36 protein-coding genes and 3 pseudogenes are annotated in these 49,083 nt (G+C 61.4%); 14 read left to right on the top strand and 25 right to left on the bottom strand.

The window, feature by feature from the left end; all coding sequences use genetic code 11:
• Nucleotides 1–778: 778 nt before the first annotated feature.
• Entirely contained in the window at nt 779–2,746 is a 1,968-nt protein-coding gene (locus QPK29_RS30245; protein WP_371772410.1) for a sialate O-acetylesterase, read from the bottom strand.
• A 261-nt stretch (nt 2,747–3,007) separates the two neighbouring features.
• Nucleotides 3,008–4,069: a sensor histidine kinase gene (locus QPK29_RS30240; RefSeq protein WP_400189894.1), complete on the bottom strand. Its 1,062-nt coding sequence runs from the start codon at nt 4,067–4,069 to the stop codon at nt 3,008–3,010.
• Between the two features lie 891 nt (nt 4,070–4,960).
• Here QPK29_RS30240 and QPK29_RS30235 point away from each other — a divergent pair.
• The 5 genes from QPK29_RS30235 to QPK29_RS30215 all read left to right on the top strand — a co-directional run bounded on the left by QPK29_RS30235 (nt 4,961) and on the right by QPK29_RS30215 (nt 11,153).
• Nucleotides 4,961–7,921, top strand: a complete 2,961-nt coding sequence (locus tag QPK29_RS30235; protein ID WP_400189893.1) for a TonB-dependent receptor — start codon at nt 4,961–4,963, stop codon at nt 7,919–7,921.
• A gap of 81 nt (nt 7,922–8,002) precedes the next feature.
• Complete coding sequence (bglX, locus tag QPK29_RS30230; RefSeq protein WP_371772387.1) at nt 8,003–10,246, top strand: beta-glucosidase BglX; 2,244 nt, start codon at nt 8,003–8,005, stop codon at nt 10,244–10,246.
• Nucleotides 10,243–10,506, top strand: coding sequence for a hypothetical protein (locus QPK29_RS30225; RefSeq protein ID WP_371772386.1), 264 nt, complete (start codon nt 10,243–10,245; stop codon nt 10,504–10,506). The genes bglX (QPK29_RS30230) and QPK29_RS30225 overlap by 4 nt, the downstream gene beginning before the upstream one ends.
• The gene (locus QPK29_RS30220) at nt 10,461–10,799 is read left to right on the top strand and encodes a glycoside hydrolase family 3 C-terminal domain-containing protein (protein ID WP_371772385.1); all 339 of its coding nucleotides are present in this window, start codon (nt 10,461–10,463) and stop codon (nt 10,797–10,799) included. Before QPK29_RS30225 ends, QPK29_RS30220 begins: the two co-directional genes overlap by 46 nt.
• An 81-nt stretch (nt 10,800–10,880) precedes the next feature.
• A complete protein-coding gene (locus QPK29_RS30215) occupies nt 10,881–11,153 on the top strand; it encodes a fibronectin type III-like domain-contianing protein (protein ID WP_371772384.1) in 273 nt (90 codons plus the stop codon).
• A gap of 347 nt (nt 11,154–11,500) precedes the next feature.
• Here QPK29_RS30215 and QPK29_RS30210 read toward each other — a convergent pair whose 3' ends face one another.
• Entirely contained in the window at nt 11,501–12,535 is a 1,035-nt protein-coding gene (locus tag QPK29_RS30210; protein WP_400189892.1) for a LacI family DNA-binding transcriptional regulator, read from the bottom strand.
• 740 nt (nt 12,536–13,275) lie between these two features.
• Here QPK29_RS30210 and QPK29_RS30205 point away from each other — a divergent pair.
• The 7 genes from QPK29_RS30205 to QPK29_RS30175 all read left to right on the top strand — a co-directional run bounded on the left by QPK29_RS30205 (nt 13,276) and on the right by QPK29_RS30175 (nt 23,150).
• A complete protein-coding gene (locus tag QPK29_RS30205) occupies nt 13,276–13,833 on the top strand; it encodes a TonB-dependent receptor plug domain-containing protein (RefSeq protein ID WP_400189891.1) in 558 nt (185 codons plus the stop codon).
• A gap of 132 nt (nt 13,834–13,965) precedes the next feature.
• Nucleotides 13,966–15,639, top strand: a complete 1,674-nt coding sequence (locus QPK29_RS30200; protein WP_400189890.1) for a sodium:solute symporter family transporter — start codon at nt 13,966–13,968, stop codon at nt 15,637–15,639.
• Nucleotides 15,640–15,718: 79 nt separating this feature from the next.
• A complete protein-coding gene (gene bglX, locus QPK29_RS30195) occupies nt 15,719–18,061 on the top strand; it encodes a beta-glucosidase BglX (RefSeq protein ID WP_371772163.1) in 2,343 nt (780 codons plus the stop codon).
• Nucleotides 18,058–19,080 (top strand): glucokinase, encoded by a 1,023-nt coding sequence (locus tag QPK29_RS30190; RefSeq protein ID WP_371772164.1) that lies wholly within the window; start codon nt 18,058–18,060, stop codon nt 19,078–19,080. The genes bglX (QPK29_RS30195) and QPK29_RS30190 overlap by 4 nt, the downstream gene beginning before the upstream one ends.
• Nucleotides 19,080–20,186 carry an HlyD family secretion protein gene (locus QPK29_RS30185; RefSeq protein ID WP_371772165.1) on the top strand — a complete coding sequence of 369 codons (1,107 nt, stop codon included), beginning with the start codon at nt 19,080–19,082 and terminating at the stop codon, nt 20,184–20,186. Before QPK29_RS30190 ends, QPK29_RS30185 begins: the two co-directional genes overlap by 1 nt.
• Entirely contained in the window at nt 20,183–21,718 is a 1,536-nt protein-coding gene (locus QPK29_RS30180) for an MDR family MFS transporter (RefSeq protein WP_371772166.1), read from the top strand. The genes QPK29_RS30185 and QPK29_RS30180 overlap by 4 nt, the downstream gene beginning before the upstream one ends.
• A 10-nt stretch (nt 21,719–21,728) precedes the next feature.
• Nucleotides 21,729–23,150, top strand: a complete 1,422-nt coding sequence (locus QPK29_RS30175; RefSeq protein WP_400189889.1) for an efflux transporter outer membrane subunit — start codon at nt 21,729–21,731, stop codon at nt 23,148–23,150.
• Nucleotides 23,151–23,236: 86 nt separating this feature from the next.
• Here QPK29_RS30175 and QPK29_RS30170 read toward each other — a convergent pair whose 3' ends face one another.
• From QPK29_RS30170 to QPK29_RS30130, 9 genes and pseudogenes are all read right to left on the bottom strand, one after another.
• Nucleotides 23,237–24,160 (bottom strand): flavin reductase, encoded by a 924-nt coding sequence (locus QPK29_RS30170; RefSeq protein ID WP_371772167.1) that lies wholly within the window; start codon nt 24,158–24,160, stop codon nt 23,237–23,239.
• 169 nt (nt 24,161–24,329) lie between these two features.
• On the bottom strand, nt 24,330–24,953 hold the full coding sequence (locus QPK29_RS30165; protein WP_371772168.1) for a DUF5597 domain-containing protein: 624 nt from the start codon (nt 24,951–24,953) through the stop codon (nt 24,330–24,332).
• 63 nt (nt 24,954–25,016) lie between these two features.
• The gene (locus tag QPK29_RS30160; RefSeq protein ID WP_371772169.1) at nt 25,017–25,388 is read right to left on the bottom strand and encodes a hypothetical protein; all 372 of its coding nucleotides are present in this window, start codon (nt 25,386–25,388) and stop codon (nt 25,017–25,019) included.
• A 21-nt stretch (nt 25,389–25,409) separates the two neighbouring features.
• A complete protein-coding gene (locus QPK29_RS30155; RefSeq protein ID WP_400189895.1) occupies nt 25,410–25,550 on the bottom strand; it encodes a hypothetical protein in 141 nt (46 codons plus the stop codon).
• A gap of 104 nt (nt 25,551–25,654) precedes the next feature.
• Nucleotides 25,655–25,804 (bottom strand): annotated as a pseudogene (locus QPK29_RS30150) (hypothetical protein); the annotation flags it as partial.
• A 121-nt stretch (nt 25,805–25,925) separates the two neighbouring features.
• Nucleotides 25,926–27,035, bottom strand: coding sequence for a helix-turn-helix transcriptional regulator (locus tag QPK29_RS30145; protein WP_371772171.1), 1,110 nt, complete (start codon nt 27,033–27,035; stop codon nt 25,926–25,928).
• An 80-nt stretch (nt 27,036–27,115) separates the two neighbouring features.
• Nucleotides 27,116–29,467: a glycoside hydrolase family 3 N-terminal domain-containing protein gene (locus tag QPK29_RS30140; RefSeq protein ID WP_371772172.1), complete on the bottom strand. Its 2,352-nt coding sequence runs from the start codon at nt 29,465–29,467 to the stop codon at nt 27,116–27,118.
• Nucleotides 29,468–29,658: 191 nt separating this feature from the next.
• Nucleotides 29,659–30,354, bottom strand: a complete 696-nt coding sequence (locus QPK29_RS30135) for a TetR/AcrR family transcriptional regulator (RefSeq protein ID WP_371772173.1) — start codon at nt 30,352–30,354, stop codon at nt 29,659–29,661.
• 133 nt (nt 30,355–30,487) lie between these two features.
• Nucleotides 30,488–30,826 carry a hypothetical protein gene (locus QPK29_RS30130; RefSeq protein WP_371772174.1) on the bottom strand — a complete coding sequence of 113 codons (339 nt, stop codon included), beginning with the start codon at nt 30,824–30,826 and terminating at the stop codon, nt 30,488–30,490.
• 249 nt (nt 30,827–31,075) lie between these two features.
• Between QPK29_RS30130 and QPK29_RS30125 the strand changes: the two genes are divergently transcribed.
• Nucleotides 31,076–32,746, top strand: a complete 1,671-nt coding sequence (locus tag QPK29_RS30125; RefSeq protein WP_371772175.1) for a DUF5597 domain-containing protein — start codon at nt 31,076–31,078, stop codon at nt 32,744–32,746.
• 93 nt (nt 32,747–32,839) lie between these two features.
• On the opposite strand, the gene QPK29_RS30120 is transcribed toward QPK29_RS30125, so the two are convergent.
• The 3 genes from QPK29_RS30120 to QPK29_RS30110 form a co-directional block, all read right to left on the bottom strand.
• Nucleotides 32,840–35,164: a TonB-dependent receptor gene (locus tag QPK29_RS30120; RefSeq protein ID WP_371772176.1), complete on the bottom strand. Its 2,325-nt coding sequence runs from the start codon at nt 35,162–35,164 to the stop codon at nt 32,840–32,842.
• Nucleotides 35,165–35,395: 231 nt separating this feature from the next.
• A complete protein-coding gene (locus QPK29_RS30115; protein WP_371772177.1) occupies nt 35,396–37,687 on the bottom strand; it encodes a glycoside hydrolase family 3 N-terminal domain-containing protein in 2,292 nt (763 codons plus the stop codon).
• A gap of 7 nt (nt 37,688–37,694) precedes the next feature.
• Nucleotides 37,695–39,929 (bottom strand): beta-glucosidase, encoded by a 2,235-nt coding sequence (locus tag QPK29_RS30110; RefSeq protein ID WP_371772178.1) that lies wholly within the window; start codon nt 39,927–39,929, stop codon nt 37,695–37,697.
• Nucleotides 39,930–40,071: 142 nt separating this feature from the next.
• On the opposite strand from QPK29_RS30110, the gene QPK29_RS30105 reads away from it, so the two are divergent.
• A complete protein-coding gene (locus tag QPK29_RS30105; RefSeq protein WP_371772179.1) occupies nt 40,072–40,926 on the top strand; it encodes a sugar phosphate isomerase/epimerase family protein in 855 nt (284 codons plus the stop codon).
• Nucleotides 40,927–41,056: 130 nt separating this feature from the next.
• On the opposite strand, the gene QPK29_RS30100 is transcribed toward QPK29_RS30105, so the two are convergent.
• The 10 genes and pseudogenes from QPK29_RS30100 to ltrA form a co-directional block, all read right to left on the bottom strand.
• Entirely contained in the window at nt 41,057–42,196 is a 1,140-nt protein-coding gene (locus QPK29_RS30100) for an alkene reductase (RefSeq protein ID WP_371772180.1), read from the bottom strand.
• A gap of 74 nt (nt 42,197–42,270) precedes the next feature.
• A complete protein-coding gene (locus tag QPK29_RS30095) occupies nt 42,271–42,825 on the bottom strand; it encodes an OsmC family protein (RefSeq protein ID WP_371772181.1) in 555 nt (184 codons plus the stop codon).
• Between the two features lie 116 nt (nt 42,826–42,941).
• Nucleotides 42,942–43,622 carry a DsbA family oxidoreductase gene (locus QPK29_RS30090; protein ID WP_371772182.1) on the bottom strand — a complete coding sequence of 227 codons (681 nt, stop codon included), beginning with the start codon at nt 43,620–43,622 and terminating at the stop codon, nt 42,942–42,944.
• 130 nt (nt 43,623–43,752) lie between these two features.
• Entirely contained in the window at nt 43,753–44,316 is a 564-nt protein-coding gene (locus tag QPK29_RS30085; protein WP_371772183.1) for a TetR/AcrR family transcriptional regulator, read from the bottom strand.
• A 122-nt stretch (nt 44,317–44,438) separates the two neighbouring features.
• Complete coding sequence (locus QPK29_RS30080) at nt 44,439–44,780, bottom strand: carboxymuconolactone decarboxylase family protein (RefSeq protein WP_371772184.1); 342 nt, start codon at nt 44,778–44,780, stop codon at nt 44,439–44,441.
• Between the two features lie 24 nt (nt 44,781–44,804).
• Nucleotides 44,805–45,599 carry an SDR family NAD(P)-dependent oxidoreductase gene (locus QPK29_RS30075; RefSeq protein ID WP_371772185.1) on the bottom strand — a complete coding sequence of 265 codons (795 nt, stop codon included), beginning with the start codon at nt 45,597–45,599 and terminating at the stop codon, nt 44,805–44,807.
• A gap of 334 nt (nt 45,600–45,933) precedes the next feature.
• Nucleotides 45,934–46,215 (bottom strand): annotated as a pseudogene (locus tag QPK29_RS30070) (IS3 family transposase); the annotation flags it as partial.
• A 12-nt stretch (nt 46,216–46,227) separates the two neighbouring features.
• On the bottom strand, nt 46,228–47,301 hold the full coding sequence (locus QPK29_RS30065) for an IS110 family RNA-guided transposase (RefSeq protein ID WP_371772186.1): 1,074 nt from the start codon (nt 47,299–47,301) through the stop codon (nt 46,228–46,230).
• 283 nt (nt 47,302–47,584) lie between these two features.
• Nucleotides 47,585–47,767 (bottom strand): annotated as a pseudogene (locus tag QPK29_RS30060) (DDE-type integrase/transposase/recombinase); the annotation flags it as partial.
• 79 nt (nt 47,768–47,846) lie between these two features.
• On the bottom strand, nt 47,847–49,083 hold a 1,237-nt coding region (ltrA, locus tag QPK29_RS30055), incomplete at its 5' end, for a group II intron reverse transcriptase/maturase (RefSeq protein WP_400189887.1).

The raw sequence follows: 49,083 nt of genomic DNA, 5'->3' as shown, positions 1-49,083 counted from the left end.
AGCTGCAGAAGCGGAAACGGAAACGGACACAGCTTAAACTAGCCGGCTGAGTGTCTTGACTGATGGGTCCACTTTAGTGAGCCCGCGCTGATTCAAGCTGAACAACTAGAGAGCGTGGTGAGCCGCTTCTTTCGCAATCAGGCTTGGCTTTACTGTTTTCTTACCGATGACAGAAGCGAACGAGCGCGGCTTGCGAAAAGAGCAATGAACGAATCCGGTATCGAAGGTAGCCGCGATCACGCTAAGGCTTGGCTAACGCAACGTGAACACGAGTTGTGTCGAGAACTCGGTGTAGATCGTGTCCGGCTTTGCCGTTGAACTGGGTTCGGCATCTCGGGCGAATTACGCTCAGCAAACCCAGCTGCCAGCCTGTTGGGAGCTGTCGCTCTGCCACTACCTGTTCTTTACGTTCTCGACGCCGTTCACGTCCACATTGTCTGCACTGTAGTAGATCGAAGATTGCCGACGACAACAGATTAGCCACAAAAGGGAAACAGGCAAAAAAATGCCCGCTGGGAAGCGGGCTGAATCTATCCTTGGAGAAGAATAGAGGAGACATGACCACTATGCTGCAATGCACAAAGACTGTCCAATGACCGTTCATGATATCTGCAATGCGCCGAGCTCATGTCTTGTTCCGCAACGAGACCTAGACTCGACATTAGCAGTTAGATTGTCGAGTTGAATATTTGACTTTGCGTTATTCCACCGCCGGCGTCGAGGCGCCGGTCAGCGCCAGCTTGAACACGCTAAGCTTTCCCTTCTCTTGATGGCCAGCCTAGTTGATGGCCATCTCGAACGGCGCCGCTGGCAGATCCTCGGTGCTGTAGAGATTCACGTACGGCACATCGGCCCATGCATAGCGAACATGAGTCGCTCCGGGCTGGTTGGCGCCTTTCAGAGTTACTGTGTCGCCCTGCGCCACCGCGAGCGCGTATCGGCAAACCGCCCCCGCACACGATTCAAAGCCGATTGCTTGCGCGGCGCCATAGGTTCGCAAGCCGCCGGCTGAATTCTTGAATTTGATTACGAGATCCTCTCCCGAACGCATCACACTGGTCGCCTCCGGGCCACCTGGAGTAATTGCCTCACCATAGGCGATTGCACGGGCGGCGCGCGCGAGCCGCTCGCCGACCACGGCCTTCTGCGGTGGGTGGATGTCGGCACGGTCGCCCACATCAATGGTAACGACCAACTCGGCATGCGGGTCATTTTGAACTGTCTTAGCCTGAGCTTCCCGCAGTTCGGCCCAGGTCGAGCGTCCCGGCTTTGTCGCCGCCGAACCGTAGGACGACAGCTGAACGACGAGGAACGGCAATTCTGGTTGGGCGAAGGTCTTGCGCCAGTCGGCGATTAGTAGCGGCAGCAGGGTTTCATATTCCTTGGAGGCTCCGGTGTTGGCTTCCCCCTGGTACCACGCCGCCAGCTTGAACTTGTAGCCAGCGAGCGGCGCGATCATTGCATTGTAGAGCGTCGACAAACCGTTTGGCACATCCCACGGCACCGACGGAATCGACAATCCTTGCGAACGCACGCCCAACTTGTACTTCCATGTCGCAGGCAGGGCAATGAACTGTCCATCGCTGGTCTTGATTCGACGATGTTTCGGTAGCCCGACCAGTCCCCCACCTTTGCCACCGCTATAGACGCGGACGATGATCACGTTCTTGCCGGGTCTGAACACGCCAGCGGGAACGGAATAATTTCGCCACGTCCAGGCGGTACTGCCGCCGCCCACGAGCACACCATTTACCCATGTGCTATCGAAGGTATCGATAAGACCGAGTTGAAGCTCATTCGCGACTTGCGCCTGCTTGTCGTTCAGCATGACAGTGGTCCGAAACCACGCCTCGCCGTCGAAGTCCGCGAACTCGGCAATCCCTGCATCCTTCCACGAACCTTTTGGCGTCAGGCTGGGCCACGCGGTGTCGTCAAAACCTGACGTACTCCACGCACGTTGCGGCTTCGTCCGCGGGAAATGTTCATCCCACCATTGCTCGTGCCGCTGCGTTTCATCGGCTATCGCCTTGGCGGGATTGGACGACAGTTTCGCGAGCGACTCAATCCCCGGGGCGTAGGCCGGCAACGTCTTCAGCGACGAGGCGCCGATCCATGCCTGTATCCAGGTACCACCCCAGTTGGAACCGATGAATCCTACAGGCACCTTGTTCGCCTGTTGCAGTGCACGCGCCATGTAGTAGCAAACGGCCGACGCTTCACCGGCTGTCCTTGGCGAAATCACTTTCCATTCCACTTGTCGTTTGAGATCATCTTGCCGGGTGAATGCACTGGCGTTCTGGATGTTCGTGAAGCGCAGGTCCGGATTGGCGCTGAACTCGTCCCACGCGCCGGTGGACAGGCGTGCAGGAAAAGCCATGTTCGACTGCCCTCCGCACAGGTATACGTCACCGATCTTGATGTCCTTGAGCGTGGTTTCGCTATTCCCGGCCTTGACGGACAACGTGTAGGGCCCACCAGCGTCCATCGCTGGGAAGGTCAACCGCCATTTTCCATCCTCGTCCGTAGTCGCTTCGGCAGTCTTTCCGCCCAGCTCCACCAGCACGCGCTGCGCTGCAGTGGCCGTACCCCATATGGTCAAGGGTTCACCACGCTGCAATACCGCGTGATCGCCGAAAATTCTGGCAAACGAGAGAGCCCCTGTCTGCGCGTAAACTTGGCCAGCCAGCGACCCGGCAAACAGGAAAGCAACCCCATTGGCAAGGCCGCGGCGAGAAGGAAAGTTCATATTTTTGTCTTACTTTTCATCAATAATCAAATGCCAGGAACTCCTGGCTCCTCGCCGCCGCTTCACAGTGGGCTGGCAATCTTGGACGGTCTGGGTCCGAGAGAGCCCTTTAATTCAGATATTCCCTACCCAACTGCGCCAGGCGGCTCCCTTCAAGTATAGGAAGCGAGCTTGTCAATGGCCGCCTTCGTGTCGTTGAACCCGGAGAGGATTGTGGCAACTTATAAAAACCCGCTCAGGAACCGCTTACCGATCCACTACCTACTTATCCGCCGCGAGCGGAATCGACATCTCGACCATGAAACCAGCGCCTGGCGCCGTATGGACGGTCAACGTGCCGCGCACGCCATGTTCGAGTTCGAGTCGGCGTTCCAGTGTCCGTATGCCCAGTCCCCCCGACGTCTTGAACGCATCGGGGTCGGCACCGGGGCCGTCGTCACCCACGGTCAACGTCAGCGTGCCGGTCCGCTCATCGAGGCCCGTGCGGATCAGGATCCGGCCTGGGCGGCAATGCGGATTGATCGCATGCTTGATGCTGTTTTCGACGAGCGGCTGCAACGACAGCGCGGGCAGAGGGCAAGGCCCGGCCTTCTCGTCCAGTTCCCATTCGACCTGCAAGCGCGAGCCGAGACGCAGGCTCTCGAGTTCAAGGTAGTCGCGAACGAACTGTAGTTCATCGTCCAGCGTCACGAAATCGACACCGTTTTTTTCGGTGTCGAGCACATAGCGCAGCATGTCCGAGCACTGGAACAGCGCCGTTTCTGCCGCCTCCGGATTCTTGCGCGTGAGCGCGATGATCGAGTGCAGCGTGTTAAACAGAAAATGTGGATTGAGCTTGTTGCGCAAGGCGCTCATCTCCGACGTGACCAGCAAATGGTGTGCCAGCTGGGCCGCCGCAGCCTGCCGACGCTGGGCATGGCTCATGCGGACGATGTGAAACGTGGCGGCGATGACGCAATAAGTCATCATCGCATAGAGCAGTGGCCAGAAAATCCACGCCAGCGGTTGCCGCACGCCAATAAGAAACCTCAACAACAGGTAGCACATGAGGCCATAGAGTATTGCGCCGCTGGCGTGGATGAGGACGACGGTCCAGGCGGCCGGACGCCGGCGGTCCAGGTAGCCGCTCAGTGGCCACAGCAAGGCGAGGAATATCGCGTGTGGAGTGCTCTTGAGTATTGCGGCGGCAATATTCGTGTCGAATCTTCCCTGCAGCAGAGCGTCGACCTGCAAGGCGGCTCCCAGCAGCAGCAAGAAGGCAACCCAACTGCAGACGTAGATGCTCCACATGTGGAGGGTCGGGATGGGGTCATTGGATTCCATGACGCGAAGTATGGCGCGTAACCCCACGCCAGGTACCGTCTGAACGGACGATGAGATTGCGCTGGAAACCAAGCACCATAGCGATGCGATTGTCGTAAGCCAAGACAGGCGTCTCCGCGTCGCTATCACGTCATTCGGCCGACTCGCCCTGCGAGCAAGCAGCTTGAGGTGATGCGGCAACTACGTTGACAAACGCTAAGAACAACCTCCTTTGGAAGACTTGCCGCGCTACACACTAGTCCAAGAGACACTAAAACGCCCTCCTCTCGCAGCGCACACTCAGTAGCTTGAACACGAATGCGCTCGTTCGCGCGCGCAAACGCTTAGAAGAGTGGCCACCGCGAACGCGCAGGCAGACCATGGCTGCAGCGTCGAATGCTTAGCGGATCCAGGCTTCTTTGAAAGGAAAAGTCGTTATCAAAGCACGAATGCTAACGCCTGAAAAAGTATGTTGTATGCATATTTGCCTTGCAAAAACCTGGGTCGTCAACGCGCGTTATTGGAAAAACAGCATTTATACATATGCACGACGTCCATTCTGTTGCAAAAATGCTACAGCAAGGTTGTTGACTTTTACGTCTCAGGAATCGCACAATGCCGCTGGTTGGAACCGGTACCAATGGATAATAGCATGATCTGGCGAAGCTTTCGTAAGGGAAGAATTGCGCACGACTTTTCCTCAAGATCAAATCGTGCGCCATGGCTAGGCACTTTTTTTTCATATCAATTGGAACCGGTTCCACAGATATTTTTGGAGAATTTGCAGTGTGTTCGACGTGCATAACTATTTAATCAATAGGAGATACAGTGTCACAATCCAAACATCAAAACGCATTTCCTTGCACCCGTCCCCGTCTGATTGCCCTCGCCGTCGCGGGCGCATGTGCCACGATGTTTTCCCCAGTGCTGGCACAAGAAGCCAGCGCTCCGGCCACTACCGATATCAAGGGGTCGCAAGCGGCGTCGACTCAAACCGTGGTTGTGACCGGTATCCGTGCGTCGATGCAGTCGACCCTAAATCTGAAGCGCAAATCTGACGGTATCGTTGACGGCATCGTTGCCGACGACATCGGCAAATTCCCCGATACAAACCTGGCCGAAGCGGTCCAGCGTATTTCCGGCGTGTCGATCGACCGTTCCAACGGCGAAGGCTCGCGCGTGACTGTGCGCGGCATCGGCCCCGACTTCAACTTGGTACTGCTGAACGGTCGCCAGATGCCGTCGGCGAACCTAGGTGCCAGCGACTCCCGTTCGTTCGACTTCGCGAACCTTGCGTCGGAAGCTATCTCGCAGATCCAGGTGTACAAGAGCTCCCGTGCCGACAGTCCAGCGGGCGGCGTCGGCGCCACGCTGAACATCATGACGGGCCGTCCACTGGATCTAGGCAACCAGACTAGCATTGGAGCCAAGATCGATTACGACCGGTCGAATACCAACATCCCGGGACAGCTCAACGGGAAGAACATTACGCCGGAAGTCTCGGCCCTAATCAGCCGAAAATTCGGCCCGGACAATATGTTCGGCGTGTCGCTGACCACCAGCTACCAAGCGCGTAACTCGGGCTTCGCTCAGGCTAAGGTCGGTGACGGCTACCTGGGTCCGTACGCCGGCGCTGCCGATCCGGGAGGCACGCTGGTCAATGCAAAAGGCATTACCGGTCTAAGCGGCAATCAGCTCTACGATACGCCGCAGAGCTTGTACTACGTCCTGCAGGGCACCCAGCGCAAGCGTACCAACGGCCAGCTGACGTTCCAATTCCGTCCATCGAAGGACTGGACCAACACCCTGGACTACACTTACTTCGAGAACAAGCAGCGGGTCGCGTCAAACGCATTGCAGGCTTGGTTCAGCGGCAAGAACGTGATCTCCGCTGTGGACTTCGGCAACGGCGCAGTGCAGTCGCCGAACAGCTATACGGAAAACTATGGAAAAGATCCCCAGGATTTCAACATGCTCGCGGTTCGCGCGGGCACGAAGACGACTCTCAAGTCGCTCGGCTTCAATACCCAGTACCGTGTCAGTCCGGGCTTGAAGTTCTCGCTGGATGCACACCACTCGGTAGCGGACGCCGGCAAGGATAGCCCATACGGCGTCGGCAACGACCTCAATCTCGCGAGCTTCGGCCGAAACAGCAATACGCTCGACCTGACCCAAGAAATGCCGGTCCTGTCCGTCGACTACACGCCGCAGCCGTTCCAGGTGAGCGGCTCGTTCTTCCAGGACCGTGTCATCAAGCAGACCGTCGACCAGGTCCAGGCCGGCGGCAGCTTGAAGATCGGTGAATCGTCGAACTTGAACTTCGGCGTTGGCAGCGTCAAGACCAAGTTCAATTCCGCGTTCCAGCAAGTTCAGCAGAACGCCTGGAGTGGCGTCGTCAAGGACCGCTCGAAGGTTGGGCAGTTCTTCAACCAGGCAAACTTCACGCCGATCGACTATCGCCAGTACTTCAGCAAACTGGGTGGTTCAGGCGATCCAAAGCTGTTCCCGACCATGTACATCGTAGACTTCGACAAGGTCCTGCAGGATGCGAAGAACTTTACGGCCGCGGACGGCCCAGAGGTCAACCACGCCGGCCAAGCTTCCTATGCCGGGGTATGGGGACCAAGCCTCGCCAATCCGAGCGAAATCCGATCCCTGCAGGAAAAAACCAACTCGCTGTTCGCCCAGTACAACACCGAATGGGACTTGGCCATGCCAATGCACACCGGTATCGGCTTGCGCTACGAGAAGACGAAGGTCGACACGACGTCCAGGATCCAGTATCCGACGTCGGTAAGCTGGGGCACGCAAAACGAGTACGTCATCGGCTTCGCGCCGGGCGTCCAAGTACCACAGAGTGCGTCCTACCACTACTGGCTGCCGACGGTTGACTGGGACATGGACGTGACGTCGAACCTGAAGCTGCGCGCCAGCTGGGGCGTGACGATCGGGCGTCCGCAGTGGAACGAAATTCAGGGCGGCACCTCGCTGGACGCCATCGCAAACATCCGCGGCCTGAGCGGTTCGACCGGCAACCCGGCGCTGCGTCCGGTGAAGTCGAAAAACTTGGACCTGTCCGCCGAATGGTACTACAGCAAGCAGAGCATGGTCTCGCTGGGCCTGTTCAACAAGGACCTGACCGGCTTCCCGGGCTCGACGATCATCACGACGCCGTCGACGACTGCGACGACGCCGGTCAATGGCCGGTACTGGCAGGCAGCGTCGGCCAGCGGGTGCGGCACGGACACGTTCTGCATCCGCGACTACATCTTCACGCACTTCGCCGGACAGCCGGGCGTGAACGGCACTGGCCCGCAGCCGGACGGCCACCAGGGCGGCCAGATTCTCGGTATCCCGACCGACCCTGCCCTGCCGCTGCTGCTGAGCACGACGGTCAATGCGAACAAGACTAACGCGAAGGGCGCCGAGATCAACTGGCAACACATGTTCGACAACGGCTTCGGCTTCCAGACGAACTATACCTACGTGAAGTCCGGCCTGCGTTTCGACAACGCGGCGCCGTCGACGCTCAACGGCGTCGCGCAGTTCGCACTGCTCGGCCTGTCGAACTCGGCGAACCTGGTCGGTATCTACGAGGACAGCAGCACGTCGGTTCGACTGGCCTACAACTGGCGGGGCGAGTTCCTGAACTCGACCAATGCCTTCTATAAGCCGCAGCCAGGCTACACCGAGCCATACGGCCAGGTTGATCTGTCGGTCGGCTACAACCTCAACAAGAACCTGAGCCTGTCGTTCGAGGCAATCAACCTCACGAACGCGACGCAGCGCATGCACGGCCGCAACAAGACGGAAGTGCTGTCGGCGGTGCAGTTCGGACCACGATTCATGCTGGGCGCACGCTACAAGTTCTGATGCGGACGTTCTGCGGGCGGCTCGGGATACCGGGCTGTCCGCAAGCAGTCTTCATATACACGGTTATTCGAAAGGAATTTCATGAAGCGTACCCTTATGTCGCTGGCCACGTTGTGCGCCTGCGTCGCCATGCCGCTTGCCGAGGGCGCCGACCCGGCGATCGACGCCAAGGTTCAGGCCCTGCTGGCACGCATGACCCTGGAGGAAAAGGTTGGCCAGCTGCACCAGGTGGCCGGCCCTGACATGACTGGCCCCACCCGTCCGGAAGGCAAGAACATCGACAAGCGTGCCGACATCGCCGCTGGCCGCATCGGGACCGTGCTCACCGTAAAGTCGGTGGCTGAGACACGGGCACTACAGGACCTGGCCATGCAGAGCCGCCTCAAGATTCCGCTGCTGTTCGCGGTGGATGTGATTCACGGCTACAAGAACGTGTTCCCCATCCCTCTGGGCGAGGCGGCGTCCTGGGACATGGACGCGATCGAGCATTCCGCGCGCATCGCTGCGACGGAAGCCGCCGCGTCGGGCGTGCACTGGACCTTTGCGCCGATGGTCGACATCGCACGCGATCCGCGATGGGGCCGGGTGATGGAAGGCGCCGGCGAAGATCCCTTCCTCGGCGCCGCGATCGCGCGCGCTCGCGTGCACGGCTTCCAAGGCAAGGGCCTCGGCCAACTCGACAGCGTGATGGCCACGGCAAAACACTTCGCCGGCTATGGCGCGGCCATCGCGGGACGTGATTACCAGGCCGTGGACATGAGTCAGCAGCAGTTGCTCGAGGTCTATTTGCTCCCATTTAAGGCGGCTGCGCAGGCGGGTGCGGGGGCCTTTATGAATTCGTTCAACACGCTCAACGGCATTCCGGCCACCGGCAACGCCATGTTGCAGAAAGATATCCTGCGTCAGCAATGGGGCTTCGACGGCATCGTCATCAGCGACTGGAGTTCGATCGCCGAGATGGTGCCTCACGGCTTCGCGGCCGACCTGGCGGATGCCGGCGCACGCGCGATCAATGCGGGCAACGACATCGATATGGAAGGCTACGCCTACCGCACGCACCTGGCGAACCTGGTACGCGCGGGGAAGGTGAGCGAGAAGACAGTCGATGCAGCTGTGGCACACGTGTTGACCAAAAAATTCGAACTTGGACTATTCGACGATCCGTACCGCTATAGCGACGCGGCGCGCGAGAAGGAAGTGCTGTCGCGGCCTGAGCACCGAGCCGCGACGCGCGATATGGCCAAGCGTTCCATGGTACTGCTGAAGAACGAGGGCAATACGCTGCCACTGGCGCGCAGTGCCCGCAACATCGCGCTCGTGGGGCCGTTGGCCAACGCTCGGCGCGACCTTGAAGGCGCATGGATCGTGCAATCCGACGCTGCGCATGTCGTGTCACCAGCCGACGGCGTGCGCAACCATGCCGGCAAGGGGACCCGATTGACAGTGGTGCCGGGATGCGACGTGGCCTGCACCGATACGCGAGGGTTCGGCGCAGCCGTGCGCGCGGCGCGTGATGCCGACGTGGTGCTGATCGCGCTGGGGGAAAGCTTCGACCAAACCGGTGAGGCCCGCTCGCAGACGTCGATCTCGCTGCCGGGGCGGCAGGCCGAATTATTCGCGCGCGTGCGGGCGGCGGCAAAGGCAGCCGGCAAGCCGGTCGTGCTGGTACTGTTCGCCGGCCGCCCGTTGGTCTTTTCCGAACTGGCCAGCCAGGCTGACGCGATTGTCTATGCCTGGCTGCCGGGCACGGAGGGCGGCAACGCGCTGGCGGACGTGCTGTTCGGCGACTACAACCCGTCCGCCAAGCTGCCGATAACGATCCCGCGCAGCCTGGGTCAGGTGCCGATCTTCTACTCCTATCTGAGCACAGGCCGTCCGATCCCGGAGACGGAAGGACAGTATGCCTCGATCTATACCGATTCGCCGAATACCCCGCTGTACGCGTTTGGCCACGGCTTGTCGTACACGACATTTGGCTACACGAACCTGACGCTGTCGGCGCCGCGCATGGCGGGCGACGACAAGCTGACCGTGTCCTTCGATCTGCAGAACACAGGCAAGCGCGCGGGCGAGGAAGTGGTGCAGCTCTATCTGCGCGACCCAGTCGCGTCGATCGCACGTCCTATGAAGGAATTGAAGGGCTTCCGCAAGCTGCGCCTGGATCCTGGCGAAATCCGTCGTGTCAGCTTCGAAATCGACCAAGAACTATTGTCTTTCTACAACGACAAGTTGCATTGGGGCGCGGAGCCAGGCCGCTTTGAGCTGATGGTGGGCAGCGCCTCGGACGATATCCGCCTGCGGGGAGAATTTGAACTAAGCAAATGAGGCTGGAACCCGGTGGCGTGTGGATCACGCCACCAGTCGCCGAAGGCGTGCGCCCAGAAACCCCGCTCATCCCCAAGATCCCGGCCGAGAATCAGGTGCACATTGCCGCTGCGGTCGAGGTCGCGAAACGTTCGGACGTCATCGTACTTGTCGTCTGGGACAAAGAGCAGGTGACGCGTGAAACGGTGCGCTTCGTGACGCCGGCGACCCCACTTTGCTGTCCTTCTACGGCGACCAGGATGCGCTGGTCGAGACCATAATGGCGTGCGGCAAACCGCCGGTCGCCGTGCGGCTCAGCGGCCGTCTGCTTGCGGTTACCCGCTTCGCCGAACAGGCGAACGCCCTCATCGAGGGGTGGTACTTGGGCGAGCAGGGCGGCAACGCGATCGCCGACGTGTTGTTCGGCAAGGTGAACCCGGGCGGTAAGCTCGCGGTCAGCATTCCACGTTCGGTTGGAGAACTGCCGGCCTACTACAGCCGTGAGCCCTCGGCCATCAAGACGGCGTATGTCGAAGGCAGTCGCACGGCGCTGATTCCTTCGGGCATGGCTTGAGCTACACCACCTCCGAGATGTCCGATCCGCGCCTGTTGAAGGAGCAGATCGGACGCAACGAGCGCTTCGCCGTCGAGGTCGATGTCGTCAACACCGGCAAGCGCGACGGCGACGAAGTCGTACAGATCCACGTCCGTGACGTGGTCAGCTCAGTGCCTCGTCCTAGAACTCAAGGCGTTCCGCCGCTTGACGGTTGCCGCCGGCGCCAGCACGACGGTACGGATCGAGCTGGGGCGGGACGCCTTGGCGTTCTCGGATGTCGCCATGCAGTGGATGTTAGAACCCGGCACCGTCGTGATAAGTGCGGGCAACAGTTCCAACCTGCTCAAGTCGGGGAAGCTGGTCGTTTCCTGACACGCACCTCGCCTGCTACTCGCAACCATGGCCTGGAGTCCGAGACGATGGGATCACTCACCCTTCTGTTTCCCCAAGCGCCGATGGATCGTTCGGGTTTGAACGAGACGATCCATGATATCTACCAGTCCGCGTCGAAGGCTACCCCTAGCGCGCCACCATGGCCCTGTTCTCTCAATACATGGGCTGCGTCAGCACGACCATGGCTTCCGGTGCGTGCGCCTACCGCAATGCTCTCGCTGCACAATCCACTGCACGCTTGCCACACATTTCGCCATACGCTACGAATGTTTCTGGAGCGCTTCCATACGATGATTTCTCGAATAAGGAAGTCAACACTAAATTTGTCATGGATGTATTACGTCGCCCGGACTGCTGACGGAGGATCGCTGCGTCACCTGGATCTCGAAATCGTGCACCACCGGATGGGAGAGTCCGTAGCAGAGGTTCAGCAATTGCCAAACCCCATTCTGCGTCATCTCCCGCCACGGCAGGTGCACGGACGTCAGCTGCGGTGCCGAGTAGTCGGCGCTGGGTGTGTCATCGTAGCCGATCACGGAGACGTCATGCGGCACACGGATGCCGGCGCTGTGGAAGCAGGACAGCGCACCGACGGCCATCTCGTCATTAGCACAAAACAATGCCGTGAAGCGTCGTCCCGAGTCGAGCAGCGCCCTGGCCGCGTGCCACCCGCCGCCGGCCGTGAAGTCGCTTTCGACGATCCACATGCTGCGCCGATCGATGCCAACGCTGTCCAATTGGTCAAGAAAGCCTTCCATACGCAGCACACTGTCCGGCAAGCTCGACGGCCCAGCGATGACCGCGATCTCGCGATGCGAATGCTCGAGTAACGTACGTGCGGCCAGCTGTCCCCCGAAATAGTGGTCAAGCGTAAAGCAGCGGTCGCGCATGGCGTCTAAGCTATGGTTGAGGATGACGATGCGCTCTCGCTTTTTCCCTAGGACAGCCAAGTCTTCGTCGAGCAGAGGCAGCGCCATCCCTATCATGCCGTCGCAGCCGCGCCCCATCAGGAATTCGACGCCGCGCATGGCGCGCGCGCGCGCGTCGCCGTCGCCCGAACCGAACGCGACCATCATCTGCACGCCTGCGGCAAGTAGCTCGGCGTTGATGATCTGCAGGACAGGCGTATAGAATGTGCCGGATAGGACTGGAATGTAGACCCCAATCGCCTGCGTTGTCCCGCGTGACAGCGAACGGGCCACATGTGACGGCTGGAATTGCAGCTCTTCGATCGCCTTGCGTACCCGCTCGGCTTTGGCCGGCGACACCGCGCCCTTACCGCCCACGACCCGCGATGCGGTCCCGAGGCCCACACCGGCTAAACGTGCTACTTGCCTAATTGTTACCTTGTCAGAAGTCATTGAACCTCGCGTTGCTATAGTTGAGGTCGGAGAACAGTGTCGGAACGTCTGAAGCCGGTGATTGCCATGGAGAACCAACATTCACATCAGCCGCCCCGGTAGAGTGAAAGCCGCCCATTATGCTCCAGTTCCTTCCGTCGGGCGATGTATAGAGCACGAACATTTCGTTGCTCCATTTTATAGACAAACACTTGTTCCTGTTCGTTGGAGCTTATTGACAGCACCATGGTTTCGCTGAAGTATCTGTAGCGCCGGTTCCCGCCCGAGCGCGTTTGATTCCATATTCTGCCGAGGTGTAGTCCGTTCGGGGATGGTAACTGGCAGAGCCATCCGCTAGCTACATTGGCGCAACGCGACCTATTGGCGATGGTCGGTACGCTTAAGGAAGCATTTATATCAACGCCTCATAGAGTTCGAGCGATTTTTGACGCCGGGTTGACAATAGGGTCGCACATATGCACGACGTCCATTCTGTTGCAAAAATGCTACAGCAAGGTTGTTGACTTTTACGTCTCAGGAATCGCACAATGCCGCTGGTTGGAACCGGTACCAATGGATAATAGCATGATCTGGCGAAGCTTTCGTAAGGGAAGAATTGCGCACGACTTTTCCTCAAGATCAAATCGTGCGCCATGGCTAGGCACTTTTTTTTCATATCAATTGGAACCGGTTCCACAGATATTTTTGGAGAATTTGCAGTGTGTTCGACGTGCATAACTATTTAATCAATAGGAGATACAGTGTCACAATCCAAACATCAAAACGCATTTCCTTGCACCCGTCCCCGTCTGATTGCCCTCGCCGTCGCGGGCGCATGTGCCACGATGTTTTCCCCAGTGCTGGCACAAGAAGCCAGCGCTCCGGCCACTACCGATATCAAGGGGTCGCAAGCGGCGTCGACTCAAACCGTGGTTGTGACCGGTATCCGTGCGTCGATGCAGTCGACCCTAAATCTGAAGCGCAAATCTGACGGTATCGTTGACGGCATCGTTGCCGACGACATCGGCAAATTCCCCGATACAAACCTGGCCGAAGCGGTCCAGCGTATTTCCGGCGTGTCGATCGACCGTTCCAACGGCGAAGGCTCGCGCGTGACTGTGCGCGGCATCGGCCCCGACTTCAACTTGGTACTGCTGAACGGTCGCCAGATGCCGTCGGCGAACCTAGGTGCCAGCGACTCCCGTTCGTTCGACTTCGCGAACCTTGCGTCGGAAGCTATCTCGCAGATCCAGGTGTACAAGAGCTCCCGTGCCGACAGTCCAGCGGGCGGCGTCGGCGCCACGCTGAATACCGTCTGAACGGACGATGAGATTGCGCTGAATACCAAGCAACATAGCGATGCGATTGTCGTGAGCTACGTCAGTCGTGTCCGCGTCGCTAACACGCCATTCGATCCGCTCGTTCTGCGAGACACCTGCTTTTACATCCACATGAATCTTTTCTCTCGCCTCGATTCCCTCGTCTTCCTTACCTACTTCGTAGTGGTCGCCGGTTACGGTCTGTGGGTCTATCGCCGCAAGAAATCTGGCGCTGGCTCGTCGGCCTCGCACGACTACTTCTTGGCCGAAGGCTCGCTCAGCTGGTGGGCGATTGGTGCGTCGCTGATCGCATCAAACATCTCTGCCGAGCAATTCATCGGCATGAGCGGATCGGGCTTCCGCATCGGCATGGCGATCGCCGTATATGAACTAATGGCGGCGGCCACGCTGGTGATCGTCGCGGTGTTCTTCATGCCGGTCTACCTGAAGAACCATATCTACACGATGCCCCAGTTCCTCGAGCAGCGGTACGGCAAAAAGGTGGCCACCACCATGGCCTTCTTCTGGCTCGGCCTGTACGTGGTCGTCAACCTGACCTCGATCCTGTACCTGGGCGCACTGGCCATCGGAAGCATCGCCGGCCTCGGTGTGCTGCCCTGTATGTTGTTCCTGGCAATCTTCGCTGCCGTGATCACGTTGGGCGGCATGAAGGTTATCGGCTATACCGACGTGATCCAGGTAACCTGCCTCGTCATCGGCGGCCTGGTCACGACCTGGATCGCGCTGGAACTGGTCGCTAAGATCGGCGGCGGCAACGGTGCTCTGCACGGTGCCACCACGCTCTTCCAAAGCGCACGCGACCACTTCGATATGGTGCTGCCGCGGACCAACCCGAATTACATTGACCTGCCCGGCCTGTCGACGCTGATCGGCGGCATGTGGATCGTCAACCTGAACTACTGGGGTTGTAATCAGTATATCACCCAGCGCGCCCTTGGCGCCGACCTGCCGACGGCTCGCAAGGGGCTGCTGTTCGCCGCGTTCCTTAAGCTGCTCATGCCGGTGATTATCGTCCTGCCGGGCATCGCCGCTTTCGCCCTGGACAAATCCGGCGTGCTGGGTGACGCCATGCGGCCGGGCGGTGAGCTGAACCCCGACCGGGCCTACCCTACCCTGTTGGCCCTGCTGCCTTCCGGCTTGAAAGGCATCGCGTTCGCCGCCTTGACCGCAGCCGTGGTGGCGTCACTCGCCGGCAAGGCCAACAGCATCGCCACCATCTTCACCCTCGACATCTACAAGAAAAGATTCAACAAGGACGCGAGCGAGCAGAAGATGGTTTGGATAGGCCGCGTCACGGTGGTCATGGCACTGGTGCTGGCGGTGTTAATTGCCCCGCTGCTGGGCATCGACAAGAAAGGCGGTTTCCAATATATCCAGGAATACACCGGCTTTGTCTCCCCCGGCATCCTGGCGATGTTCCTGCTCGGATTCTTCTGGAAAAAAACCAACTCGGCGGCAGCGATGTTCGCCACCATCGGTGGTCTCGTGCTCTCGATAGTCCTGAAGTTCCTGCCGCTGATGATAAATCTTTCCTTTCTAGCGCCGCTCGGCTTTGCCGTCGACAACGGTCACGGCATGCACGAAATTCCTTTCCTGGACCGCATGTTCATCGTGTTCTGGATCGTGGTCGCGGGCATGATCCTGATCAGCAAGATGGGGGCGCGCGACAAGGCGGTTCTCACGCTGCACGTCGACCGCAAGCTGTTCCACGTGGACGGCGCCTTCGCGTTCGGCTCGGCGGTGGTATGCCTGCTGGTGGCCGCGATCTACGGCGTGTGGTGGTAAGCGCCCCGACGTCCGTGCTGGTACGGCTAGCCATGTTTATTTATTCATTCATTCGCTCGATCTCCATAAGACCTGAACTATGTTCCCCTCTTCAAATTACCCTCACGGCCGCTACAAGCTTCGTCTATTCCTGGCCAGCCTGGCTTGCGGCTCGATTGCATGCGCCGTGGCCGCCGGATCCGCAGGCGCGGTGACCGCGCCGCCACCCACCGAATGGGGCGCCCCCGCCATTTTTTCGGCCGAGACGCTGGCGCGCACCGACGCTCTGCTGCGCAAGATGAACGTCGATGAAAAGCTTGGCCAGCTGAACCAACTGTTCGAGTTTCGCAGGTCGTCCAAGCTGGACGGCATGGTACGCGCGGGCAAGCTCGGATCGCTCCTGTTCGTGACCGACCCGGCGGAAATCAACCGCCTGCAACACTTGGCCGTCGAAGGATCTCGCTTCGGCATCCCTCTCCTATTCGGCAGCGATGTGGTGCACGGTTACCGAACCATCTTCCCGGTACCGATCGCCCTTGCCGCATCCTGGGATCCTGCCATGGTCGAACGCGCCAGTGCGATCGCGGCGACCGAGGCACGTGCCGGCGGCATCGGCTGGACGTTCGCGCCCATGGTCGACGTCGCGCGCGACCCGCGCTGGGGCCGCATCGTGGAAGGCGCCGGGGAAGATGCCTACCTCAACGCCGCGATGGCTACCGCCCAAGTGCGCGGCATCCAGGGTCCGCGCCTGGGCACGCCCGACCGGCTGCTTGCGACCGTCAAGCACTTTGCCGGTTACGGCGCTAGCGAGGGCGGCCGCGATCACGATGCGGCGAATCTGTCGGACGCCCAGCTGCAGAATGTCTACCTGCCGCCGTTCCGCGCCGCGGTCCGGGCGGGCGCAGGTTCCATCATGAGCGCCTACATGGACCTGAACGATGTGCCCGCCACAGGCAATAGCTGGCTGCTGCGCGACGTCCTGCGCGGGCAATGGGGTTTCAAAGGATTCGTCGTCAGCGACAACAATGCCGTCAACGACCTCGAACCGCATGGTTATGCGAGCAACAAGCATGACGCTGCGGTCCGGGCGTTCAAGGCGGGCGTCAACATGGAAATGGCGAGTTATTCCAATGCGTTTGCCACCCTCCGCGAGGCCCTGGACAAGCACGCCATCAACGTGGCGGAGGTCGATGCCGCCGTGCGCCCCATCCTTGCCACGAAGTTCCAGCTAGGGCTCTTCGAACACCCTTACGTCGACGCAGCAAAGGCAAGCGAAGCGGCTAAAAATACGCCGGCGTACCAGGCCGAAGCGCGCATCGCGGCCGAGCGATCGGCGGTGCTGCTGCGTAACGAAGGCAAGCTGCTACCACTCGATCGTTCGGCCTACAAGCGCATCGCGCTCATCGGGCCGCTGGCAGACTCACGCCAGGATACGCTCGGGCCATGGGTGTTCGCGCACGACTTGAGCGACACCGTCACCGTGGCGCAGGGGCTGCGTACCAAACTCGGGGCCGGCGTGACGGTCGACGTCGCGCCCGGCGTGCAAATCAGGAGGACGACGCCTTCGCCGTTCGAATCGATTTTCAAGGAGAAGACACCACGTGTCTGGGATACCGGCCGTGCAGGTGAAGAGTTCGAGAAAGCGCTGGCGCTGGCCGGCAACGCCGACCTCGTGATTCTCGTGCTCGGCGAAAAACAGGACATGATCGGCGAATCCGCCTCCCGCTCGACCCTCGCCCTCCCGGGCGACCAGCAGCGGCTCATGGAACGCGTGGTCGCGCTCGGCAAACCCGTGGTACTCCTCCTGATGAACGGCCGCCCACTCGACATCTCCTGGGCGGACGCGCACGTGCCCGCGATCCTGGAGCTCTGGTATCCCGGCGCGCAGGGCGGCGCCGCGGCCGCGAACCTGCTGTTCGGCGATGCCAGTCCGGGCGGGAAGCTGCCCTTCACCTGGCCGCGCAACGTCGGACAGGTCCCGCTCTACTACGGACACAACCTGACCCAGGATCCATCCGAGCAGGACAGGCGCTACTGGAACGAACCGGGCAGTCCATTGTTTCCGTTCGGGTACGGCCTGAGCTATTCGACGTTCGCGGTCAGCGACCTGCGGCTGAGCACATCGTCGATCCGCGCCGGTGAGTCGATCGAGGCGACGGCCGTCGTCGAAAACACGGGGTCGGTGGTTGCTGATCAGGTCGTCCAGCTCTACATCCATCAGCGGTATGGTAGCGCCTCGCGCCCTGTGCGCGAGCTCAAGGGCTTCGAACGTGTCAGCCTGCGCCCCGCCGAGAAAAAGACGGTGCATTTCACGCTCGGTCCCGAAGAGCTTCAATACTGGAGCGCCGCTACGCGCGGCTGGGTCAACGAGGCCAGCACGTTCGACGTATGGATCGGAACCGATTCGAAAGCGACGTTGACCACGACATTTACGCAGCAATGATAGTCACGCCAACTTCAACGCAGTCCGCGTCCCGCCACGATAGCCCGCGCCTGCTGGCCGACATCGGCGGCACCAACGCCCGCTTCGCGCTGGAACTCGGTCCCGGCAGGATCGGGCTGGTCGAGGTATTGCGTTGCGCCGACTACCCCACGCTCGAGGATGCGCTGCGCGCGTACCAGTCCATGCCGCACGTCGCTGCCGAGGGAACCGTCCGGCACGCGGCGGTCGCCATTGCCAATCCGGTGACCGGCGACCGGGTCCGCATGACCAACCATCATTGGACATTCTCGATCGCAGCCGTGGGCCGCGAGCTCGGCTTCGCAACCGTCGCCGTGGTGAACGACTTCACGGCGCTGGCGATGGCGCTGCCGCACCTGGGCGACGATGACAAGCGGCAGGTCGGCGGCGGCACGCCGGTACCGGGCGAGCCCATCGGCCTCGTCGGCGCCGGCACCGGCCTCGGTGTCTCCGGCCTCGTGCCCATTCCCGGCGTCGATGGCGGCTGGACCGCGCTGCGCAGCGAAGGTGGCCATGCGACCTTCGCGCCGGCCGACGAGGTCGAGGCCGACATCCTACGGTTTGCGTGGCGCGAGTTCCGGCACGTGTCGGCCGAGCGGTTGCTGTCGGGCCCCGGCATCGAGCTGATCTACCGTGCGCTCTGCCACTGCCGCGACCGGACGCCCGAGGCTCCGGACGCGGCGGCGATCACGCAGCGCGCGCTGTCGGGCGCATGCCCGCTCTGCGCCGAAGTCCTCGACATCTTCTGTGGCGTCATGGGCACGGTGGCCGGCAACCTGGCGCTGACCCTGGGCGCGCAAGGCGGCATCTACATCGGCGGCGGGATCGTGCCGCGCCTGGGCGAATGCTTCGACCGTTCCTGCTTCCGCAGCCGCTTCGAAGACAAGGGGCGCCTGAGCCCCCATCTGGCAGGGGTCCCTTGCTATGTCATCACGGCCGCATATCCGGCGCTCACCGGCGTGTCCGCAATACTCGCGCAACAACTTCATGGAATAGTTTGATGAATGACCCGATTTTTACGCCCGATCCCATAATCGGCGGGCAGTCCATGCCCGGCAAACCGGCCGGAGCACGCCGCGCCAGGCCCGGCCTGATCGCGGCCGGCGCAATCGTGGCGCTGGCCGGCATCGGCTGGCTCGTGTACCACCTGCAGGTTGGCCGCTACCAGGAAGAGACGAACGACGCCTACCTGCAATCGGACACCGTGACCATTGCCCCCAAGGTGGGCGGTTATGTGCTTAACGTGCTGGTCAAGGACAACCAGCAGGTGCGGGCCGGCCAGCCGCTCGTGCGCATCGATCCGCGCGATTATCGCGCCCAGGCTGAACAATACGAAGCGCAGATCGCCATTGCCAAGGCCAACGCGGACGCAGTGCGCGCGCAGATCGGCGAGCAGGAGGCGGCGGTGGAGCAGGCGCGCATTCAGCTGGCGACGGCGCAATCCGATGCAGCGTTCGCCGCCACCGAGGAGCGCCGCTACGCACCGCTCGCGGAGATCGGTGCGGAGACGGCCGAGCAACTCGCCAATCGGCGCAATAAGGCGCGCCAAAGCGCCCAGCAGGTCGGTATTCATCGGGCCGCGCTGGCGAACGCGCAGAAACGCATCGCATCGCTGCGCGCCCAGGTACGCCAGGCCGAGGCCCAGGCGGGCAGCGCCGAGGCGCAGCTGAAAGCCGCACGGGTGAACCTGGATTCGACGACGCTCGTCGCCACGATCGACGGCAGCATCGGCGACCGGACCGTGCGCGAGGGCCAGTTCGTCCAGCCAGGCACGCGCCTGATGTCGCTGGTGCCGTCGAGCGGCCTGTACATCGTGGCGAACTTCAAGGAAACGCAAATCCGCCGCATGCGGGTCGGGCAGGAAGCCGACATCAGGATCGACGCCTTGCCGGGCCAAGCGTTCCACGGCCATATCGAGAGCATCGCCCCGGGCACCGGCGCCCAGTTCTCTTTGCTGCCGCCGCAGAACGCCACAGGCAACTTCACCAAGATCGTACAACGCGTCCCGGTGCGCATTGCGCTCGATGCCAGCGCCGACGTTCGCCACGTGCTGGTGGCCGGCCTGTCCGCGAAAGTGGACATCTCGACCGCCGGAGCGGGCAAGTGACGGCGCTGGCGGAACCGCGCGCCGACGCCGCGGCGTGGCTCGCGGTCGCGGCGGGTACGCTCGGCGCGCTGATGGCGACGCTGGACATCTCCATCGTCAACTCCTCGCTGCCGACGATTCAGGGCGAGATCGGCGCCAGCGGGACCGAGGGCACGTGGATCGCGACTGGCTACCTCGTGGCAGAAATCATCATCATCCCGTTGTGCGGCTGGCTGGAGCGCATGCTCGGGCTGCGCACGTTCCTGCTGCTGGTAGCGGCACTGTTCACCGCATTTTCCGTGCTGTGCGGCCTGTCGACGTCGCTGGGCATGATGGTCATCGGCCGCGTGGGCCAAGGGATCACCGGCGGCGCCATGATCCCGACCGCACAGACGATCATCGCGACCCGGCTCCCGCGCAGCCAGCAGCCGGTCGGCACCGCCATGTTTGGCGCGACGGCGATCCTGGGCCCGGTGATCGGCCCGGTGATCGGCGGCTGGCTGACGGAGAACCTGAGCTGGCACTACGCATTCTTCCTCAACGTGCCGATCTGCCTTGCACTCATGGCGTTGCTGTGGATCGGTCTGCCTCACCGGAAGCCCCGGGCCGACCAGCTGGCGGAAGCCGACTGGCTCGGCATCGCGGGGCTCGCGGCCTTCCTCGGCGGCCTCACCGTCGTACTCGAGGAAGGCGAGCGCGAACAGTGGTTCGAATCGAACCACATCGTCTGGCTAACGATTCTGTCCCTGGCTGGCTTGCTGGCGCTGCTGGTCGGCCAGTCGACAGCGAAGCGACCCGTCATCCGCCTGCGCATCCTGCTGGACCGGCAATTCGGATCCGTGGTGGTGATGGGCACGATGGTGGGCATGGTGATCTACGGTACGTCGTACGTCATCCCGCAGTTCCTGGCCTACATCGCCGACTACAACTCACAGCAATCGGGCGCGGTCGTCGTGATGTCGGGGATACCGAGCCTGCTGCTCATGCCCTTCGTGCCCCTGCTGATCCGCTACGTCGACATCCGGCCGGCCGTAGCCTTCGGCCTCGTCCTGCTCGGCGCCAGCGCCTACATGGACACCACATTGACCGCGCAGACCACCGGGCCGGAGTTCCTGTATTCCCAACTGATCCGTGGTGTCGGCACCATCTTCGCGATGCTGTACCTGAACCAGGCCGCGATCCAGTCGGTCACGCCCGACTACGCCAGCGATGCCGCCGGCCTGTTCAACGCCGCCCGCAACCTCGGCGGGTCGCTCGCACTCGCGGGGATCGCCGCGGTGCAGGATCAGCGCATGTGGCTGCACAGCCGCCGGCTGGAGGAGACGCTGAACGCCAATGGGGCCGGCCTGCACGATTACCTCGCCGCGCAGGCGCAGTCCATGGGGGGCATGCCGCAGGCGCTGCGCGCGCTGTCCGGCACGATCCAGGTCGAGGCGTTGACCATGACCTATATCGACCTGTTCTGGATCCTGTCCGTGAGTGTGATCTGCACATTGCCGCTCGTGTTATTCCTGCGTCCGCTGGACAAGCATGCGCCCCTGGCTACGCATTAAAGGAGTCTTCGTGTACCTAAGAGCATTTTTTTCGTTCGTGCTGGGAGGCCTCGCCGCCGGTTGTGCCACCGTCGGGCCAGACTATGCGGGTCCGCCCGCAACGCCCCTTCCCGCCGCGTTTACGCGAGCGGGCGAGCCGCCCGAGGCGCCGCGCGTGGCCGCATGGTGGAACCAACTGGGCGACCCCACCCTCGCCAGCCTCGTCGAGCGGGCGTTCGCCGCGAACCCCAGCCTGGCGGCGGCGCAAGCGCGCCTGCTGCATGTCCGCGACATGTCCCGCACCGAGCGCGCCAACCAGATGCCGAGGGGCGGCGCCGACCTGTTTTACGCCCACGCGCGCCTGCCGTCGATGAGCGGCGGCGCCGAGGACGGCTCCCAATTGCCGTCGCGCCTGGACCTGTACAACGTGGGTTTCGATGCGACTTGGGAAATCGACCTGTTTGGCGGCCAGCGCCGCGCCGTCGAAGCGGCTGGTGCATCGGTGCAGGCGGCCGAGGCGAACCTCGCTGATGCCCAGGTCAGCCTGGCTGCGGAGGTGGCCCAGCTGTATGTCGACCTGCGTGGCTGCCAGCGCCGGGAAGCGCTGAACGACGATGCCATCGCGCGCCAGCAGCGGGGGCTGGACCTGGCCCGGCGCCGCCGTGAAGCGGGCACCGCGTCCGATCTCGACCTTGCGCGGCTGCAGGGGCAGCTGGAAGCGACACGCGCGGATACCGGACAGCTCGCCGCCGAACTGGATGGCTACCGCAACGCGCTGGCCGTCCTGCTCGGACTGCCGCCGGGGACACTGGATGACGAACTCGCCAAACCGGCGCCCATTCCGCTTCCTCCCACCGCAGTGGCGGTCGGTGATCCGACAGCGCTGCTGAAGAACCGCCCCGACATCCGCGCTGCCGAACGCACGCTGGCGGCGCGCACGGCACAGATCGGCCAGGCGCAGGCCGCCCGCTTCCCGCGTTTGACGCTGATGGGCTTGATCGGCATCGGCGGCTCGCACCTGTCCGACCTGGCGCACTTGGACGACTTTACCGCGCTCGCCGCCCCTCGGCTCCGCTGGAATTTCCTGGACTTCGGCCGCAACGCCGCGAACGTCGACAAGGCCGAGGACATGCGCAACGAAGCCGTCTCGCACTACCGCGCCGCCGTGCTCGCGGCGCTGCGCGATGCGGAAGACGCGCTGGCACGCTTCCGTCAACGCCGGGTCACCGTCGCAACGCTCGCACGCGCCGTGGAGGCAGCGAGACGTGCCGCCGACCTCACGCGCGAGCGCGAGCGTGCCGGCACTACCACCATGATGGACTTGCTTGACGCGGAGCGAACGCGGATCAGTACCGAGCAACGGCTCGCGTCGGCGGAGACGGCGCTCACGGGCGATTTCGTCTCGCTGCAGAAGGCGTTGGGTCTCGGGTGGGCCGAATCACCTCGGCATTGAAGTCCTGGATTGGGGCCGATCGCCGGAGCCCGACGCCCGGCGCGACCCGATCGCCACCGGGCGCGCTTTATCGCTTCCCGTGCCGGTCAGAGCCAGGCAACAGGGGAACCGACGTCGATTTTCTCCGTGAACCGACAAAGTAACGCACGCAACGCCACCGTCTCCGGCAAGCCGAGCAGGCCTTCCATTCCGGCCTGCACCTGCGAACCTGCACGGCTGAACTGTCCAACGACGTCCCGCCCGGCGGCCGTCAGGTCGAACGTCGTGTCGGAGACCACGCCATTGGACGGTTCGTGGGAGACGATCAGGCCGCGCGCCTCGAGGTCGTCCATGGCCTGGAGGCTGGTGGGATGGGCACTGTAGGCCAGCAGCGTTTCGATCTCGAGACGGGTGCGCCCCCCACGCTCGCCGAGCGCCGTCAGCACGAACATCTCGATGTTGTCGTACCCGAGGCGTCCGCCGACATCGCGCATTTTGCCGTAGAGATAAAAGAATGCCGCCCCCAACAGGTAACTGAGCGACGTGGCCGTCGTCGTCCCGTCCACGGGCCGTCCGCCGATGTCGATGCCCACGGCCTCGGTGCCATCGTGCCGGATCAATGGCGGCAAATCGCTGCGCGCGAAGCCGACGACGCGGCCAACGACGATCAGGCTGTCCTCGCACGCGAACGACGTGACGCGCCGGCACGACAGGGTAGCCGCGCAGCCTTCGAGCACCGGGATGCCGTCCGCGCCCGCGTGCACGCGTAGCTCGCCGGACGCCGTTGCGGATGGTGCCGCCAGCGCCGCCTGGTCGTAGGCCAGCACATGCGCGGCCCAATCCGGGGCCTGTTCCAGTTCGGCGGCCCCCGGCGCATGCCGGTCGATGGTCCACACGACGAGCGCGGACGCCGGTGACAGGATGCCGAAGCTGCGAGCCAGGGCGCCTATTCCAACAGCCTCCTGGCCGGTGGTGACCAGCACGACGCCGCTGGGAAAGCATGCAAATGGATCCTGCAAGTGTGTGTTCATAGATGTCCTCGTCAACCCTGTTCCATCCATTATGAAGGCCGGGTTGACGCTGACATCGTCAGTGCGGACTAGACGGGGCGGCGTCCAGCAGTTTTACGCGGATTACGCCGACACCTTGGGCGGGAAGGAGCATCACGAGTTCGTCGCCGTTGAGGCGGCGTCCCGGAATCTACTGCCCATCCTTGAAGCGCCCTTCTTCCACCAAGTCGATCTCGGCGAGCTTGCCGTTGCGCGCGAAGTCCACCATGAAATCCTGACCGACGAGGAAGAACTCGTCCGGTCCGCCGGCGATGACGAAGCCGAACGACGTCGGATCCTTCGTCACGGGGCCCGGCACTGCCGCCTTGTCGCCCGCGGCGGTACTACCGCCCGCAGGTGCCGTGACGCCGGTGTCGAACATCATTTTCTTGAGCTGCGCCGTCATGCCGCGGACCGTCATCGAATAGCCGGCGACGGCCGCGGGCACCAAATCGTTGCGTTCGAGGAGGACGGAGTGCAGCGTACCGCGTTCCTGCGCGCGCTGGATGACATCGGCCATCGAGCCGAGGACGTCGTAGGCCTGCGTCAGTCGTTTGCCGGGGAACAGGTCCTCGATGCCGAAGACCAACCATCCCAGCGCCTTGTGCTCGCCGATCGCGCGGAACAGGTTCACGGTCTTGAAGCGCGACTCGGGCACGAAAACCGGGTTGTCGGCGCGGTGGAAATTGGCGAGCGTGCCCTTGACGTCAACGACGTAGATATCCGGCGCCAGCAGGGCAATCGATGGGGCGGCCGCCTTCCACACGTCCATCATGTGCGCTACCGGGCCACCGCTCGGGTAGTCCCCCGGTTGCGGCTGTCCAGACTGCGGTCCGAGCTATGCATTCACGTACATCGGAAGCGGCAACGTTTTGTTCGCGGCCTGGGCGACGCTGTCCACGTAGGTGCCGTAGGCCCAGGCCACGAAGATTTCCTCTGCCCGCGCATCGTTGCCGAACACCTGTTCCCACGTGCCACTGCGGCGGAACTGCTGGCGCCCCCAGACGCCCACTACCTCGCAACGCAGGGCCCGGTGGCGTTCGAGGTAGCCCATCAGCTGCGCGGACACCTGGGCATCCCACGCAGCCTGCGCGAGCTTCGAACGGTCGGGGCTGTCGCCCAGCAGGCCCACTTCGTTATCGACCTGCAGCATGATGATAGTGTGGTCCGGATCGACGGCTTTCAGGTGCGCCAGGAAGGCCGCGAACACACGCCTCTCGGCCGCCTTCAGTTACGTCGAGAACGGCGGCAGCGCCGGATTGGGTATCGCGCCCTGATAGCTCATGAATTCGGGCTTGGCGCCGTCGGTGGCTGCGCGCGAACCGGGCGGTGTCGCGCCGCCCCCGTCCTGGCGTATACGTCGACCGTGCATTCTTGTTGGCGCCGAACCAGACGATCACGAGGCGCAGGCCTTGCACGCGCGGTGTCGAGCTGGCGGTCGAGGGAACCGAAGTCGTACCTGCCCTCCTTCGGCTCGACCATGTCCCAGCTCACCGTGCTCAGCACCGTATTCAGGTTCATCTGCTTCAGGCGCGGCCAGATCGATGCCATGTACTCGGCGGACGACGCGCTCGAATTATGGAGCTCGCCACCCAGAATGAGGTAAGGTTTGCCGTCAACGATCATCTGCGTCGCGTTGCCGCGTTTTCGATTGCAGACAGGGGCGCGGCCGCCGCGTGCAGGCACACCGCCGCGAGCGCGACGGCGCGCACGGATTGTTTCAATATGTTTTCTTCCTTCGTGTAGTTCAGTCGCGCTGCGCGTCCAGTCCCAGCACGGCGTTCAACAATACCCTGACGAGTTCGCTCTGCCGCGTGACGCCAGCCTTCATGAAAATCGCGCGCAGGTGTGTGCGCGCCGTGGTGCGGCGGATCCCGAGTTTGATCGCCGCGTCGTCGAGGCTGAGACCGTTGACGAGTTCGACGGCAAAATTCGCCTCGGCGGGCGTGAAGTCGAACAGTTGCCGGGCCATTTCTTGCGCCGGTTTCGCTTGTGCATCCGGGTCGCGCAGGAAGACGGCGTAGGCCGGCCGGGACCTGCCCTCGGACTCCTCGATCATCGGAATGCTGCGTACCACGGAGGCCATTTTGCGGCGTCCCGACGGTCGGCTCAGCGACATGGCCGCGACGGAGCGGCCGTTGGTCGTCGTGTTGTTGAGGAGCCGCCGCAGTTCACGCGTCTCGGCCGACGTGCACGCTTCCAGTTCGCGCCCGGACAGGCGGAGGCCGTCGCCGGCAGTCAGGATGTGGCAGGCGACAGGATTCGCCCTGAGCAGCTGCCCCCGCTCGTCGAGGACGATGACGCCAATGTTCAGGCGGTCCAGGCCTTCCTCGTAGATCTCGCGCTCCGCTTCATTGCGCGTCACGTGGGCGGCAAGCGTCAGCGCCTGCTTGATGTGCGGGACGAGGATTCCCAACCGCCGCTTGTCGTCCTGGTCGAACGGCGGCAGCTCCTGGTACCGGAACAGGCGCAGCCTGCAGACTGTGCCGGCGCTCGTGGCGATGTCGACGCCCATGCCATGGTCGGCATCGGTTGGCATGCCGGATCGCAGGAACTCCCTGAAGTATTCACTCTCCTGCCATTCACGGTTTGTCATCATGTCGGACACGAGGACGGCACGCTCCCGCGGCAGGTTGACGAAGGGATCTGACCGATACCACCTGGTCTTATAGGCCGCCTCGAACTCGGTTCCATTCGTCGGATGACACACCATATATCCGAGGTCAGTCGCCGTGCTCGGACGCACGACGATGGTCGTGCTCGTGCAACCCATGTATTCCGAAATCAGCGTCATACTCGCACGCCATGGCTCGGCTTCCAGTACGGATTGATAGATCGCGTGGATTGCTTCGTTCATCAAACCCGAACGGTCCACTGGCATTTGCGCAAAAGGAGTAGCTAATGATCCCATGATCAGGAAATCTCCAGGCAACGATATCAGGCGACGACCAGCTTCGCCGACTTAAGACGGTCCGAACTGTTACCGGCACTAATCAGGAACGTGCCCGGCTCGACTACCCATTTCATCGCGGCGTCCCAGAACGCCAGCGCGTCCGGGCCGAGTTCGAAGCGCAGCGTTGTCCTACCGCCGGCCGGCAGCACAACGCGCCGGAACGCTTTCAGCTCGAGCACGGGACGCGGGACGGAACTGACCGTATCGCGCACATAAATCTGCACGACCTCTTCGCCGTCGCGCTTGCCCGTGTTAGCGACGTCGACCTCGACGGTGAACAGGTCGTCGCGGCCGATCCGGTCTTTCGACAAGCGGGGCGCCGATACGTCGAACGTCGTGTAGCTCAGACCGTATCCGAAGGGATACAGTGAAGTTCGCTTATCCTCGACGTACGGCACCTTATCCGCGGACGGATGACGGTTGTAAAACGCCGGCAACTCCCCGACTGAGCGCGGGATGCTGACAGCAAGCTTGCCCCCCGGGTTCACTTTACCGAACAACACGTCGGCAATGGCGTTGCCACCCTGCTCACCCAGATACCATCCCTCGACCAGCGCATTGGCCCTCTCCGCCAGACGATTGACTGCCAGCGGACGGCCATTCAGCAGCACCGCCACGACAGGCTTCCCGCAGCCGAGCACGGCCTCCACGAGCGCATCCTGGTCGCCATACAGGCCGAGCGAATTGCGGTCGCCGGGCAGCACCGCGGCCACCGCTTCGCGGGTCACCTGCTCGTTGTCGCCCACGACGAGGACCACTAGGTCCGAGCGCCGCGCAACCTCGACCGCCGCCGCGATGCGTACCTGATTGTCGGCGGCCGGCACCTTGCGGATCGTCGGCGCTTCCGGACGCACGCCTTCCGCCAGCGGCGGCGTGATCCAGACCCCGTCGGACTGCTCGATGCTCACGTTGGTGCCGGCCTGGCGCAAGCCCTCCAGCACACCGACGGCCGCCTTGGGCCAGCCCGAATAGCCGCCCAGCATGGGCTTGACGGAATCCGGCCCGATCAGGGCGATGCGCATGCCGCTCGCGCCGTCCAGGGGCAGCACGCCATCGTTCTTGAGCAGGACCACGGCCTTCTGCGCGGCCGTACGCGCCAGCTCGGTTGCCTTCGGATCGTTCAGCACGTCGGCGGCGCGCTGCGGGTCGACATAAGGATTGTCGAACAGGCCAGCTTCGAACTTCAGCGACAAAATCCGCGCGACGGCGGCATCGACACTGGCCTGCGGCACGCGGCCGGCCTGCACGAGCTTCGCCAGCTTCTGATAGGTGCTGCCTTCGGGCAGGTCGGCGTCCACGCCCGCGCGCATGGCCAAGACCGCAGCGCCATCGGCGTCGTCAGCCATCCCGTGAAGTTCCGCGATCTCGCCGACGCCGCCGTAGTCGCTGAAATAGGCCCCCTGAAAGCCGAGCAGGCCGCGGCCCGTCTGCTGCAACAGCTGGACGTTCGCATGAGAAGGCACGCCGCCCACTTCGTTATACGAGGGCATGACGATGGCGGCTTTGGCGCCTACCGCCGCCTTGAACGGCGGTAGAAACGTCTCGCGCAGCATGCGCTCGGACATGTCTGATGGGCCAATGTTCAACCCATTCTGCGGCACGCCGTGGATGAAGTGCTTGAGCGTGGCGAACACGTTGTCCGGCCCGATCGGACGGACTGGTCCTTGCAGCCCTCGTACCGCCGCGGCGCCCATCATGCCGACATGGTACGGGTCTTCCCCAAAGAACTCTTCGCTGCGGCCCCAGCGCGGATCGCGCACGAGGTCGAGAACGGGGCTCAGCCCAACCGTCACGCCGCGGCGACGCGATTGGCGCCCTGCGATGGCGAAGCACTGCTCAACCAGGGCGGGATCCCAGGTGCTGCCCAGCGCAGGCGGAATGGGGAACGACGTCGCGCCCTTGACTGCCAGCCCGTGTGCCGTCTCCTCGTGGAACAGGACCGGGATCCCGAGCCGGGTCTTTTCGACGGCATAGCGCTGGACGGCGTTAACGAACGCCACGGCGTCTTCCGGCTCCCGGAACGACTTCGTCTGGAATCGGCCGCTACCGGCCAGGTCTGACGGCCTGGCTATCTGCCCAATGCCATGTGGGATCGCCCGCGCTGCTTTTTCCGGCGAAAAGGAGAAGGTCTCCCTGTCCACGATGCTGGCCTTGGTCATCCACATGCAGCAAAGCTGGGCGACCTTCTCGTCGAGCGTCATACGGCCGAGCAAATCGCGTACGCGGTCAGCGATCGGCGCACTGGAGCGCTTATAGATGGGAAGTGGCGCGCCTAGCGCCGGTAGTGCCAGCGCGAGTCCAGTGGTGGTCAGCAACGTGCGCCGAGTCATTTTCATTGCTCTGTCTCCTGATGAATATTCTTGATGTCGAAAATAAGTATACACCTGCGTTTAATTAATGCAATCAGGTCGAGACCTTTGAGCAACATATTTCGATACGTATGTAAAACGGCAGCGGCCGTTGCGATCCGCAAGCGGATGGCAACAGCCGGGGAAACAAACGGGAGTTGGACAGCCTGGAATGAACTTCAATTAGGCGCGGCGCAGTCGGCCTGCATGCCAGCGAATAACAGATTGACGATGCGTATGGACGCGACCCGGGTCGTGGCGATGCCGACAGTCGCGCCCAATGCGCGGTAGCGCTGGTAGTGGGCCATGGCCAGATCCAGCAGCGACGCGGCATAAAAGGCAGGTTCGTGCACCGTCATGCCTACCCTGCCGGCTGTATCGACGATCGTCTGGACGATGTGCCGGATGCCCAGCTCATATGTGATTTCCTGCCCCAAGGACGTCAACTCGCGCACGGTTGGCGAGGGCTTGTCGCCCATCGCCATCAGGACACGCATGCCGGGATCGTTGCAGATCATGAAAAAGTTCTCGACATGGAACATCAGGCAACTGCGCATGTCCACGAACGCCGGCGGATCGGGATTCCGTGCATTGCCGACGATGGACGTGATGACTGCCTTGATCAGCGCCTTCTTGTCCGGATAACGCATGTACAGCGTGCGCTTCGAGATGCCGGCACGCGCCGCAACCGCCTCCATGGCTGTACCGTCGAACCCCATCTCGTCGAAGAGGGCGATGGCTGCCTTGAGGATTTCGGCATCGATATTTCCGGCGTGTTCCTTGCGCGGGCGCCCGCGCAGCTTGGGGCGCTCGCCGTCCGCCCGCTCCTGGACGGGCTGCTCGGTGTTATCGGAGGACGGCAGGGTTTTCGGCATGGATGGAGTTACCCGGAAGTGTTGATATGTATATACGAAAGTGCCGCGATCATAGCAAAAAAAGGACGCTACCTCGGGCAGCGTCCTATGAAGGCACAGGGAGACGCCCTGGCACGTAAGGAGACTTCTTGAATTATTTACAGACCGGAAGCTTCGCCAGGTCAGCGTCGATGGCGTCGAGGACCTTGTCGGTGAACGTTTCCTCCGCATACGGCTGGATCGCGCGCAACGGCATGGAGCGGGCCATATCGAACTGGTCATTACCTTTCAGCGAAGGGACGTGCTTGTACAGCACTTCTTTGGCGGCCGGGTCGTCGAGAAGTTCCGACACCAACGACTCCGAGCTCAGTTTCTGTTTGATGCATGTGGCGTTCGATGATTGCGCCGCAGGTGCGGGCGCCGGTGCTTGTGCGGCGACGGTGCTGGCAATCACGGACAGCACGGCAGCGAGCGAGATGTTGCGAAAATTCATGAAGTGTCCCCAGACTTAAATAATGGCAGCGATCAGCGTCCAATCCGGCACCGATTTTCGTATCGGCATCGAATCAGCGTACAGCGACTATACGTGAGGATTCGCATAAAGTATACGGCACCGTAAATTTATTTTGACGGCGAACCCGGCTGTATTACACTTGCAACAGCCGGATCACCGGCCTCCCTTCCCTAATCGATGGCGGGCACGCACCTGCGTGCTGCCGGTCTACTTACGTCCAGGATAAACATGACTGTCGTGTCCCTGCAGCGCGTGCGCTGCGCCACTCTCGTCGCCGCCGCAATTCTTGCGTGCGCACCCGCCGCGCATGCGGTTGCGGCAACCAATCCCATGCCGCATCTGCTGCAAAAAGACGGTAAATTCGCCCTGATGGTTGACGGCGCCCCCTACCTTATTCTCGGGGGCCAGGCCAACAATTCAAGCAATTACCCCGAGGTGCTGCCGCAGGTTTGGGCCGCGATTCACGACCTGAAGGCGAACACGCTGGCCATGCCCGTGGCGTGGGAACAGATCGAGCCAGTGGAAGGCAAATTCGATTTCCGGTGGGTCGACGAGCTCATAAGCCAAGCCCGGCAGCGCGACGTACGCCTATGTCTGCTGTGGTTCGGCACGTGGAAAAACACCAATCCGAATTACGCGCCGGCGTGGGTCAAGCTCGACAACAAACGGTTCCCGCGACTGATCAAGAAAGACGGCAGCACGTCCAATGCCCTGTCACCCCACGCCAAGACGACGCTCGATGCCGACATCAAGGCATATTCCGCATTGATGAAGCACCTGAAGGACGTCGACGGCAAGCGCCATACCGTCATTCTGATGCAACCGGAGAATGAATCCGGTGTCTTCGGCAGCGTGCGCGACTATTCTCCGGCTGCGAACACCCTGTTCGCACAACCCGTCCCGCAGGTCCTGTTGGAGCGGCTGAACAAGCAGCCGGGTACGTGGCAGGAGGTATTCGGCGCTGACGCCGACGAGTTCTTCCATGCCTGGTCGATCGCGTCCTATATCGAGCAGGTGGCCGCGGCCGGCAAGGCCATTTATCCGCTGCCGACCTACCTGAACGCGTCCCCGCGGGAACCAGACCCCAAAAAGAAGTCGGTGCCCGGCCTGTTCTATGGCAGCGGCGGCGCGACGTGGAACGTCATCGACATCTACAAGGTCGCGGCACCGCACATCGACTTCCTGTCCCCGGACATGTATATGCCCGAGTCGGACATCTACGAAGCCCAGGTCAGGCACTACCGGCGCCCCGACAACGCGCTTTACATCGCCGAAAGCGGTAGCAAGGATGTCTACGCGCGGTATATCTTCACGATTCTGGGCCAGGGTGGCATCGGGTTCGACCCGTTCGGCTTTGACTATACCGGCTACAGCAACTACCCGCTGGGCGCAAAGGATTGGGGTCCGGAAGCCGTCAAGCCGTTCAGCCGCGTCTACTCCTTGTTCGGGCCGATGGCCCGCGAATGGGCGCGGCTGAGCTTCGAATCCGACGTCTATGGCGTCTCTGAGCCGGATGATCACAGCAGCCAGGAGATCGACCTCGGTTCCGCCTGGGCCGCCAAGGTCAGCTACCGGCAGTGGCAGATGGGCGAGACGTACTGGCTACGCAAGAAGGACGACCTGCCGAAGGGTTCGGAGGTGCCCAGCGGCGGTGTGGCGCTGGCGAAACTCGGCGACAACGAATACCTGGTAACCGGACAAAATGCCCGCCTTACGTTCAGCGCCAACAAAGCGATCAAGGACCGCGCTGCGATCTTCGAACGCGTCGAGGAGGGCCGCTTCGTCAACGGCAAATGGGTCATGTCGCGCGTGTGGAACGGTGACCAGACGGATTACGGCTTAAATTTCACGGACCGGCCGGTCGTGCTCAAGGTGAAGCTCGGCACCTACATTTTCTGACACGTTCAACTGGCCTGTGGCATCTCCACAGGCCAGTCGAAACGAAAAAGCCAGGACAAACGTCCTGGCTTTTCGTTAGGCGGGTTACCGGGATCAGAAATCGTAGCGCAGCGTGACGCCGACCTTGCGCTCCTGCGGCAGCAGACTGGCAAGATAACCGCCCCGCTCACCGGCAGGCGAGAAGCTCGGCATGAGGAACGGCGTATTGGCGCGGTTGAAGACGTTCTGCGCCCACACGCTCACCTCCCAGTTCTGTCCGGGGTCCCGGACGCCGGTGAAGAGGTCGACCGGCGTGAACGATCCCATCTGCTGGCCGGTCGTCACGTTGTAACGCGGCGGGGTATAGCGGACCAGTCCACGTACGAACGCCTCGACACTCCCGATCCCGTGCGTATATTCCGACTGAAGCACCATGTTGAACTTGCCGGACTCGTTGCCGAGAGGGTCCGCAAGCGGCCGGTTGCTACGGCAAACCGACACCTGCCTGCCGGGTTGGACGTGTTTCGTATCCGCGTCCGGTATGCCGTCATTGTTCCCGTCGTTGCAGTACAGCTCAGCGTCAACGTAATGCGCGTTGACGTAACTCGCGGACACTTGCGCGCGCCAGTTCGGCAGAATGCTCCAGATCGCGGTGGCCTCGATACCGCGGCTGATCACATCGCCGTTCGTGTTCAGGTTGATCGTTCCGCTCAGGTCGGCAGGATAGGCGCCGCCAGCCGTAGGGCCTGCCGCTTCCCCAGGAATTGCCCCGGCCCGGATTCCGAGCGCGTTCGCGCGGCCGATATAATTCTTGATGTTTTGCTGGAAGATGTCGGCATTCAGTACGAGCCGGCGTTGCAGCAACGTCGACTTGATGCCCAGCTCGAACGACCTCGATTTCTCGGCCTTGTAATTGATCAAGTCCGGTGCCAGCCCGGGTGCAGTCACAAATGCCGTCGCCCCTCCTGGGCGATAACCTGTACCCGCACTCGCGTACGCCATCACGTCCTTACTGAAGTTGTGCCGGTAGCTGGCCGAACCGGTCCAGGCCTTGTCGCTGATGTGGGCGCGATCGTCAGGGAGCGATTGGATCCGGTTGCCGAACACGTCGAGATATTGCTGGCTGTACGAACGGTTCTTTTGTACGCGCAGTCCGACCTCCAGCTGGTCCACGTTGTTGATGGCGAAACGATGGTCGGTAAAGAGCGCCGTGCCTTCGCTGAAAGTCCCAGGAGCGGTCGAGCCGGTCAGGATCGCTTCCATCGGAGGCAGGAATGGCCCCGGATAGAAGTACGGGAATTTTTGCGTGAACGTGGCGGTAGCGTCGCCGTACGAGTAGTACGCGCCGACCATGTAGTTCCACCAGCGCTGGCCAGTCGACTCGAAACGCAATTCATGAGTGCGCTGCAAACCTTTGACGCGGACGGTTTGCTGGTTGCGCCACCCTGGTATGACGTTGGCAATGTCGGTATCACGGTCATCGTTTTCGGTAGTCTGCTGGAAGCCGCCGATGTAACTGAGCCGATGTCCGGCGAGGTCCCAGGTCGCACTGAGCGAAGTCAGTTTGGTCTTGTTGTGGAACTGATACGGCCCTTCGACGATGGACTTGCGATCGGAGAAATTCAGCTCCGGACCTGGTTGACCAGGGAAAGGTCGCCCAATCGCGACCGGCGGATTAACTTCATTGGACGTCAGCTGCTGATGTACCAGTAGGAATTCGAGCGATTTGGCCGGTTGGTACAACACCGAAATGCGCCCTCCCTGGTTCCGGTCGCTGTTCGCCTGTCCGTTGTTGAGATTATGTACGCCCGACTCCGTGTAGCTGTTCAACCCGGCGACACGGACAGCAAGTACGTTCGAAATCAAAGGCACGTTGACTGCGGCCTGGGTATTACGCATCTGACGCGAGCCCAACGTCTGGACCAGCCGGCCACTCGTTTCGCTCGTGTCAGGACGCTCGCTGGCGATGGTGATAGATCCTGCGGGCGTGGTCACACCTCGCAGTGTGCCTTGCGGACCGCGCAGGACCTCGATACGTCCGATGTCAAACAGTCCTCGGAACGCCTCGGCGGCGCTGATCGGTGTCTCGTTCCAGTAAATCTGCACCGCCGGACTCGTCCCGGTATCCGGGTCGAAGGTAATCCCGCGCAGTTCCACGGTCTGGCCGCGACCATCGGCCGGATTGAGCACCAGTCCCGGCACCAGTTTTTCGACATCCTCGAACTTCTGGATGTTCAGCTTCTGGATCGATGTGCCGCTGACGGCATCGACGGCCATCGGCACGGATTGGATGCTTTCTTTTCGCTTGGACGCAGTCACCACAACTTCGGGGACCTTGCCGTCGTCATTGCTTGCCACTTGTTGAGCCACGGCGGGAAAGGCAAGAGCCAGCGCAGTAGCGCAAACCGTCAGTCTGATTGCAGCATCGTTACTTTTCATTTCGTCTCCAAATATTTCCAAATTTGTTCTGATGCAAGTGTTCTTGTGTGGTCCATCGCAGCGTCTCTCATACCGGCCCGCCCGTGGCAACTGCACAGTCATCTTGCGGGGTTTAGGATCCGCCGGCATCGTCCGTTCAGACGGTAAGGACGTCAGGAGCGTCGGAAAACTCAAAAAAAGAAACGCCGTCCTCGCACTGTCGCGCGATCAGGACGGCAATCTGGGATGGGATTAACTGCGCGACACGACGAACGGCACGGGCCTGCCCGCCACCGAATTCGGAGCAATCACGACCTCGAACACGCCTGCGTCGGTCCGCATCGTGGTGTCCGCATGCACGTAAGCGAGGTCCTTCGCAGTGACGACGAATTCGACGTCGACGCTCTCACCGGGATCCAGGTCGAGGTGGCGAATGCCTTTCAACGCCCGCACGGGCTGGACGACCTCTGCCACCTTGATCCGGACATACAGCTGCGCGACTTCATGATGCCTTCTCGTTCCGGTATTGGTGACGCGTGCATTGACGGCCAGCGAACCGTTCATCGTTATGCGCGGCGCGGCGATTTCGGTGGGGCCATAGGCGACGGTCGAATACCCCAACCCGTGCCCGAACGGATAAAGCGCGCTGGTCGACACCTCGCGGTAGCGCGCTCCGACGGGGGGGCCCTCTACCATGCTTGGTCTGCCTGTCGAGCGGTGGTTGTAGTAGAAGGGTTCCTGCCCAGCGCGCCGCGGAAAACTGACCGGCAGGCGGCCCTGCGGCGCGAAGTCGCCGAACAACACGTCGGCGATCGCGTTTCCGGACTCCGACCCAAGGAACCAGGTGCACACGATAGCTTGCGCGTTCTTCACGGAATTCGGCAATTCCAACGCCCTTCCGTGCTTCAGCAGGATCACGATCGGCTTGCCGACGGCGGCGACCGCATCGATCAGGTCGACCTGCGCTTTCGGGATAGTGATATCGACGCGCGACGCGCCTTCACCGGACATATTAGTCGCTTCGCCTACGTAGAGCACCGCGACGTCGGCAGCGCGGACAGCGGCCACCGCAGCGTCGATGCCGCCCTCGATCGGTCGTTCGACACCGCAGCCGGACACAACAGACAGCGCGGCATTGGCGCCCAGCGCATCGCGTACGCCCTGCTCGAGCGTCACGGCCGACTTCATGTCTGGGAATACCATCCAGGGCCCCAGCGCATTGTTTTTGTCCATGACGAATGGGCCGATCAGCGCGATGGATTTGCCCGACTTCGGCAGCGGCAGGAGGCTGCGCTCGTTCTTCAGCAGGACGATCGCCTTGCGCCCCGCTTCCCGCGCGAGTGCGACGGCTTCAGGCCGCCGGACGTCAGTGGCCATACGCGCCGGATCGAGCGACCGGTAAGGATTTTCGAACAGGCCCAGGGCCTTCTTCACACGCAGCACGCGCCGTACCGCCTCGTCGACAACCGCCATCTTCAGTCGCCCCGATTTTACCAATGCGGGTATGTGCTTGAGGTACAGCCCGCCTTGGATGGACATATCACAACCGGCCGTGATGGACTTGTGGACGGCTTCGGCTTCATCGGCGGCGTAGCCGTGATCGACCAGCTCCTTCTCGGAATTGAAGTCTGACACGACGAGCCCGCGGAAGGCCCATTCGCCACGAAGAATATCGGTCAGCAAGTGATGATTGCCAGTCGACGGCACGCCCCCCGTGTCGTTGAAACTCGCCATCGTCGACAGCGCGCCCGCGTCGAAGGACGCCTTGAACGGCGGTAGATGTACTTCGCGCAGCGTCGTTTCGGGAATATCGGCCGTGTTGTAGTCCATGCCGCCTTGCACGGCGCCATAGCCGGCAAAGTGCTTGGGGCAGGCCAGCAGTGAATCGTTTGCGCGCAGGTCGGTACCCTGGAAACCCCGCACTCGCGCCTGCGCGAGGTGACTCCCAAGCCAAGGATCCTCGCCAGCGCCTTCAACGACGCGGCCCCAGCGCTGGTCTCGCGCGATGTCGACGGCCGGTGCGAATGTCCACTGGACGCCGAACGCCGTGGCTTCGACGGCCGTCGCCCTGGCTGTCCGCACGCACAGGTCGGCGTCGAAACTGGAGGCCTCGCCCAGCGGGACTGGAAATGCCGTCTTCAGTCCGTGGATGATGTCGGCGGCGAAGATGAGCGGGATGCCGAGACGGGATTTCTCGACCGCGATCTGCTGCATGGTGCGCCCGAGCTTCACGTCGTCGCTGTTGAAGAGGCCCGTGAGGTTGCCGTTGGCGATCTCGTCCAGCGTGGCCTGCAGGGTCGGCTCGGGTCCCGTGTCCGGATTTACCAGGCGTCCGATGCCCTGCGCGCCGTTCATCGTCAGCTGGCCGGCCTTTTCTTCGATCGTCATACGCTTCAGCAAGCGCTCGATGAACGGATCGGTAGCTGACGCCGGTCCAGCAGCCATGCCGGGCAGGCTGAACGCAACGGTGGTGGCCGCCAGCGAGCCGACGAGGAAGGTCCGGCGCGACGGGCTGAATTGGGAGTTGTCGTTTGCGTTTTCCATTGTCTCGTCAGGGTTTGATCCGTTGCTCGCCCAAGCGCACCTTCGCCTTGAGGACAGGGTGATCGACGTCTTCGCCGACCTCGATGTCATAGGTGCCGCCGGCCACATGCCAGTTGTGCGCCACCACGTCGAAGCCCGCCATCAATCGCGGATCGACGTCGACCGACACTTGCCGGCTTTCCCCCGGCTTCAGATAGACTCGGCTCCAGCCGACGAGGTGCTTGACACCGTTCACGCGGGCATAGACCTGGGCGACGTCGGCGCCGGGACGCGCGCCCGTATTCACGATCGTGAACGACAGGCGCGGCGTTGCCCCGCCCGTCACGCGCAGCGCCTTGTACACGAAGCGCGTATAGCTGAGCCCATGGCCGAACGCGAACAGCGGCTTCGCCCCGGTCTTGTCGAACCAGCGGTACCCGGCGTTCGCACCTTCCGGGTAGGTCAACGAGAACGGTTTCATATCCTTCGGCAGGCCATACAGGTCGCGCTGCACCGTCTCCCCTGCCATCTCGTAGCCGGGAATGGTGGGGTTGGGCAATTGCCGTTCACTGGCCGGGAAAGTCATCGCCAAGTGGCCGGAAGGATTCGCTGCTCCCGTCAGGATGCGCGCGATCGCGTCGCCGCCGCGTTGTCCCGGATACCAGGCTTCGAGGACGGCGCCGACCTTGTCCAGCCATGGCATGAGCACTGGACCACCCGTGACCAACACAACGACGGTCGCGGGATTCGCGCTGGCGACAGCCATGATGAGGTCGTTCTGATTGTCCGGTAGGTTCAGGTCTTTCACGTCCATGGTCTCGGTCGTAAACTGTTCGCCGATGACGACGACAAGATCCGCCTTGCGGGCGGCGTCGGCAGCACGCTTGGAATCAGTGCCGTCGTCGAAGGACACGGTCGCATTCGGCAGGGCCTTGCGCAAGGCCTCGACGGGCGACGAATTGCTGTACAGCTTCCTCCCGAATGCCGCCGGCAACTTCAGCACGGCGCCGCCCACGGGATTGACCTGCGACGAGCCGCCGCCGCCAGCGAGGATGCCGACGTCGGCATGGCCACCCACCACCAGGATTGTGGGAGCGGCGGCGGTGATGGGAAGCAGGTTGCGCGCGTTCTTCAGGAGGACGATACCGCTCTCCGCCACCTCCTGGGCGATGCGGCCGTTTGCGTCGTAATCGATAGGCCTGCGCACCGGCGCATGGTCGACCAGCCCGATGGCGTGCATGGAGCGCAGGATCCGGCGCACCGATTGGTCCACGTCGGTTTCCGTGACCGTACCAGCGGCCAACGCCGCGCGCAGCTGCGAACCGAAGTATCCCGCGTCGGTTGGCGTCGTGCCCGATTCCTGGTCGAGTCCCTCGCGGATCGACGGACCATGCACGGCGCCCCAGTCGGACATGACAAATCCTTTATATCCCCAGTCGCGGCGCAGGACGTCGTTCAGCAGGAATGCGTTCTCGCACCCGAACACGCCGTTGATCTTGTTGTAAGCGCACATGACGGAGCCCGGCTGACCTATCTCGATGCCAATTTCGAACGCCAGCAGGTCGCTCTCGCGCAGCGCACCCTCCTCCATCTCAGCACTGAGGATCGTACGGCCCGTCTCCTGGGTGTTTAGGGCGAAGTGTTTGATTGTGGAGATGACATGGTTCGACTGGACGCCGCGGATGGCGTGGCCCACCAGCGTGCCCGCCAGCAGCGGATCTTCGCCGAAGTATTCGAAGTTGCGGCCGTTCCTCGGTTCGCGAGCCAGGTTGACGCCGCCCGCAAGCAGAACGTTGAATCCCTTATCGCGCGCCTCCGAACCGATCATCGCGCTACCGCGCTCGACGAGGTTCACGTCCCAGGTCGACGCCAGCAGGACTGTCGACGGCAGTGCCGTGGCGACATCGCCAGGCCGCAGCCCACCCATCATGTTGGCGACACCGACACTCGCGTCGCTCTCCGTCAGGAACGGCACGCCCAGACGCGGGACGCCCTTCACGTACCCGGCGCCTTTGACGACATCGGCGGGCAGCTTTGGCTTCACTGCGAAAGGATTGCTGCCGTGGACAAGGTCGAGTTTCTCGTCCAGCGTCATCTGCTTCAGGATGGTATCGGCCCATGCGTCGTCCGCGGACGCCTGCGCCATGGCCGGCGGCGCCGTGCCTGCCGAGTACAATGCCGTCAAGCAGGCCACGATGGCCAGCCTATTCCAGCGCCTTTTTCTCTCCGTCCGCCCCGGGCCGACGCTTGCTTCCAGTTTCATTCTTGTCCTTTCGAAGACTTCTCCGGCAATCATAATCTGCTGTTCGCGTCCGCCGGGCATCGTCCGTTCGGACGGTGCATACCTGTGCCCGCGCAACCAGAATCGCAATGGGCGTACAACCACGAACGAACACGGAAACCCTATGAAGACGAAACGAGCCATGTTGCCCCTGATCCTTGTCCTGCTCGGCGCGTCCGCGCATGGTGCGGCTCCACAAACGGCACCCCGCCTGGCCGTGCAGCTGTGGTCCGTCAAGGACGAGATTAGGCGGGACTTCGATGGGATGCTCGCGCAGATCTCCCGATTGGGCTTCCAGGGCGTGGAATTCGCAGGCCAGTTTGGCCCGTACAGGCAGGACCCGGCAGCATTGAAGGCCCTCCTCGACAAGAACGGGTTGCAGTGCGCCGGCGCCCACGTGATGCTGGCCCAGCTGGCGCCGCACCGCCTCGAGGCGACGACGGCGTTCTACCGGCTCCTGGGTTGCACGAATCTGGTGGTTCCGATGGACCCGCGCGGTGCCACACCCGGGGAGAGTGCGGGACTGGCACGGGACCTCGCCGCACTGTCTGCCACGCTGGCTGCGAACGGCATGCGCATCGGCTACCACAACCATGCTCAGGAAATGGCCGGCACCGTGGGCGGTACGCCGTGGGACGTCATCGCGCAAGGCACGCCGCAGGAGACGATCCTGCAACAGGACGTCGGCTGGACCGTATTCGCCGGCAAGGATCCGATCTCGTACGTACGGCGTTATCCGGGCCGCACCCTCACTATCCATTTCAAGGCCAAGCCGGCCGCGGGATCGTCCTCCAAACCCATCATCGGCCAGGATGGCGCGGACTGGGCGGGGCTAGTGCGTGCCGTCCGCGAAGCCGGCGGTACCGAGTGGATCATCGTCGAGCAGGAAGAGTATCCGGACGGGATGGGGCAGCTCGAGTCGGTCGCGGCCTCGTTGGCGGGACTGAGGGCGTTGATGGTAAATGCAGCCGCGAAATGACTCGCACGCAGACTTCCCGGCCTCGATAACTACATGCAGGTACAGTGAAGGTGAAACGCCTCGGGAGTCCACAGTCCAGCACGAACAGTGGCGAATGCCCGAGCATCGGACGTTCGCCACTTCGGTTCTATCAGGCCACCCTTTTAGCAGACTGCGAAAGAGCCGCATCCTCATCGACGTCAAATACGGGATAATCCGTATACCCTTTGGCACCGATCACACCATAAAACGTCGTCCGGTCGGCCTCCGCGAGCGGCCAGTCGTTTTGCATCCGTTCCACGAGATCGGGATTGGCGATGTACGAAGTCCCGAATGCGATCAGGTCGAGATCACCCTTCTCCAGTTCCGCCTCGGCAAGCTCGCGATCAAAGCCGCCAGCGCCGATGATGGTGCCGCGATAGGCCTGGCGGAAACGTGCCCCGAACCCAGTAGGTACTTCCGCCGCGGAAATCGTGGGTTGATAGTTCAAGTGCACATAGGCCAGCTCTCGTTCATTCAGGGCCAAAGCAACACTCGTCCACGTCTCACTCTCTTCCTCAAAAGGCTGCAAATCGTAGAGACGTCCAAACGGCGAGAGGCGGACACCGACCTTTTCACCACCGATGGCAACCGACAGGGCGTCGACTGTCTCGAGCAAAAAGCGCTGGCGATTGGCAATGGAGCCGCCGTACTTGTCGCTCCGCTGGTTGATTGCGCTGCTGAGGAACTGGTCAAACAGGAAAGCGTTTGCGGCCATCAGCTCTACGCCGTCAAAGCCTGCATCGATCGCCCGACGTGCAGACGCCACAAAATCCTGCGTAATGCGGCGAACTTCATCCGTGGCCAACGCACGGGGAACACTGGGGGTGACGGGGCCTTCCTTGCCCGGTTCCAGCCATGCATAGACGGCGGTGTTTTTCGCCGCCACCTCACTGGACGAAACGGGCGCTGCGTTTCCTGGCTGCAGGGAGACGTGCGACATCCTGCCGACATGCCAGAGCTGCGCGAAGATCTTTCCGCCCTTTGCATGCACGGCATCCGTCACCTTGCGCCATGCCTGAGTCTGCTCATCGGTGTACAGGCCTGGGGTATACAGGTACCCGCGGCCTTCATCGGAGATGGGAAGCCCTTCCGTGATGATCAACCCGGCCGATGCTCGCTGCGCGTAATAGAGGGCGGTCAGGTCGGTGGGAATATTTCCCGGGGTCCGGGTACGTGTCATGGGTGCCATGACCACGCGATTGGCGAGTAAGGTTCCCGACAGATCGTAAGAAGTGAAAAGTTTGCTCATGATGCTCCGCGAATAGGATGCTGCCACCAGCGGTGGCAGCTAAATTTCATTTATAAGAAGGCTTTTCAGACTGGTTACGCGTCGACGATTTCCAGCTTGGGCTTCATGTGAATTGCTTTAGAGAAGTTAGCCAAATTCACCGAAGTCCTGGTGACAACCTGGTGCAACTCTTCCAGTCGCTCACGCGTGGCGTCCGTATGCAGGCGCACCACGTAGCTGACTTCGTCGTAACCCGGATTCACGCTTTCATCCAGGCCGAGGAAGCCGCGAAGGTCGAGCTCACCGTCTGTTTCAATTTCCAGGCTGTGTACCGTGATGCCCATTGCCGCGGCGTTCACCACATAACCCACTGTCAGGCACGCATTCAGCGCAGCCATGAGCAACTCCTGCGGATTGGGAGCCGAATTCTGACCAAGCAGCTCAACCGGCTCATCCGCCGCGATGTCGAAGTGGCGTTGATGCGTTACACCACCGAGGGCGTAATGGCTTACTGTCGCGACCGAACGGGTCTGGTGTTCCCATTTCGTCTTGACATTGAACCGTGCGCTTCGCTTTGATGCGTCTTCGGCTACGCCTTTTGCGAACTGCTGCAACGCGGCTACATCGATTCCATTAGGCTTGTTCGTCATTGGATTAGTCCTTTCTAAATTGCGCCAGGGCGCGTGGAGGATCGTCCGAAGGGCAATGCGGCCACTTCATTGGATCTGGATTCGGTTTGTGTCGGCTCGGCACACGGTGCCGCGCACTAGCGGGCACATCCATCGATGCCGCAACTCTCACCGGTGCCGGCGTCGAATGCATCTGGCACATCGGTGGCCCCTTCGAGGAGAGCGTTCTGGAACGCCTCGACTTCTCGTGCGCCGGACAGATAGAGCTTCTTGTTGAACACGAACAGAGGTACGCCGTTCGCTATCTGGTTCGCTTCCCGTTCGTCGAGAGCGATTTCGGATGCGAAATCGGCAGAGTCAAATTCAAAGGCCGTGTCGGCCATGCCCGTTTCTTTGGCCAGTAAAATGAGCACCTCCCTGTCGAAGATGTCGAGCCCGTCCGTGGTCGCGGCCTTGAATACACGCTCTACCAACCGCTGGGCTAACACTGGCGAACGTACGCTTTTGATCAGCGTGTGCGCCGCACTCGTGTCGCCAAAGCGCATGGTGTCGAAGTTGTATGTCAAGCCCTCCAGGAGACCTTGCTCCCGGACGGCGGCCATCATCCGGTCGGCGGCAATACGATTACCAAATTTCTGATAGAGCGCACTCTTGAAGTCCATGGGCGCCATACCTTTCGCAAGACGGTAGGACTTCGCCGTAACTATCACCTCGACTTGGCTGGACAGCGACGCGGCCGCCTTGTCAAGCCGACGCTTGGCGATCCAGCACCAAGGACATACGAAGTCCGACCATACTTCTACGTTAACTCTCTTCATTTTCTCTCCTGTTTCGACCGCGTTGGCAGCCCCAAATCGCCGCCCCTACCGACTAGTTGGTTTCTAGGTGAATAAATTAAACCCCGTGCTTTATCAGCACCGCGCGGGGCAATACCCTATGTCATTTGGCTCAGGTTTGTTCGACGATAAGCCGGACAATTCCATCGTTCAGGAGGTCCCCCTCCTTAACGGCCCAGTTGATGAAGCTGGAGCCTTCCAGAACGCTTAACAATTGAAACGCCTTTTGCCTGGCACCACAGCCACTCGGAAGCTCGCCGCGATCTATCCCTACCTCCAGGATTCCAGTAAGCCACTTCAACTGTAAGTCGAAGAAGCGTTTCGTAAGTTGCTGCAGACCTGGTGGAAGCGCGGACATTTCGGCAGCAAGCGCACCACACAACGGCAGCATGCCGCCTTCGCCGCTTGCCCTGAACATCTGGAAGAAGGACTCCAACCGGACTCTCGCGTTCAGATCCTGCCGCTCAATGCGATCGAAATCGTCTCGCACCCGACTGATATACTCCTCGACGATAGCAATCCCCAGGTCTTCCTTCGTCGGAAAATGGTGATGAATGCTGACCTTTTTGATGCCAACCTTTTCAGCGAGATCCGCGTAGCTGAATGCAGCGTAACCCTTTGTGCGCATCAAGCTTTCTGCGGTTTGTACCAGGGCATCACGTGTTCCAGCCGCCATAAATTCTCCTAATAACTACGTCCGTTAGCATCCATAATTATAGGCTGCCGACCAAGCGGACGCCCACCAACCCTGCCTTAACGCTCCGTCGATCATTGCATATCGCAGGGTCGCGGCCAGATTCAGGCTGCGAGTTCTTCGTAGGCCTCAAGAGCGCGAGAAGAGTAGACATAGGCCGCGCCTGCATTCAGGGCAATCGCGGTGCCCAGTGCAGCAGCAATCTCGTCCTTGGTGGCGCCGGCCTTCTTTGCCGCGCCTGCATGAGCCGCGATACAGCCATCGCAACGGGTGGTGACCGCGACAGCCAGCGAGATCAGCTCATGTGTTTTGGCATCGAGCACGCTGTTTTCCCGCGTGGCGGTTTCGAGCTTGTGAAAAGCGCTTGCGACAGGCGCATTGGCCTTGTTGAAACTGCCGACACGCCTGATCACCGATTTCAATTCTTCAGTCCACTTCTTATCCATATCAAACCACCTTTCTGTAAAAAATTATTTGCCGAGTTTGCGCGCTGCCATGACACCGCCGTCCACGTCCCAGATTGCTCCAGTAACCCAAGATGCTTTGTCCGACAGAAGGAAGACGATGGCCTCGGCAACGTCACGCGGCGTACCATTGCGGCCCAAAGGATGGAAATTCTTGAACCCGTCCAATGCGCCGCCCAACTGCTCGCCCGGAATAAAGCGCTCGAAGATATTTGTCTCGACTATCCCCGGGCTGACGGCGTTCACGCGAATACCATATTCGGCCAGTTCTGCGCCGGCATGTTTTGTCAGTGCGTCCAACCCCGTCTTTGCCATCGCGTAGGCCGACGCCGGGACAGTTTCAGTTGCTTGTCTAGCGGCAACGGCGGTGACGTTGACGATCGATCCGGGCTCTTTCCGCGCCACGAGGGAGCCGGCGACTTGCTTTGTGATGAAAAAGAGGGCCCGATTCAGGTTGAGGAAATTGTCATAGTCCTCGGTGGAGTGCTCCAAAAAGGCCTTGGGATAGTAGATACCGGCACTATTCACGAGCAGATCGATGTCGCCATGCTCGACGTCGAGCTTGGCGAGTAGCGATTTCACACTATCGAAATCAGAGAGGTCGGTGGCGATAGCGCTCGCCCTGCCGTCCCCTGCGATCGCGGTCAGTTCCCGTCGCGCGACTTCCGCCTTTTCGGCCCGGTTGCCGACGACAACGACTGCGCCACCTTGCTCGGCCACCATCCTCGCCACTTCCAGTCCGATGCCGCTCGTGCCGCCAACGACGAGGAGTTTGCGGCCGTCAAATTGCTTGGTTTCCATAAAAGTTACCCCTATCACGTCGAACAAACCAACTAGTTGGTTTGTATACTATGCGTGTTTTCCGGACGTGTCAACTGTCGATCACGCCGTCGGGGCGTGTTCAAAACGGAAAAACCGCACGCTAGGTGCAGGCTCGTCTCACTGGAGCGGATTTTCCTGGCAGTTTGTCGTGTTAGCCAGACCTACTACATATTGCCATAAGAACAACATCGCACGTGCACTGATGCCTGCGAGGTTAGTATTCGGCTCTAGTTCTCCGCTAAACACCTGGCATCGGCTGACACCGGCACTGCAATCACATCGGTGGCCTGCTGCCGATTCGGATGACACCGCTTTAAGCTTTTCTAGCTTCTTCAAACTGTACCGGACTGATATACCCCAGCGTCGAATGACGGCGCGTAGGATTATAGAAGCGCTCGATGTAATCGAACACGTCTGAGCGGGCCTGGGCGCGGGTTCGGTAGACCTTGCGTGCCGTCCGTTCGGTCTTGAGCGAGCTGAAGAAGCTTTCCATTGCCGAGTTGTCCCAAACTTCGCCAGCCCGGCTCATGCTACAGGTAATGCCCTGTTCCTTGAGCAGTTGCTGGAAATGCTCGCTGGTGTATTGGCTGCCCTGGACGCCGCCCTTCTATGTGTCAAGTAGCGATTTGGTCGCGTTTATCTCGCGTTGCCGCCGTTGAATGATGTAAAAGACTTCGCGTGCGATGTAGCGTTTGAGGCAGCGGATGGCCTCAAGCTTGGAGTGTCCTTCATTGAGCCGTTTGGCCACGTATGCCTGCGTACGCGCATCAGTTCGCAAGCGGCCAATCGCAATGATATGTAGTGCGCTGTTCGCGGCTCGGTCGCCCCCACGGTTCAAGCGATGCCGCGATACCTTTCCCGAGGAAGCAGGCACCGGGCTTACGCCGCACAGGGCGGCGAAGCTGGATTCAGACTGAAGTCGCCCGCTGTTATCGCCAGCCGTGAGTAATAGTTGAGACGCCGATTCATACCCGATAGAGTTTTGCGCGATGAGTTCTGGAGCAAGTTCGTCGACAAGTGCGGCGATCATAGCGTCCAGGTCAGCGATCTCGTCGTGCAGTTCCAGATAGCGTCGGCCCAACGACTTGAGAGCGATGCGATACGCCGAAGTCAAATTCCGATAATCAGACAGGTCCGGACGCCAGGCTGCAAGCGTCCGGATGAGCTGCATACGGGTAAGCGTGCGCAACGATTCTCGCAGTTCGTCTGGCGCGCTAATGATGCTATTTTGGATGAGCTGCAGGGCAACGCGGCGCGCGGCGATTGCAGTCTTGCGGCAGGCCTTCAATACACGCAAAGACTCGACCATGCCATCGCGAGTTTTGGGCGTGACGGTCCGTACTTGGGCCAAAGCTGCGTGAGCGGCATTTTCAGCGTCGATCGTATCGTCTTTGCCTCGCTTGCGGCGATCATGCTTATCCGGTGCCGTCACTTCCAGCACGGTCACGCCAGCCTTCTGAAGGTAACGAAGCAAACCAGCGCCATAGGTTCCCGTGCATTCCACGCCAATGCGAGCAAGTTCACCAAACGAACGGAGCCATGCCAACATCTGCTTATACCCATGACGCGTACTTGGGAAACACTCGTTGCCCAAAACGTGATCTTGGTCATTGACCACTGCTGCGAAATGCGGCTCCTTGTGGGTATCCACGCCACCAACCACAACCCGATGCTCATCCATGGCCCGCCGCTCCTTGAGGTAGAAGTTAGCGATTTCGCCACAACGAATACCTGGACAAGACAGTAAAGCGACAGAGCGTCAGGCCCTTCTTGGGTCACATGTATCGACGAGGCGAGACCTCGCCGCGAAACGTTGCTGGGCAACCGACAGGTCCAGGGAAAGACAAATAATGCTGTCGATCAGAATGCGGGTCAGGTCGCCCAGAACGTTGTACGGCACCAGCTCTTCTCTGGCCAACCAATGCTACGAAGAATTTGCTCACCCAGGAATAACCGGCAGAGACATTATTACTGTCCGAATGATGAAGCAAGGCTGTCGGCTTACCTCGACGCCAGACACCCATCATTAACGCGTCGACAACCAACTGCGAAGTCATGCTGTCCTGCATCGACCAGCCAACGATACGGCGCGAATACAGGTCCAGCACAGTGGCGACGTACAGCCACCCTTCGGCAGTCCAGATATAGGGGTGAGTAGACCGTGGGAATTTCACCCACGGCCCTTCGCAGAACCGGACGTGAACCTCTCAGCTCATCCGGCTCCCATCATCCAGCTGATGGGACATACCCCGATTTCCAGTGCACGAATGCACTTTCAAACTGACGTGCAAGTCCCCCGAGGGCACGACCTGCTCGGGTTTTATGCCGAGCCAGGTGCTTATACTTGCGCATCATCCAGCGCGTCAGGTAGCCATTCACATGCCGCCACACAGGTGACATGGCCGACTCGTAGAATCGGCCGTAGTACTGTCGCCATCCCCGGAGTATCGGGTTGAACATGGCCGACAAATCGGCCAGGCTCTTGTCGCATTTAAGCTGGAGGTGCCACCCACGTATCGTCTGTCGCATGGCCTTGAGGGCATCGCGGCTGACGGCCGGAGCGAAGTTCACGTAGACCCGGCCGTACTTGTCGACCGCCTTGCGCGGCCGGAACGTATAGCCGAGGAACGTGAACTGCACACATGGATAGTCTCCTGCTCGATTGACATCCTTGCAGTATACGATCCGCGTTTTCTCTGGATGCAGTTCGAGCCCGCACTGCCGGAATCGCTCGTCGATCTTCGCCAAGACAAACTTGGCCTGCGCCAGACTCCGACAGTGGATGACCCCATCATCGGCGTAGCGGCAAAAGCGCACGCTCGGCAGGTGACGTTGTACCCAGCTGTCGAATGCATAGTGCAGAAACAGATTGGCGAGCAGAGGGCTGACGACACCGCCTTGCGGCGTGCCACACGTCCTCTCCACCATGCCTTCCGAGGTCTGCATTGGCGCTTTCAGCCAACGGTCGACGTACAGAAGGACCCATGGTGTCTGGCAGTGCTTCCTCAGCGCTTTCAAGAGCAAGTCATGGTCGATGTTATCGAAGAGACCTTTAATATCGAATTCAACCACCCAGTCATACTGCCAACTGCGCCGGCGGACGATGGCGATCGCATCGTGTGCGGATCGCCCGGGCCGATATCCGTACGAATTCTCATGAAACACCGGATCAATGACCGGTTCGAGCAAGCGTTTAACCACCGTCTGCGCCACCCTGTCCGCAACCGTCGGCACGCCGAGCATGCGCACTCCGCCAGACTTCTTCGGAATGGGCACGCCTTTAACGGGCGGTGGGAAGTAGCTGCCGGAACACATGCGGTTCCAGAGCTTGTACAGGTTGCTGCTCAGATGGCCTTCGAACTGTTCCAGCGATTCGTGATCGATACCTGCTGATCCTCCATTCGCTTTGACATATTGATAGGCTTCCCAGACGAGCGCCTTGGGAATGTCGTACGGCTTGGTC

Origin of the sequence: Massilia orientalis, from assembly GCF_030411975.2 — a bacterium.
GTDB lineage: Bacteria > Pseudomonadota > Gammaproteobacteria > Burkholderiales > Burkholderiaceae_D > Telluria > Telluria orientalis.
The sequence above is the reverse complement of the archived record's forward strand: the minus strand, read 5'-3'. Positions and strand labels throughout refer to the sequence as shown.

Coding starts and splice junctions, on each gene's coding strand:
- QPK29_RS30245 (WP_371772410.1), bottom strand. CDS start 2,746: ATGAACTTTCCTTCTCGCCGCGGCCTTGCCAATGGGGTTGCTTTCCTG.
- QPK29_RS30240 (WP_400189894.1), bottom strand. CDS start 4,069: ATGGAATCCAATGACCCCATCCCGACCCTCCACATGTGGAGCATCTAC.
- QPK29_RS30235 (WP_400189893.1), top strand. CDS start 4,961: ATGTTTTCCCCAGTGCTGGCACAAGAAGCCAGCGCTCCGGCCACTACC.
- bglX (WP_371772387.1), top strand. CDS start 8,003: ATGAAGCGTACCCTTATGTCGCTGGCCACGTTGTGCGCCTGCGTCGCC.
- QPK29_RS30225 (WP_371772386.1), top strand. CDS start 10,243: ATGAGGCTGGAACCCGGTGGCGTGTGGATCACGCCACCAGTCGCCGAA.
- QPK29_RS30215 (WP_371772384.1), top strand. CDS start 10,881: ATGTCGTCAACACCGGCAAGCGCGACGGCGACGAAGTCGTACAGATCC.
- QPK29_RS30210 (WP_400189892.1), bottom strand. CDS start 12,535: ATGACTTCTGACAAGGTAACAATTAGGCAAGTAGCACGTTTAGCCGGT.
- QPK29_RS30200 (WP_400189890.1), top strand. CDS start 13,966: ATGAATCTTTTCTCTCGCCTCGATTCCCTCGTCTTCCTTACCTACTTC.
- bglX (WP_371772163.1), top strand. CDS start 15,719: ATGTTCCCCTCTTCAAATTACCCTCACGGCCGCTACAAGCTTCGTCTA.
- QPK29_RS30190 (WP_371772164.1), top strand. CDS start 18,058: ATGATAGTCACGCCAACTTCAACGCAGTCCGCGTCCCGCCACGATAGC.
- QPK29_RS30185 (WP_371772165.1), top strand. CDS start 19,080: ATGAATGACCCGATTTTTACGCCCGATCCCATAATCGGCGGGCAGTCC.
- QPK29_RS30170 (WP_371772167.1), bottom strand. CDS start 24,160: ATGAACACACACTTGCAGGATCCATTTGCATGCTTTCCCAGCGGCGTC.
- QPK29_RS30165 (WP_371772168.1), bottom strand. CDS start 24,953: ATGATGGACGTGTGGAAGGCGGCCGCCCCATCGATTGCCCTGCTGGCG.
- QPK29_RS30155 (WP_400189895.1), bottom strand. CDS start 25,550: ATGCACGGTCGACGTATACGCCAGGACGGGGGCGGCGCGACACCGCCC.
- QPK29_RS30145 (WP_371772171.1), bottom strand. CDS start 27,035: ATGAACGAAGCAATCCACGCGATCTATCAATCCGTACTGGAAGCCGAG.
- QPK29_RS30140 (WP_371772172.1), bottom strand. CDS start 29,467: ATGAAAATGACTCGGCGCACGTTGCTGACCACCACTGGACTCGCGCTG.
- QPK29_RS30135 (WP_371772173.1), bottom strand. CDS start 30,354: ATGCCGAAAACCCTGCCGTCCTCCGATAACACCGAGCAGCCCGTCCAG.
- QPK29_RS30130 (WP_371772174.1), bottom strand. CDS start 30,826: ATGAATTTTCGCAACATCTCGCTCGCTGCCGTGCTGTCCGTGATTGCC.
- QPK29_RS30125 (WP_371772175.1), top strand. CDS start 31,076: ATGACTGTCGTGTCCCTGCAGCGCGTGCGCTGCGCCACTCTCGTCGCC.
- QPK29_RS30120 (WP_371772176.1), bottom strand. CDS start 35,164: ATGAAAAGTAACGATGCTGCAATCAGACTGACGGTTTGCGCTACTGCG.
- QPK29_RS30115 (WP_371772177.1), bottom strand. CDS start 37,687: ATGGAAAACGCAAACGACAACTCCCAATTCAGCCCGTCGCGCCGGACC.
- QPK29_RS30110 (WP_371772178.1), bottom strand. CDS start 39,929: ATGAAACTGGAAGCAAGCGTCGGCCCGGGGCGGACGGAGAGAAAAAGG.
- QPK29_RS30105 (WP_371772179.1), top strand. CDS start 40,072: ATGAAGACGAAACGAGCCATGTTGCCCCTGATCCTTGTCCTGCTCGGC.
- QPK29_RS30100 (WP_371772180.1), bottom strand. CDS start 42,196: ATGAGCAAACTTTTCACTTCTTACGATCTGTCGGGAACCTTACTCGCC.
- QPK29_RS30095 (WP_371772181.1), bottom strand. CDS start 42,825: ATGACGAACAAGCCTAATGGAATCGATGTAGCCGCGTTGCAGCAGTTC.
- QPK29_RS30090 (WP_371772182.1), bottom strand. CDS start 43,622: ATGAAGAGAGTTAACGTAGAAGTATGGTCGGACTTCGTATGTCCTTGG.
- QPK29_RS30085 (WP_371772183.1), bottom strand. CDS start 44,316: ATGGCGGCTGGAACACGTGATGCCCTGGTACAAACCGCAGAAAGCTTG.
- QPK29_RS30080 (WP_371772184.1), bottom strand. CDS start 44,780: ATGGATAAGAAGTGGACTGAAGAATTGAAATCGGTGATCAGGCGTGTC.
- QPK29_RS30075 (WP_371772185.1), bottom strand. CDS start 45,599: ATGGAAACCAAGCAATTTGACGGCCGCAAACTCCTCGTCGTTGGCGGC.
- QPK29_RS30065 (WP_371772186.1), bottom strand. CDS start 47,301: ATGGATGAGCATCGGGTTGTGGTTGGTGGCGTGGATACCCACAAGGAG.